This window comes from Sphingomonas sp. ABOLH (genome assembly GCF_003951715.1).
Lineage (GTDB): Bacteria > Pseudomonadota > Alphaproteobacteria > Sphingomonadales > Sphingomonadaceae > Sphingomonas > Sphingomonas hankookensis_A.
In genome coordinates, this window is the sequence record NZ_QQWV01000006.1 from 1 (window position 1) to 55,714 (window position 55,714).

Annotated in this window: 56 protein-coding genes, 2 tRNA genes and 1 pseudogene (1 of these 59 cut by a window edge); 27 read left to right on the plus strand and 32 right to left on the minus strand. The window is 66.1% G+C overall.

What is annotated here, in order from left to right; all coding sequences use genetic code 11:
- Positions 1-38: 38 nt before the first annotated feature.
- Positions 39-974: a hypothetical protein gene (locus tag CA237_RS04250; protein ID WP_126013073.1), complete on the minus strand. Its 936-nt coding sequence runs from the start codon at positions 972-974 to the stop codon at positions 39-41.
- 550 nt (positions 975-1,524) lie between these two features.
- A complete protein-coding gene (locus CA237_RS04255; RefSeq protein WP_241215433.1) occupies positions 1,525-1,761 on the minus strand; it encodes a helix-turn-helix domain-containing protein in 237 nt (78 codons plus the stop codon).
- A 196-nt stretch (positions 1,762-1,957) separates the two neighbouring features.
- Between CA237_RS04255 and CA237_RS04260 the strand changes: the two genes are divergently transcribed.
- A complete protein-coding gene (locus CA237_RS04260; protein ID WP_232307996.1) occupies positions 1,958-3,154 on the plus strand; it encodes a site-specific integrase in 1,197 nt (398 codons plus the stop codon).
- 23 nt (positions 3,155-3,177) lie between these two features.
- Here CA237_RS04260 and CA237_RS04265 read toward each other — a convergent pair.
- The 8 genes from CA237_RS04265 to CA237_RS04300 form a co-directional block, all read right to left on the minus strand.
- Positions 3,178-3,263 (minus strand) — tRNA-Leu (locus CA237_RS04265).
- Between the two features lie 37 nt (positions 3,264-3,300).
- The gene (gene mmsB / locus CA237_RS04270) at positions 3,301-4,188 is read right to left on the minus strand and encodes a 3-hydroxyisobutyrate dehydrogenase (protein WP_066691366.1); all 888 of its coding nucleotides are present in this window, start codon (positions 4,186-4,188) and stop codon (positions 3,301-3,303) included.
- An 11-nt stretch (positions 4,189-4,199) separates the two neighbouring features.
- A complete protein-coding gene (locus CA237_RS04275; RefSeq protein ID WP_066691368.1) occupies positions 4,200-4,976 on the minus strand; it encodes an enoyl-CoA hydratase in 777 nt (258 codons plus the stop codon).
- Between the two features lie 15 nt (positions 4,977-4,991).
- Positions 4,992-6,032 (minus strand): enoyl-CoA hydratase/isomerase family protein, encoded by a 1,041-nt coding sequence (locus CA237_RS04280; RefSeq protein WP_066691377.1) that lies wholly within the window; start codon positions 6,030-6,032, stop codon positions 4,992-4,994.
- Positions 6,029-7,168, minus strand: coding sequence for an acyl-CoA dehydrogenase family protein (locus CA237_RS04285; protein WP_066691380.1), 1,140 nt, complete (start codon positions 7,166-7,168; stop codon positions 6,029-6,031). Before CA237_RS04285 ends, CA237_RS04280 begins: the two co-directional genes overlap by 4 nt.
- Complete coding sequence (locus CA237_RS04290; RefSeq protein ID WP_066691383.1) at positions 7,165-7,560, minus strand: RidA family protein; 396 nt, start codon at positions 7,558-7,560, stop codon at positions 7,165-7,167. Before CA237_RS04290 ends, CA237_RS04285 begins: the two co-directional genes overlap by 4 nt.
- Complete coding sequence (locus tag CA237_RS04295) at positions 7,557-8,489, minus strand: polysaccharide deacetylase family protein (RefSeq protein ID WP_126013076.1); 933 nt, start codon at positions 8,487-8,489, stop codon at positions 7,557-7,559. The genes CA237_RS04290 and CA237_RS04295 overlap by 4 nt, the downstream gene beginning before the upstream one ends.
- Before the next feature lie 181 nt (positions 8,490-8,670).
- On the minus strand, positions 8,671-10,200 hold the full coding sequence (locus tag CA237_RS04300) for a CoA-acylating methylmalonate-semialdehyde dehydrogenase (protein ID WP_066691386.1): 1,530 nt from the start codon (positions 10,198-10,200) through the stop codon (positions 8,671-8,673).
- A 132-nt stretch (positions 10,201-10,332) separates the two neighbouring features.
- On the opposite strand from CA237_RS04300, the gene CA237_RS04305 reads away from it, so the two are divergent.
- Complete coding sequence (locus CA237_RS04305) at positions 10,333-10,611, plus strand: DUF2798 domain-containing protein (RefSeq protein WP_066691389.1); 279 nt, start codon at positions 10,333-10,335, stop codon at positions 10,609-10,611.
- 22 nt (positions 10,612-10,633) lie between these two features.
- Here the strand turns inward: CA237_RS04305 and CA237_RS04310 are convergent, their stop codons facing one another.
- A complete protein-coding gene (locus tag CA237_RS04310) occupies positions 10,634-12,592 on the minus strand; it encodes a metallophosphoesterase (RefSeq protein WP_164523829.1) in 1,959 nt (652 codons plus the stop codon).
- 213 nt (positions 12,593-12,805) lie between these two features.
- Between CA237_RS04310 and CA237_RS04315 the strand changes: the two genes are divergently transcribed.
- Positions 12,806-14,038 carry a glycoside hydrolase family 27 protein gene (locus CA237_RS04315; protein ID WP_241215434.1) on the plus strand — a complete coding sequence of 411 codons (1,233 nt, stop codon included), beginning with the start codon at positions 12,806-12,808 and terminating at the stop codon, positions 14,036-14,038.
- 175 nt (positions 14,039-14,213) lie between these two features.
- Here CA237_RS04315 and CA237_RS04320 read toward each other — a convergent pair whose 3' ends face one another.
- Positions 14,214-15,344 carry an SGNH/GDSL hydrolase family protein gene (locus tag CA237_RS04320; protein WP_066691415.1) on the minus strand — a complete coding sequence of 377 codons (1,131 nt, stop codon included), beginning with the start codon at positions 15,342-15,344 and terminating at the stop codon, positions 14,214-14,216.
- Positions 15,345-15,457: 113 nt separating this feature from the next.
- Here CA237_RS04320 and CA237_RS20115 point away from each other — a divergent pair.
- Positions 15,458-15,955: pseudogene (locus CA237_RS20115) on the plus strand (cupin-like domain-containing protein); the annotation flags it as partial.
- Complete coding sequence (locus CA237_RS20120) at positions 15,954-16,604, plus strand: cupin-like domain-containing protein (protein WP_277600132.1); 651 nt, start codon at positions 15,954-15,956, stop codon at positions 16,602-16,604. The pseudogene CA237_RS20115 and the gene CA237_RS20120, both read left to right, overlap by 2 nt.
- A 52-nt stretch (positions 16,605-16,656) precedes the next feature.
- Here CA237_RS20120 and CA237_RS04330 read toward each other — a convergent pair whose 3' ends face one another.
- The 3 genes from CA237_RS04330 to CA237_RS04340 are packed head-to-tail and all read right to left on the minus strand — an operon-like array spanning position 16,657 to position 20,959.
- Positions 16,657-18,147 (minus strand): tryptophan halogenase family protein, encoded by a 1,491-nt coding sequence (locus CA237_RS04330; protein WP_066691401.1) that lies wholly within the window; start codon positions 18,145-18,147, stop codon positions 16,657-16,659.
- A complete protein-coding gene (locus CA237_RS04335) occupies positions 18,144-19,457 on the minus strand; it encodes a tryptophan 7-halogenase (protein ID WP_066691407.1) in 1,314 nt (437 codons plus the stop codon). The genes CA237_RS04330 and CA237_RS04335 overlap by 4 nt, the downstream gene beginning before the upstream one ends.
- Positions 19,454-20,959 (minus strand): tryptophan halogenase family protein, encoded by a 1,506-nt coding sequence (locus tag CA237_RS04340; RefSeq protein ID WP_232307998.1) that lies wholly within the window; start codon positions 20,957-20,959, stop codon positions 19,454-19,456. Before CA237_RS04340 ends, CA237_RS04335 begins: the two co-directional genes overlap by 4 nt.
- A gap of 202 nt (positions 20,960-21,161) precedes the next feature.
- Here CA237_RS04340 and CA237_RS04345 point away from each other — a divergent pair, with 202 nt between their 5' ends.
- Together CA237_RS04345 and CA237_RS04350 are read left to right on the plus strand one after the other, a co-directional pair.
- Positions 21,162-24,431, plus strand: a complete 3,270-nt coding sequence (locus tag CA237_RS04345; RefSeq protein WP_066691409.1) for a TonB-dependent receptor — start codon at positions 21,162-21,164, stop codon at positions 24,429-24,431.
- 199 nt (positions 24,432-24,630) lie between these two features.
- Positions 24,631-25,971, plus strand: a complete 1,341-nt coding sequence (locus CA237_RS04350) for a cellulase family glycosylhydrolase (protein ID WP_126013088.1) — start codon at positions 24,631-24,633, stop codon at positions 25,969-25,971.
- A gap of 6 nt (positions 25,972-25,977) precedes the next feature.
- Here the strand turns inward: CA237_RS04350 and CA237_RS04355 are convergent, their stop codons facing one another.
- The 3 genes from CA237_RS04355 to CA237_RS04365 form a co-directional block, all read right to left on the minus strand.
- Entirely contained in the window at positions 25,978-27,567 is a 1,590-nt protein-coding gene (locus CA237_RS04355; protein ID WP_066688586.1) for an amidase, read from the minus strand.
- A gap of 116 nt (positions 27,568-27,683) precedes the next feature.
- Positions 27,684-27,758 (minus strand) — tRNA-Val (locus CA237_RS04360).
- 75 nt (positions 27,759-27,833) lie between these two features.
- A complete protein-coding gene (locus CA237_RS04365) occupies positions 27,834-28,211 on the minus strand; it encodes a response regulator (protein WP_055761907.1) in 378 nt (125 codons plus the stop codon).
- A gap of 100 nt (positions 28,212-28,311) precedes the next feature.
- Here CA237_RS04365 and CA237_RS04370 point away from each other — a divergent pair, with 100 nt between their 5' ends.
- Positions 28,312-29,178 carry an N-formylglutamate amidohydrolase gene (locus tag CA237_RS04370; protein WP_066688583.1) on the plus strand — a complete coding sequence of 289 codons (867 nt, stop codon included), beginning with the start codon at positions 28,312-28,314 and terminating at the stop codon, positions 29,176-29,178.
- Between the two features lie 187 nt (positions 29,179-29,365).
- On the opposite strand, the gene CA237_RS04375 is transcribed toward CA237_RS04370, so the two are convergent.
- The 3 genes from CA237_RS04375 to CA237_RS04385 form a co-directional block, all read right to left on the minus strand.
- On the minus strand, positions 29,366-29,896 hold the full coding sequence (locus CA237_RS04375; protein WP_066688582.1) for a cytochrome b: 531 nt from the start codon (positions 29,894-29,896) through the stop codon (positions 29,366-29,368).
- Positions 29,896-30,681 (minus strand): SapC family protein, encoded by a 786-nt coding sequence (locus tag CA237_RS04380; RefSeq protein WP_126013091.1) that lies wholly within the window; start codon positions 30,679-30,681, stop codon positions 29,896-29,898. The genes CA237_RS04375 and CA237_RS04380 overlap by 1 nt, the downstream gene beginning before the upstream one ends.
- Before the next feature lie 84 nt (positions 30,682-30,765).
- On the minus strand, positions 30,766-32,208 hold the full coding sequence (locus CA237_RS04385) for an FAD-binding oxidoreductase (RefSeq protein WP_066688580.1): 1,443 nt from the start codon (positions 32,206-32,208) through the stop codon (positions 30,766-30,768).
- 76 nt (positions 32,209-32,284) lie between these two features.
- On the opposite strand from CA237_RS04385, the gene CA237_RS04390 reads away from it, so the two are divergent.
- The 4 genes from CA237_RS04390 (at position 32,285) to CA237_RS04405 (ending at position 35,750) form a co-directional block, all read left to right on the plus strand.
- Positions 32,285-32,761 (plus strand): hypothetical protein, encoded by a 477-nt coding sequence (locus tag CA237_RS04390; protein WP_066688578.1) that lies wholly within the window; start codon positions 32,285-32,287, stop codon positions 32,759-32,761.
- A 95-nt stretch (positions 32,762-32,856) separates the two neighbouring features.
- Entirely contained in the window at positions 32,857-34,257 is a 1,401-nt protein-coding gene (locus tag CA237_RS04395) for a DEAD/DEAH box helicase (protein ID WP_066688576.1), read from the plus strand.
- Between the two features lie 5 nt (positions 34,258-34,262).
- Positions 34,263-34,469, plus strand: coding sequence for a DUF1289 domain-containing protein (locus CA237_RS04400; RefSeq protein WP_066688574.1), 207 nt, complete (start codon positions 34,263-34,265; stop codon positions 34,467-34,469).
- Positions 34,470-34,535: 66 nt separating this feature from the next.
- Entirely contained in the window at positions 34,536-35,750 is a 1,215-nt protein-coding gene (locus CA237_RS04405) for an SDR family oxidoreductase (RefSeq protein WP_066688572.1), read from the plus strand.
- A gap of 131 nt (positions 35,751-35,881) precedes the next feature.
- On the opposite strand, the gene gmk is transcribed toward CA237_RS04405, so the two are convergent.
- The 6 genes from gmk to CA237_RS04435 form a co-directional block, all read right to left on the minus strand.
- Positions 35,882-36,544, minus strand: a complete 663-nt coding sequence (gene gmk / locus CA237_RS04410; protein WP_066688570.1) for a guanylate kinase — start codon at positions 36,542-36,544, stop codon at positions 35,882-35,884.
- 161 nt (positions 36,545-36,705) lie between these two features.
- Entirely contained in the window at positions 36,706-36,912 is a 207-nt protein-coding gene (locus CA237_RS04415) for a hypothetical protein (protein WP_066688569.1), read from the minus strand.
- Entirely contained in the window at positions 36,909-37,127 is a 219-nt protein-coding gene (locus tag CA237_RS04420) for a hypothetical protein (protein WP_066688568.1), read from the minus strand. Before CA237_RS04420 ends, CA237_RS04415 begins: the two co-directional genes overlap by 4 nt.
- A 245-nt stretch (positions 37,128-37,372) precedes the next feature.
- Complete coding sequence (fumC, locus tag CA237_RS04425) at positions 37,373-38,758, minus strand: class II fumarate hydratase (RefSeq protein WP_126013097.1); 1,386 nt, start codon at positions 38,756-38,758, stop codon at positions 37,373-37,375.
- Between the two features lie 23 nt (positions 38,759-38,781).
- Positions 38,782-39,198: a GNAT family N-acetyltransferase gene (locus tag CA237_RS04430; RefSeq protein WP_126013099.1), complete on the minus strand. Its 417-nt coding sequence runs from the start codon at positions 39,196-39,198 to the stop codon at positions 38,782-38,784.
- Positions 39,195-39,677 (minus strand): ClpXP protease specificity-enhancing factor SspB, encoded by a 483-nt coding sequence (locus CA237_RS04435; RefSeq protein ID WP_066688560.1) that lies wholly within the window; start codon positions 39,675-39,677, stop codon positions 39,195-39,197. The genes CA237_RS04430 and CA237_RS04435 overlap by 4 nt, the downstream gene beginning before the upstream one ends.
- Before the next feature lie 81 nt (positions 39,678-39,758).
- Here CA237_RS04435 and hisB point away from each other — a divergent pair, with 81 nt between their 5' ends.
- The 9 genes from hisB to CA237_RS04475 all read left to right on the plus strand — a co-directional run bounded on the left by hisB (position 39,759) and on the right by CA237_RS04475 (position 45,281).
- Positions 39,759-40,346, plus strand: coding sequence for an imidazoleglycerol-phosphate dehydratase HisB (gene hisB, locus CA237_RS04440; protein WP_126013102.1), 588 nt, complete (start codon positions 39,759-39,761; stop codon positions 40,344-40,346).
- A gap of 1 nt (position 40,347) precedes the next feature.
- The gene (locus CA237_RS04445) at positions 40,348-40,653 is read left to right on the plus strand and encodes a YciI family protein (RefSeq protein WP_066688559.1); all 306 of its coding nucleotides are present in this window, start codon (positions 40,348-40,350) and stop codon (positions 40,651-40,653) included.
- Positions 40,650-41,249, plus strand: a complete 600-nt coding sequence (hisH, locus tag CA237_RS04450; protein WP_126013105.1) for an imidazole glycerol phosphate synthase subunit HisH — start codon at positions 40,650-40,652, stop codon at positions 41,247-41,249. The genes CA237_RS04445 and hisH overlap by 4 nt, the downstream gene beginning before the upstream one ends.
- On the plus strand, positions 41,237-41,965 hold the full coding sequence (gene hisA, locus CA237_RS04455; protein ID WP_066688557.1) for a 1-(5-phosphoribosyl)-5-[(5-phosphoribosylamino)methylideneamino]imidazole-4-carboxamide isomerase: 729 nt from the start codon (positions 41,237-41,239) through the stop codon (positions 41,963-41,965). The genes hisH and hisA overlap by 13 nt, the downstream gene beginning before the upstream one ends.
- A complete protein-coding gene (gene hisF / locus CA237_RS04460) occupies positions 41,962-42,723 on the plus strand; it encodes an imidazole glycerol phosphate synthase subunit HisF (protein ID WP_066688556.1) in 762 nt (253 codons plus the stop codon). Before hisA ends, hisF begins: the two co-directional genes overlap by 4 nt.
- Positions 42,724-42,781: 58 nt before the next feature.
- Positions 42,782-42,934, plus strand: a complete 153-nt coding sequence (locus CA237_RS19575) for a hypothetical protein (RefSeq protein ID WP_157092676.1) — start codon at positions 42,782-42,784, stop codon at positions 42,932-42,934.
- Between the two features lies 1 nt (position 42,935).
- A complete protein-coding gene (locus tag CA237_RS04465) occupies positions 42,936-43,253 on the plus strand; it encodes a phosphoribosyl-ATP diphosphatase (RefSeq protein WP_066688555.1) in 318 nt (105 codons plus the stop codon).
- Between the two features lie 4 nt (positions 43,254-43,257).
- Positions 43,258-43,635 (plus strand): histidine triad nucleotide-binding protein, encoded by a 378-nt coding sequence (locus tag CA237_RS04470; protein ID WP_066688553.1) that lies wholly within the window; start codon positions 43,258-43,260, stop codon positions 43,633-43,635.
- A 107-nt stretch (positions 43,636-43,742) separates the two neighbouring features.
- Entirely contained in the window at positions 43,743-45,281 is a 1,539-nt protein-coding gene (locus CA237_RS04475) for an amino acid permease (protein ID WP_066688552.1), read from the plus strand.
- 81 nt (positions 45,282-45,362) lie between these two features.
- On the opposite strand, the gene CA237_RS04480 is transcribed toward CA237_RS04475, so the two are convergent.
- Positions 45,363-46,364, minus strand: coding sequence for an adenosine kinase (locus CA237_RS04480; RefSeq protein WP_066688550.1), 1,002 nt, complete (start codon positions 46,362-46,364; stop codon positions 45,363-45,365).
- A gap of 100 nt (positions 46,365-46,464) precedes the next feature.
- On the opposite strand from CA237_RS04480, the gene CA237_RS04485 reads away from it, so the two are divergent.
- The 5 genes from CA237_RS04485 (at position 46,465) to CA237_RS04505 (ending at position 50,759) form a co-directional block, all read left to right on the plus strand.
- Positions 46,465-47,181: an EI24 domain-containing protein gene (locus CA237_RS04485; protein WP_346773493.1), complete on the plus strand. Its 717-nt coding sequence runs from the start codon at positions 46,465-46,467 to the stop codon at positions 47,179-47,181.
- Between the two features lie 10 nt (positions 47,182-47,191).
- Positions 47,192-47,569: a hypothetical protein gene (locus tag CA237_RS04490; protein WP_066688543.1), complete on the plus strand. Its 378-nt coding sequence runs from the start codon at positions 47,192-47,194 to the stop codon at positions 47,567-47,569.
- Positions 47,570-47,651: 82 nt separating this feature from the next.
- Entirely contained in the window at positions 47,652-48,692 is a 1,041-nt protein-coding gene (locus tag CA237_RS04495; protein ID WP_084401309.1) for a mannose-1-phosphate guanylyltransferase/mannose-6-phosphate isomerase, read from the plus strand.
- Positions 48,693-48,742: 50 nt separating this feature from the next.
- Positions 48,743-49,489 (plus strand): HAD-IIB family hydrolase, encoded by a 747-nt coding sequence (locus tag CA237_RS04500; protein WP_066688542.1) that lies wholly within the window; start codon positions 48,743-48,745, stop codon positions 49,487-49,489.
- 178 nt (positions 49,490-49,667) lie between these two features.
- Positions 49,668-50,759, plus strand: coding sequence for an acyltransferase (locus CA237_RS04505; RefSeq protein ID WP_164523830.1), 1,092 nt, complete (start codon positions 49,668-49,670; stop codon positions 50,757-50,759).
- Positions 50,760-51,002: 243 nt separating this feature from the next.
- Here the strand turns inward: CA237_RS04505 and CA237_RS04510 are convergent, their stop codons facing one another.
- The 4 genes from CA237_RS04510 to CA237_RS04525 form a co-directional block, all read right to left on the minus strand.
- The gene (locus CA237_RS04510) at positions 51,003-51,401 is read right to left on the minus strand and encodes a hypothetical protein (protein WP_126013114.1); all 399 of its coding nucleotides are present in this window, start codon (positions 51,399-51,401) and stop codon (positions 51,003-51,005) included.
- 129 nt (positions 51,402-51,530) lie between these two features.
- The gene (gene acnA, locus CA237_RS04515) at positions 51,531-54,206 is read right to left on the minus strand and encodes an aconitate hydratase AcnA (RefSeq protein ID WP_126013117.1); all 2,676 of its coding nucleotides are present in this window, start codon (positions 54,204-54,206) and stop codon (positions 51,531-51,533) included.
- A gap of 390 nt (positions 54,207-54,596) precedes the next feature.
- Positions 54,597-54,947 (minus strand): hypothetical protein, encoded by a 351-nt coding sequence (locus tag CA237_RS04520; protein WP_066688535.1) that lies wholly within the window; start codon positions 54,945-54,947, stop codon positions 54,597-54,599.
- A gap of 115 nt (positions 54,948-55,062) precedes the next feature.
- A complete protein-coding gene (locus CA237_RS04525; protein ID WP_066688533.1) occupies positions 55,063-55,497 on the minus strand; it encodes a DUF6402 family protein in 435 nt (144 codons plus the stop codon).
- A 200-nt stretch (positions 55,498-55,697) separates the two neighbouring features.
- Between CA237_RS04525 and CA237_RS04530 the strand changes: the two genes are divergently transcribed.
- Positions 55,698-55,714, plus strand: partial view of a hypothetical protein gene (locus tag CA237_RS04530; RefSeq protein ID WP_066688531.1) — the 5' end (the start) only. It continues 589 nt past the right edge of the window; only the first 17 of its 606 coding nucleotides appear in the window; it begins with the start codon at positions 55,698-55,700; its stop codon lies off the right edge, out of view.

Below are 55,714 nucleotides of genomic sequence, written 5' to 3' on the forward strand. Positions count from 1 at the left end.
GCATGATCTCGACCTCACGCAGCTTCCCGATGATCTCCTCAGGCTTGTGCTTCTTGGCAGGCATGCGTCGTCCCTTCCTTGATCCAGACTGTCATAGTCGATGGACCACTCAGAAGGGGGCAGCTCAAGATATCGATTTCGACGGTACGGCTACCGTTTAGGGTGATGAACGGTCGCTTTCTCCTATCCATCGCCTGATAGCCGCCCCCGATTGAATAGAGCCTACCGCCCTTATCCAACCCCGCCCCGGTTGTGTCGCCGAGGTTGAAGCCACGGCAGAAGCCTCCGTGTTCCGCGTTGCCGATATCGACCGCAGCAAAAAACGCATTCAGTCGCTGTACCGGTGCTGACAGGGCAATGACGCGGGGATCAGCCTTATCAAGTGGCAACAGCGCGCCCTTAATCTTCTTCCTTCGACACCGCTCTGATCCTGCTCGCAAGGTAATAGGTTGTCGAACATGCGAAGGGCGGGGCTTGGATATGAAATGACGCTCATAGTCAGCCAGAAACACTCCATAGAGCGCTGCAAGCTCAAGTAGCTTAGGTGTTGCCCATAATTCCGTTGCCGGCGCTGTAACGCCTTCTTTGGCGCTTGGCCTTACACCGGGGATGGTATCGATATAACCGGTAGCAAGCAGTCCGTTAAAAGCATCAATGAACGGATAATAGCCGATGGTCGGGAAGCCGGGCACTTCATCCCCTTGCCTGTTGAAGGTAACTGCATCCTTTGTACGAAAACATCGCCTTGGCGGTTCCATAGCCTTCGCGCGCAATAGATCGGCCAACATTGCTCCAACAGCATTTCCTAGCTTCTTGGTTGGCTTGTATTTCTTAGCCAACTTCCTGTGAACGATTCCAACTAGATCGTTCTGCAGATTCATTGCTTCTTCTGAATGAGTCTTACCATTCAAACTCATGAAGACTGGCTTATTAGATTCCTTTGATACTGATTCTAAAACTAAAACTGATTCCATGATTGTAATTAAATTACCTTATATGTTAAAATTAGAAAAGGAAAGGAAGAGAAGACAATAAGGAACTATAGGCATAATGTTTTTAAACACAGCAGGACACAAGTTACCTTATGTTTAGGTATATTTAGACGATGTGTTGAATGCACGTTTATCCTCCGCTTCCGAACACATCGAAAACGTTAAATTTAACACGCCCAAAAAATACGAACATCAATCCCCAAGGGGAATTGCGCGGCACGGCCGGTAGAAAAGACTACCGGGATGGATTTACCGCGCAATCATGTGAACCTCACGGAAGCGCGGTCACGTCGAACAATCAATTGCCGCTGACAAACGGCGTACCGGCAAAGTTTCGCGACGCAGAATCCAGTAGTCACCAACACTCTCTGCCACCCACCCCCGCCTTGCAGCTTCGGTAAGTACGAGCCGTGACTCCGAGTAGCGAACGACGCTGGCAGCCTTGATCCGAACCGGACCACCCTCCCGCGCAACCTTGGAATTGGCGAACAAGTTGCTTGCCCATGTTTCAGGTCTGACCCAACGCGCCATATCATGAGCTTCCGTTGGCGACGAACCGCTCAAGGTCCGCCAACCAATAGAACCGCCGACCGCCCACCTTGAAGCTAGATGGCCCGTAGCCTTTCAAGGCCCAATTTGCGAGCGTTGCCGGTGCAAAGCCAAGAAAATCAGCCGCCTCCTTACGGTTCAGACGAGCCATACCATGACCCACTTCAACGAAAACGTCGCGTTTTCGAAAATGCCCCGGAGTCGATGATTTGACACTCATACAATATATCCTTCATTGGTCAGGGATGCCGAGTCGCTCGACTCCGCGTGGCCTGCCTATGATCGGTTGGCCTGCGGCACAATGCTTAGTGTAAGCGATACTCTAAGCACTACCATCTACACTAGTAGACGACTATAGTAAGGACCACACTCTAGTGACTACTCGCTACTCAAAGCTATCGCGAAACCAACTTCGGTTGTTGCAACCCGGCCAGAAAGTGAGTGAGCGCGGGATCGAGGTCACACGGACCAAGAAGGGCGACCTAAGCTACACCGTTGCCATTATGGTGGACGGCAGACGCATTCACACAACCTTGGGGTTGGAAAGTGAGGGCGTAACTAGGCAGCAAGCCGAGGACGCTGTGGCGGCGTTTAAAACCCGTGCGCGTGAGGGGAGGCTCGATCTCCCAACTGGTCGCAAAACCCACCGGACATTTGCAGAGGCGGCAAAAGAGTACCTGCGCCGGATGGAAAGCGGCGGCGGTAAAAACATGAAGGCGAAGCATAACCATCTAGGCGAGTTGGCCACCGCCACCGGGAAGAAGCGCAGCAAGGCAGATGGGCCTTTGCTTCGCGCGTTCGGCAAATACCGAGCGGACAAGGTGACGACCTTCGACGTTCAGCAATACGTTCAACACCGTATGAGCGCGGGGATCGCTCAAGCGACTGTCAACCGCGAACTCGCGACCCTATCCCACGCCTTCAAGCGCATGATCGAATGGAAATGGATCAAAGCCGAGGACGCACCTGCGATCAAGAAGGGTGAAGAACCCCGCAAGGCGATTACCGTATTGAGCGACACCGACATTGCCGCGCTTTCGAAAGCTGCGGCCTCCGATCAAGACAGGCTTCTAGGGCTGTTCGTCGCGTGTGGCCTAAACACAGCAATGAGACATAGCGAAATTTTGCGCATTCGCTTCGATCAAATCGACTTTGACGCACGTCGAATCTTCGTTGCCAAGGCAAAAGCAGGCAGCAGAGAGCAACCGATCACCAACGGGTTGGCTGCTATGCTCAAAGCCGCGCAGGAAGCGTCATCGGATCGAGTTGGCTGGGTCTTTCCGTCTAGCCGACAGAACGGGAAATATCCTCACCGGCAAAGCATGGCAAAACAGTTTCTGCGTGCGGTGAACCGAGCCGGTTTGACCCCATCAAAGGTGACACCCCACATCATGCGTCACACGGCAATCACGACGTTGGTGCGTGAAAATGTCGACGTCCCTACGATCCAGAAGATTAGCGGGCATAAAACGTTCTCGATGGTCCTTCGCTACGTCCATATCCACGGGCGACACATCGACGATGCCATTGCGCGGTTGGATACACAGGAGTTTGCGATTTCACAGGATTTACACAAGGCAGGTTCGGCAACTTCTGCTGCCAAAGCTGCATAGCCCCAAAAACAGCGGAAAACCGCTGGTACGGACGGCGGGACTTGAACCCGCACTCCCAAAGGGAAGCGGATTTTAAGTCCGCTGCGTCTACCGATTTCGCCACGTCCGCAGGCAAGGGGCGTTCCAAGCGGATCGCCGCGCTGCCGTCAAGCCGCGCCCTGTCGCAGCGTCTGGATGATCCCGGAGAAATCGGTCGCGGCGTTGCCGTCCTCCACGAAGCGGGCGTAGAGTTCGGCGGCACGCGCGCCCATCGGCGTGTCGGCGCCTGCCCCCGCCGCCGCCTGCATGGCGAGCCGCAGATCCTTGAGCATCAGCGCGGCGGCGAACCCGCCCTGAAACCCGCGATCGGCGGGCGTTTCCGGCCCCACGCCCGCGACCGGACAATAGCTGGTCATCGACCAGCACTGGCCCGAACTGACCGACGAAATGTCGTAGAAGGTCTGCGGGTCCAGCCCCAGTTTCTCCGCCAGCGCGAACGCCTCGCAGGTCGCGATCATCGACGCGCCGAGCAACATGTTGTTGCACATCTTGGCGGCCTGGCCCGCGCCGCTTGTCCCCGCATGGATCACCGCCTTGCCCATGTCCGACAGGAACGGTTCGGCCTTGGCAAAGGCCGTGTCGCTGCCACCGACCATGAAGGTCAGCGCGCCGGCATTCGCGGCGGCGATCCCACCCGATACCGGCGCGTCGACCGCGTGCAGTCCCTTCGTCCGGGCGGCTTCGGCGACCTTCCGGGCGGTATCGACATCGATCGTCGAACAGTCGATCAGCACCGCGCCGGTATCGACCGTATCGAACAGCGCATCGTCATAGATTTGCGCGACATGGGCGCCGGCAGGCAGCATCGTCACCACCGCCTGTGCGCCGGCGGCCGCCTCCACCGCATCGGCTACGACCAAGCATCCCGCCGCCTTCGCGCGCGCCAGCGCCTCGGCGGACAGGTCGAACGCGCGGACGTCATGCCCTGCCTTCGCCAGATTGGCCGCCATGCCCCCGCCCATATTGCCGAGGCCGATAAAGCCGATGCGTGCCATTGCGTGCTCTCCTACCGCCCGGTCCAGTTGCCGGGGCGCTTCTCGACAAAGGCGGTCATGCCTTCCTTCTGGTCCGCCGTGCCGAACAGCCCGTGGAACAGGCGGCGTTCGAACTGGACCCCCTGTGCCAGCGTCGTGTCGAACGCGGCGTTGACCATTTCCTTGTTCGCCTTGACCGCCAGCGGGGCCATGGCGGCGATCGTCTGGGCAGTCTTCACCGCTTCCTCGACCAGATCGTCGGCGGGCACGATGCGCGCGACGAGGCCGCAGCGTTCCGCTTCCTCCGCACCGATCATCCGGCCGGTGAGGCACATTTCCATCGCCTTCGCCTTGCCGACCGCCCGCGTCAGGCGCTGCGACCCGCCCATGCCCGGCGTCACGCCCAGCTTGATCTCGGGCTGGCCGAACTTCGCGGTGTCGGCGGCCAGGATGAAGTCGCACATCATCGCCAGCTCGCACCCGCCGCCCAGCGCAAAGCCGGCGACCGCCGCGATGATCGGCTTGCGGGTGCGGGTGAAGGCGTCCCAGCCGCTGAAATGGTCGCCGCCATACATGGCCGCGAAGTCCATTTCCTGCATCTCCTTGATATCCGCCCCGGCGGCGAACGCCTTTGCCGACCCGGTGATGACTGCGCAGCCCTGGGTCGAGTCGGCATCGAACGCGCGCATCGCGTCCAGCAGTTCGGACAGGATCTGCGCGTTCAGTGCGTTCAGCGCCTGCGGCCGGTTCAGCGTGACCAGCGTCACGGCATCGCGGCGTTCGACGAGTATGGTTTCATAGTCGGACATGCGGGTTCCTCGAACTCAGTACGGCTGCCATTCATCGGCGGGGGACAATGGGGCAAAGATTCGGTCGATCATGTGGTCGCTGACCGCGGCCGGCGTGGCCGGGTCCCATTTGGGCGCATGATCCTTGTCGACGATCACCGCCCGCACGCCTTCCACAATGTCGGGCCGTTGGACGATGCGGGTGACGACGGCATATTCCTGTCGCATCTCGTCCTCGAAGGTCGGCATGGTCGCCCCGTCGAGCAGCAGCTTCAGCGACACCTTGCACGACAAAGGTGACCGCTGACGCAGCGTCGCCAGCTGTGCCTGCGCCCAGTCCGACCCGTCCGCCTCCAGCGCGGCCAGCACTTCCTCGAAATCGTCGCTGGCAAACAGCCGGTCGATCGCCTCGCGCTGCGACAGAATCGGCGCGTCGCCCGCCGGCATCGCATGGTCGGATAGGATCGCCTCCGCCGCCAGCGGATCGGCGGCAATCGCCTGCTTCACAGCATCCAGCGTCTCGGCTGGCAGCAAATGCGTCGCCAGCCCCAGCGCCAGCATCTCCGCCCCGTCCAGCCGCGCGCCGGTCAGCGCGAGATACTGGCCGATCCTGCCGGGCAGGCGCGACAGATACCAGCCGCCCCCGACATCGGGGAACAGGCCGATCGCGGTTTCCGGCATGGCGAAACGGCTGTTCTCGGTCGCGACCCGCAACTTGCACGGCTGCGAAATGCCGACCCCGCCGCCCATCGTCACCCCGTCCATGAAGGCGATGGTCGGCTTGGCATAGGTGAACAGCCGGTGGTTCAGCCGATATTCGGTCGCGAAGAAGGCGCGCGCGGCGGCGCCATCCCCGGCGCTGCTCTCGGCAATCATGCGGATATCGCCGCCGGCGCAGAAGCCGCGTCCCTCGGCATGGTCGATCAGGATCACGTGGACCGCCGGGTCCTCACGCCATTGCTCCAGCGCGGCGAGCATGGCGTCGCACATCGCGTGGTTCAGCGCGTGCAGTGCCTTGGGCCGGTTCAGCCGAATCCGGCCGGCATGGCCTTCGACCATGGTCAGCACGTCGCTCATTTCAGCAGGTCCCGCCCGACGATCATCCGCATCACCTGGTTCGTGCCCTCGAGGATCGAATGGACGCGAAGGTCGCGCCAGAAGCGTTCGATCGGATAGTCCATCAGATAGCCATAGCCGCCATGCAACTGCAGCGCCTGATCGACCACCTTCGATCCCGTATCGGTGGCGAAGCGTTTCGCCATCGCGGCGAAGCGCGTCTTGTCGGGGGCGTTGGCGATCACCTTGGCCGCGGCGGTATAGAGCAGCGCCCGCGCTGCCTCCAACTCGGTCGCCATGTCGGCGAGGGTGAACTGCGTGTTCTGGAAGTCCGCAATCGGCTTGCCGAACTGCTGCCGCGCCTTGGTATAGGCGATCGCCTCGTCGAGGCAGCGCTGCGCCCCGCCCAGCGAACAGGCGCCGATGTTCAGCCGACCGCCGTCCAGCCCCTGCATCGCGATCGAAAAGCCCTGCCCCTCGGCGCCGACCAGATTGGCGGCAGGCACGCGCACTTGGTCGAGGATCACCGCACGGGTCGGCTGCGAATGCCAGCCGAGCTTGCGTTCGTTCGCCCCGAACGAGACGCCCGGCATGTCCTTCTCGATCAGCAGGCACGAAATGCCCTTCGGCCCCTCGCCGCCCGTGCGGACCATGACCAGATAGACGTCATTGTCGCCCGCGCCGGAGATGAACTGCTTGGTACCGGTGACGATATAGTCGTCCCCGTCGCGCACCGCCTTGGTCTTCAGCGCCGCCGCGTCCGATCCCGACGACGGTTCGGTCAGGCAATAGCTGGCGAGCTTGTCCATCGTCACGAGGTCGGGGAGGAAGCGCGCCTTCAACTCGGCCGACCCGAACGCATCGAGCATCCATGCCGCCATGTTATGGATCGAGATGAAGGCGGAGGTCGACGGACAGCCATAGGCCATCGCCTCCATGATCAGCGCCGATTCCATCCGGCCAAGCCCGATCCCGCCCGATTCCTCGGACACATAGATCGCCGCGAAGCCCAGCTCCGCCGCCGCCTTGATCGTGTCGCGCGGGAAGATGTGCTTTTCGTCCCATTCGGCGGCATGGGGCGTGATCGCATCCGCCGTGAACCGGCGGGCAAGCTCCTGAATCTCGCGCTGGTCGTCGGTCAAATCGAACTGGGTCACGCTTCACTCTCCATTATCGCTTCGGCCTCGATCTCCACGCGCCATTCGGGGCGGAGGAGCGCTGCCACAACCAGCATCGTCGCGGCAGGCCGCACGCTGCCGAAAATCCTGCCATGCACCCGCCCCACCGCATCGGCATCGGCCGGGTCGGTCAGATACATGCGCGTGCGGACCACATCGTCGATCCGCTCGCCCAGTTGCTCGATCGCCTGCGCGATGATCGCGAAGCAGCGTTCCGCCTGTCGCGTTGCGTCACCCGGCGTGCTGCTGCCATCGGCCTCGACCGGAGCCGTACCCGATACGAGGATGCGGTCGCCGACACGCACCGCCCGGGCAAAGCCGATCGCGGCCTCATAGGGCGAACTGGAGGCAGTGTGTCGCCGCGCCGTCACTTCGCCTCGTGCAGCACGCGCTGCCGATAGAGGGGGTCGGCGATCGACAGCGTGTTGCGCTCATACCAGCGCGGTGCCGGCACGCCGTGTTCCCACGCCATTGCCTCCAGCAAATTGCCCTGCGCCGATGGGGTGTCGGGCTGCGCCTTCGCGATCGGATCGCGATAGGCGGCGTCGGCAGTCACGATCTCCCACCCCTTCTTGCGAAGGCCGGCCACCAGATCGGCGATCCAATAGGCGGCAAGGTCGGTTTCGTGCAGCAGCATCACCTGCACCGGCTGCCGCCCCAATGCCTTGCGGGCGAGGGCGTCGGCAAACTCGGCGGATTGGACATGAGTCTCCACATAGAGGTCGCGCAGGGCGTCCATGTCGATCGGCTTGCCCGCCTTGCGCGCGTCGGCGGTCAGGTTTTCGATGTTCCAGTCCGACCCGTCGACCGTGACATAGCCGTTCGACAGCTTGCGCGCGGCAAGCCCCGAGCGGACCGCATCGCGCTTCGCCTTGTCGGTGCCGCCTTCATCGAGGAAGGGAAAGCGGAACCATGGCCGCAGTCCCTTGCGACCCATCAGCCACCCGCTCGCCCGGTCGATATCGGCCAGATAAGCTTCAGCCGTCATCGACTTGAGCGCGGGGTGGCTGAAGCTGTGATTGGCGATGACGTGCCCCGCCCGGACATAGGCCGCAATCCGCCGCTCGCCCCCCGCCCCGTCCGGCGTCGCCAGATTGCCCGGCACGACAAAGAAGGCGGCCTGCCGCACCTTCGCCTCGCGCAGCCCGGCGATGATCCGCTCGGTCCGTTCTTCGGGCGTCAGAAACGGTCCGCGTGAGCGCGGCGCATCGTCGAAGGTCAGCGCGATACGTTTCTGGGCGATGGCGGGGACGGCCGTCGCCAGCACCATCAGCATGGCCATGATCAGACGTCGCAGCATCTTGGAAATTCCCTCGGGCACAGCGTGACCAGTCGACATGGTGCGATTAGCCCCCCTTCTCGTCACCCCGGACTTGATCCGGGGTCCCGCTTTTTCTCGTCCGCCGCAGAAGGAGCGGGACCCCGGGTCAAGCCCGGGGTGACAGGGAAAAGCGATGTCGGGACACACGTGACCGACCATCTCACCCCATCGTGGGAATGACGAACGCATCCTGCGTCCGCGCCGCCGCGCCGTCCTCGGCCTGGGTGCCCATCGCCGATCCGTCGGGCCAGCGCTGGGTGATCGTCTTCACCTTCGTCCAGAAACGCACGCCTTCTTCGCCATGCTGGTTCACGTCGCCGAACGCGCTGCGCTTCCACCCGCCGAAGCTGTGATAGGCGACCGGCACCGGGATCGGCACATTGATGCCGACCATGCCGACATTCACGCGGGCCGCAAATTCGCGCGCGGCATGGCCGTTGCGGGTGAAGATCGCGACGCCATTGCCGTACTGATGCTCGCTCGGCAGGCGCACGGCGCTTTCGAAATCGTTCGCGCGGACGATCTGGAGCACGGGGCCGAAGATTTCCTCGCGGTACGATTCCATCTGCGGCGTCACATGGTCGAACAGCGTCGGGCCGATGAAGAAGCCGCGCTCATGGCCCTGCAGGCTGAACCCGCGTCCGTCGACCACCAGTTCGGCGCCTTCCTCGACACCCTTGGCGATCCAGCCTTCGACCCGCGCCTTGTGCTGCGCGTTGACGACCGGGCCGTAATGGGCGTCGGCATCGGTCGACACGCCGACCCGCAGCGCGGCGATGGCGGGGATCAGTTTTTCGCGCAGCGCCGCCGCCGTCTTGTCGCCGACTGGCACCACCACCGGCAGCGCCATGCAGCGCTCGCCCGCCGATCCGAACGCCGCACCGGCCAGATCGGCAACCACCTGGTCGAGATCGGCGTCGGGCATGACGATGCCGTGGTTCTTGGCCCCGCCCATCGCCTGCACGCGCTTACCCGCCGCGACGCCGCGCTTGTAGACATAATGGGCGATGTCGGACGACCCGACGAAGCTGACCGCGCCGATCGCCGGATGGTCGAGGATTGCGTCGACCACCGTCTTGTCGCCATGGACGACCTGCAGGATGCCCTCCGGGGCGCCCGCCTCCAGCATCAGTTCAGCGAGGCGCACCGGCACCGACGGGTCACGCTCGCTGGGTTTCAGGATGAAGGCATTGCCGCAGGCGATGGCGACGCCGAACATCCACATCGGGATCATCGCCGGGAAGTTGAACGGGGTTATGCCCGCACCGATACCCACGGGCAGCCGCATCGAATAGACATCGATCCCCGGCCCTGCGCCCTGGGTGTAATCGCCCTTCAGCAAATGCGGCACGCCGCAGGCGAATTCGATGACGTCGAGGCCGCGCTGGATATCGCCCTTGGCGTCGGCGATCACCTTGCCATGCTCGCTCGACAGCAGCTCGGCCAGTTCCTGCATGTTCGCTTCGACCAACTGCTTGAACGCGAACAGCACGCGGGCGCGCTTCTGCGGGTTGGTCGCGGCCCAGCCGGGCTGCGCCGCCTGCGCCGCCGCCACCGCGCGGTCGAGATCGGCGGCGGTGCCGAGGCGGACATGCGCCTGCACCTCGCCGCGATTGGGATCGAACACCGCGCCGGTCGCGCCGTCCGTTGCCGTCTTGTCGCCCGCGATTACATGATCGATGACCCGCATAGTCTCTCCTGTCGGCTCGCGGTGGCTGGTCTGTCGCCGACTCATCCGCGTGTAATTTTATTGCTTTTGGCATAGCCGTACTCAGCGGGCAATCGCCGGAACCAGATTCCGGCGCGGTCGCTTGGGGCTGCAATGAACGACACCTCTCCCCCGGCCCGCGCGCAAGAGACGGTGAAGGTCCGGTCGCGCTTTCGCTATCGCCTGACCTCATCGGTCATCAACGCACTGATCTTTTCCTCGCTGATCGGCGCGGTCAGCGCGCTGGTACGGGTCGGGCCAGCGGGCTTTTGGGACGCGTTCGTTCAGGGCGCACCGATCGGCTTCATGACCGCGCTTCCCGCCTCGCTGCTGGTCGTGCCGCTGGTGCAGCGGCTGGTCGACCGGCTGTTCGGCATCGACCCGCCCGAATGACGGGAAGCGCGGGCAATCGCCCCTACCCCAGCTTGAACTCGTCGAACTTGATCGGGTCGCGCGCCGGATAACGCGTGTCGAACGCATAGGAGGTGAGCAGTCCGGTGCCGGTATCGAACACGGTATAGGCGGTGATGTCGTTGCTGGTCAGGAACGGCACGTTCTGCGTCGCGCCGGCCAGTTCGACCTGCGGATTGCGCAGGGTCGGCAGCGCCATCGGCCGGTCGTGCGGATCGTCCTCGCGCGGGTAATCGTCGGGGTTCCAGCGCAGCGAGGTGAGGCCGGCGACCTGCGCCTCGGTCGGCGGACCCGAACGGCGCGGCGACAGGTTGCTGACATAGGCGCCATAGCTGTTCCCGACGTTCGACGTCTCGATATAGTGCATGTTGCCGACCTTGCTGCGGCACCACAGATGCGAATGGCCGACCTGCACCAGTTGCACCCCTGCGGCGGTCAGCAGCGGTTCGATATCGTTTCGCCACAGGTCCTTCGACAGCGGATAGTCATATTTGACGTAGCGCATCCGCCCGGCGTCCAGCACCGGCTGAATCTGCCCGTTCCATGTCGCGCGGTCGATCGGGAAGGCGAACGGCCCCATGGTGCGGATCGCGCCGGTCGCGTCGGTGTACTCGAACGTCGCCTCGGTCTGCGCCATGACCGGCGTGGCATTGTCGCCAAGGCCGAACACCGACTGGTGGACGAGCACGATCTTGTACTTGGCCGAACGGAAGGCGTCGCTGGCCAGCACTTCCTGCAACCACTGATATTGCCGCGACCCCCTGGCGAAGGGATGGAACTGGAAATCGCCGAAGCCCCAGGCGGACGGATCGTTGATCGCCGCCGTCGCCTCGGTCAGCTTGCCGCGGCTGTTGGCGGTCCAGCTGCGCCAGATGCGGTTGCCGTCCATCGCGATCAGGAAGGTGTCGCCGATCCGCTGCGCATAATAGCGCCCGCCCTCCGGTCCCTGCGGCAGGGTGAAGATCTCCTCGTAGGAAATCGTCTCGTAGCTACTGTCCTGGATCCAGCGTTCGCGGATCGCGGCGTCGCCCGACGGGTTCACCGTCGCCGCGACGCGGTCATAGCGCAGTTCGGCATACCAGCGCGGCTGCGGATCGTTGAACATGGTGTTGAGGTTGTTCGCCGGGTTCCACCGCCCCGAATATTCGTGATTGCCGAGGATCGGATAGATCACGCCGCTCTGGAGCAGCGGCCCCCCGGTATAGGTCGATGCCGGCTGCCATTTGCGTATCGTCCCCTGCAACGCGCCGAAGAACGGCGGCAGGTTGAGCGTGCCATTGTCGAACCATTCCGACGCCCGGTTGGGCACGTTGACCAGATCGCCTGCGAACAGCACGACGTCGATCGGCGCCAGCGTCTCCGCCACGCGTTCGTAATTGGCCGACGCCATCTTCTTGAGCTGCAGGTCCGACGTCAGCAGGAACCGCGTCGCCTGTCCCGCCGCCGGCAGCGGTTGCAGCGTGCCTTCGCTGCTGCGCATCGTCTTGTTGCCGTCGCTGCTGATCGCGACATAGCGCTGCCGCCCGGCCGATGCCGACAGGCCGGTGACGACCGCTTCGTGCCGCCAGATGTCGCGCTGGGTCAGTCCCGCATAGCTGCGGCCGGTAACGGTCGAGCTGGCATCCTCATACATGCGCGACAATTTGGTCGAGGTCGCCAGCACCTGCTGCCCGAACCCGCTGCCGTAGCGGACGGCATGGTCCCTGCCCCGGAATTCGGTGAACCACACCACCCGCACCGAATCGGTGGTCGGCAGTTGCAGGAACGGTTCGGTCAGCACCAGCGGCTCGGCGACGAACGTCTCGGTCGGCAGCGCCGCGCTGGTCGGGGTCGGTGTGGGAGTGGGCGTCGGTCCCGGCCTGGCGATCAGCCCGCTGCCGCCATCGTCGCACCCGACCAGCAACCCGCTGGTCGCCGCCGCGATCAACCACCCCGTCCGCTTCGTGAAACTGCGCCGATCCATGTTCGCCCCCATGTCGTTCGTTCGAACGTCGCTACGCAGCGGCGATGACGGGGGCGTAACGAGCCCGTGACAGTTCGGGGACGGCCATAACGCGCAGCTATGCGCCCATGCCCCACCGCCATTCGTCGGACGCCATTGACAACGCAGTCAGATTAATAAGATAAATTGATTGCATAAATCCGGACGACTGCGTCACGGGTCAGGGAGAGGCAGATGCCGGCACGTTTTTCGACCATCCTCGCCATGCTATGCGCGGGAGTGTGCGCCGTTCAGCCGGCCGCAGCGCAGGAGGTGCTGGACACCGATCCCAACACGCTGGCCCCGTCGAAGGACCCCAAGCGCGTTCCCAACGGCTTGGCGCAGACGCCGCCGATGGGGTGGAACAGCTGGAACAAGTTCGCCTGCAACGTGAACGAAAAGGTCATCCGCGCCACCGCCGACGCCATTGCGTCGAACGGCATGCGGGAAACGGGTTACGAATATGTCGTGATCGACGATTGCTGGCACGGGACGCGCGACGCCAACGGCTTCATCACCGAGGATCGCGAGCGCTTCCCGAGCGGACTGAAGGCGCTGGGCGACTATATCCATGGCAAGGGGCTGAAGTTCGGCATCTATTCTGATGCCGGCACCAAGACGTGCGGCGGTCGGCCCGGCAGCCAGGGGCATGAGTATCAGGACGCGATCCAATATGCCCGCTGGGGCGTCGATTACCTGAAATACGACTGGTGCTCGACCGGGGTCCGCAATGCCGAGGAAGCCTATGCCACCATGGCCGACGCGCTGAAGGCGAGCGGCCGGCCGATCCTGTTCTCGATGTGCGAATGGGGCAATAACCGGCCTTGGCTGTGGGGTCAGAAGATGGGCAATATGTGGCGCACCACCGGCGACATCACCGACAAATGGACCGGCAAGCATAATTACAGCTGGGGCGTGGCGTCGATCGTCGACATGAACGAGCCGCTCTGGCCCTATGCCGGGCCGGGCCACTGGAACGACCCCGACATGCTCGAAGTCGGCAATGGCGGGCTGACCGACACCGAGTATCGCGCGCATTTCTCGCTCTGGGCGATGATGGCCGCACCGCTGATCGCGGGCAACGACGTCGCGACCATGAACCAGGCGACGCGCGACATCCTGCTCAACCGCGAAGTGATCGCGGTCGATCAGGACAGGCTGGGCCAGCAGGGTCGCCGCGTGGCGCGCGACGGCACCAGCGAGGTGTGGGTCAAGCAGATGGCCGATGGCGGGCGTACTTTGCTGTTGTGGAACCGGGGCGAGACGCTGGCGCGGATCACCGCCGAGTGGACGACGCTGGGCCTGCCCGCCGACGTCCGGTTGAAGGCGCGTGACCTGTGGGCGCACAAGGATCTGGGGCGGATGTCGCGGCGTTACAGCGCCGAAGTCGCGCCGCATGGCGTGGCGATGGTTCGGTTGAATCCGTAGGGTCGTCCCACAATCCTCGTCACCCCGGACTTGATTCAGGGTGACGCTTCTACCGACGCTGGCGTCCAATCAATATTGACCGGACGTCATCCCAGCGAAGGCAGAGATCTCCCGGTGGCAGCACGGCGCAGGAGCCGCTGGAGACCCCAGCCTTCGCTGGGGTGACGCCCAGTATTTACCGCGCCCACACACCCTTGTGCCCCTCGATCGCCTTGCCGATCGCATCCGCAATCTTCGTGTCGTCGGCGACGTTGGGGTGGAAATGGCATCCGCCGAAGCTCAACCCCGTCACCGGCACCACCGCGAGGCGGGTTTCGCCGGCCGCGCGCAGCTTGTCGCCGACCTTGCCGACTTCGCGTGCGATCTCGCCCCCGGCCAGATCGGTCGCCCACAGCACGAAGAACGCCCGCGGGCTGCGGCGGCGCAGGTCCTGCACGAAGCGGACATAGCGGTTTTCGTAATCGGCGTGGAGCGCGTCGCGGCTCTTCCAGCGCTCCTCCGGTTTCAGCGGGGTGGAAAAGTCGTTGGTGCCGAGCGCAATGACGATCACCTGCGGCTGCCAGTCGGCATCGTCGGCGGGCGTCTTTCCGTCGAACAGCGCGTATGGATAAGCCTCGGGCACGGTCGGCGCGGCGAACCCGCCATAGTTGCGCACGATCCCGCGCCCGGAAATGGCGTTGACCCGGTAGGCCGCACCGTAGCGGCGTGACAATTGCCCGGCGATGCCCTGCGACGTATCGGTCGTCTCCCACACCTGCCCCTCGGTACAGTCGCGGGCGGGTGAGGCGTTGCCATAGCCAACGGTGTGCGAATCGCCGATGAATTCGATCGCGCGCGCCCGGACGGCCGGGGCGGCGAGCGGGGTCGATCCGGCGGGCGCGAACAGGCCGCCGAACGCAGTGGCGCCGGCCTGCGATTCGCTGACCACATCGACGCGGACGCGGTGGCGCCCCGGCCCGTTCGCCTTCACCCGGTAGCGGCCGGGCGCGGGCCGGACCAGCGCGACGGGGGCGGCGGCGTCGATGCGGACGCGCAGCGATACCTCGCCCGGCCCCACCGCGACATCGACCGCCGGCCCCTGAAAGCTGCCTTCGAAATAGGTGCCGGGCCATTGCCGGCGATAGCGCGCCAGATTGCCCTCCCCAGCGACCACCCGCCCGCCGATGCGCAGCGGCAGCGCGCGGCCGGCGGGGGCATCGGCGGGCAGCGGGCGGAGCGCGAGATCGGCGGGGGTCTGGGCAGCGGCACCGGCGGCGCCCAGCACCAGCATCAGCGGCAGGCCCGCGCGGAACAGGGACAGGGGCATCGACGTCTCCTCCAGCCGGCGCGCAGGCTGCGCCACAAAAACGGTGTCTTTTGCCGCGCATAGCTGGCACGCACGGCCCGTCCAGCGGAAAAGACGGGCGACGGAAGAAGAAGATGAGCGACTGGATCGACAAGGCCGACCGCGTGACCGAAGCGGCGATTCCGACGGATGCCGCCGGGTTCGATGCATTGCTCGATGCGGCGCGCCCGGTGGTGCTGCGCGGCCTGGTCGCCGACTGGCCGGCGGTGGCGGCGGCCGCGCAGGGGCCGGCGGCGATGGCGGCCTATCTGCGGCGCTTCGACGGGGGCAAGCCGCTGGGGCTGTTCGCCGGTCCGCCTGCCATTGACGGGCGTTTCTTCTACCGCGACGACATGCGCGGGTTCAATTTCGAACGCGGCAACATTCCGCTGCCGGTGCTGCTCGACGCGCTGCAACAGGCGGCGGGCGAAACCACTCCGCCCGCCTTCTATGCCGGGGCAAGCGCGGCGAAGGATTATTTCCCCGGCTGGACCCGCGACAATGTCCTCCCGTTGCCGACCGGCGACGCCACCGCGCGGCTGTGGGTCGGCAATGGCAGCCGAGTGTCGGCGCATTTCGACATGGCGAGCAATGTCGCGGTGGTCGTTGCCGGGCGGCGGCGCGTCGTGCTTTTCCCGCCCGAACAGATCGCCAATCTGTATATCGGCCCGCTCGACGTCACCATGGCGGGCCAGCCGGCGACGATGGTCGATATCGAGCGGCCCGACCATCGTTGCCGGGCGGCGGCGCGTCGTGCTTTTCCCGCCCGAACAGATCGCCAATCTGTATATCGGCCCGCTCGACGTCACCATGGCGGGCCAGCCGGCGACGATGGTCGATATCGAGCGGCCCGACCCGGCGCGCTTTCCGCGCTTTGCCGAGGCGCAGGGTCAGGCGATCGTCGCCGATCTGGGACCGGGGGATGCGATCCTGATCCCGACCTTGTGGTGGCATGAGATTCGCGCGACCGGCGCGCTGAACGTGCTGGTCAATTACTGGTGGACGCGCGGCACCCCCGATGCGCCGTTCCTCGCGCTGGTCCATGCGATCCTCGCGGTACGCGACCGGCCGGCAGCGGAGCGTGCGGCGCTCAGGACATGGTTCGACCATTATGTCTTTGGCGACGACGCGCCGGCGGTGGCGGATCACCTGCCGGTCGAGGCGCGCGGGGTGCTGGGGGCGCCGGGGCCGGAGCGCGATGCGCGGATACGGGGGTATCTGCGGCAGATGCTGGGGGGTTGAGGGGCCCCGCTCGTCATTGCCGCACAGGCGGGAATGACGAAGAGGCGGGTCATCACTCCAACCGCATCAGCACCGCGCCATGCGACGGCAGGGCGGCGACCGCCGCCGCCGTGGCGCTGCGCATCTGGCGAAGGGCGCCGGCCAGCCGCTCCTCGTCCAGCGCATCGGCGACCGGGTCGTGGCCGACCGGATCAACCCCCTGCCCCAGCAGCACCGCGACCCAGCTGGGCATCGCGAACAGCTCGTCCTCATAGCGGAACACGCGGCCCTTGTGCCGGAACAGGTCGAGCTTGCGCGTCAGGCTGTCGGGCACGTCCATCGTGCGGACATGGTCCCAGAAGGGGGAATCGTCGCGTGCCGTCGCGTGGTAATGCAGGATGATGAAGTCGCGGATCGAACGGTAATTGTCCGCCATCTGCCGGTTATATTCGTTGCGCTCGACAGTTGAGAAGCTGCGGTCGGGGAACAGCGCGAACAGCTTGGATATGCCCTGCTGGATCAGGTGGATGCTGGTCGATTCGAGCGGTTCGAGGAACCCGCCCGACAGGCCGATGGCGACGACATTGCCCTCCCACATCCGGTGGCGCTGTCCGGCGGTGAACGACAGGCGGCGGGGGGCTGCGGTGGGGGCGGAATCGAGGCGGGAGAGCAGCAGTCGTTCCGCTGCGTCATCATCGATGAAGCGGCTGCAATAGACCACGCCGTTGCCGGTGCGATGCTGCAGCGGGATGCGCCATTGCCACCCCGCGACATGCGCGGTGGCGCGGGTATAGGGCAGCACCGGCTCGGTCCGTTCGCTCGGCACCGCGATGGCGCGGTCGCAGGGCAGCCAGTGCGACCAGTCCTCGAACCCCACGCCCAGCGTGTCGCCCAGCAGCAGCGAGCGGAAGCCCGAGCAGTCGATGAACAGGTCGCCCGCAATCCGGCGGCCATCGTCCAGCACCACCGCCGCGACATGCCCGTTGTCCGCGCGCTCGACGGCGACGATGCGCCCCTCGACTCGCGCGACGCCGTCCGCCTCGGCCCGGCGGCGCAGGAACGCGGCGTAGAGCGTCGCGTCGATATGATAGGCATAGGCCATGCCCGACAGCGGCGAGCGCGGATCGCCGACCGGCGGGCCGAAGGCGGCGGCGCGGGCGGCGACGGTGCTCGGTGAATAATCGGCGATCGGGCCGATGCCGGCCTGGCCGCGGAGCTTGAGCCACAGCTGGTGGAAATTGATCCCCTCGATATCGCGGCCGAAGCTGCCGAAGGGGTGGAAATAGCCGCTGTCGGGGCGGTGCCAGCCGGCGAACTCGATGCCGAGCTTGAAGCTGCCCTTCGTCTCGCGCAGGAACTCCGCCTCGTCGATGCCGAGCAGCTTGTTGAAATTGAGGATCGACGGGATCGTCGCCTCGCCCACGCCGACCGTGCCGATCGCGTCGGATTCGACCAGCGTGATGCGGCGCTGCCCGTCGTCGAGGAAGCGCCCGGCGGCGGCGGCGGTCATCCAGCCGGCGGTGCCGCCGCCGACGATGACGACATGGGCGATGGGGTCGGTCATGCGGAATAGTCCAGTGCGGCGAGTCGGGCGGCGAGGTCGTTCAGCAGGCGGGCGGCTTCGGCAGGTGCGACCGACAGCGCGATCGGATCGGGCCGTTCGGGCCGCATCCCCTGCCCCAGCAGCACCGCGGTCCACGCGTCGCGCTGGACCAGTTCCTCGTCCGCCGGCACCACCTGCCCCCGTCGCGCGAACTGGGCGAGCAGGCGGTCGAGCGATGCAGGGCAGCTGTTGTCGCGCAGGCGGTGCCAGAAGGATCCCTGTATGCGTCCGCGACCGTGATAATACAGCCCGAGAAAGTCGCGCATCCGACCGGCCTGCAGCCCCGCGCGGCGGTTATATTCGGCCTGCAACAACGGCTCGGGATCGCGTGCGGGGAGCAGTTCGAGCAGCAGCGCGAGCTGGCCGAGCGCGAGGGTGAAGCCAGCGCGGCCGAGCGGGCCGGGCTGCACCGCCGCATCGCCCAGCGCGATGATCCGGCCGGCAAAGGAGGCGGTCAGGCGGCCGGGCGCGATGATGATCCCGTCCTCTTCGGTTTCGACGCGGACGCCGGGCCAGATCGCGTGCCAGCCCTTGGCGGTCGCGCGGTAGCGGTCGGTCGTGCCGGGGTCGTCGTCGCTCGGGACGAAGGAGACGTGGTCGGCAGGCAAAGCGTCACGCCAATCCTCGAACGCGCGGTCGCTGCACAACAGGCGCGCGGGGCCGCTGGCATCGATCAGCAGGTCGGCGGCGACGCGCGTGCCGTCCTGCAGCCGGATGGCGTCGTCTGCCTCGACACCGGCAAAGGGTGCCGCAAAGCGCACCCCGGCCTGTCCGCCGATCGACGCCAGCGCCTTTGCCATGCGGGCTGGATCGAGATGCAGCGCCGGCTCGACGCGCGGGTCGGTGATCCCCGCCGCCGCCGCGACGCAGGACGGGTTCAGGGCGTGAAACGGCGGCACCCGCTCGCGGGCATTCCGCGCACGCAGCCACAGAGCGGACAGGCGCCCTGCGGCCAAAGTCGCGGCGGCATCGTCACCGACCATCCAGTCCGTGCCCTCGCGGCTCCAGTCGGCAAAGACGCTGGCATAGCGCGGCCGGGCGACCCCGCGCGCCAACAGCAGGTCGGGCGGCATGCCGATCCGCGCCAGCACGTCATGGACCGACGGCAGCGCCAGCGGGAAGCGGTCGGCCAGCGCATCGGCCGGGACCGGGGCCGGCACCAACGTCACCTCCGCCGCCGGCAATGCCTGTTTCACCGCCACCGCGCTCACCAGCGCGACAGGCCCGCCGCCGACCACCGCGACCGATCGCAACGCGCTACGCACGTTCATGCCAGCCGCTCCAGCGCCGCGTCATGGGTCGGCATCGCCGCCACCCGATCGGCGATCGCCCGGGCCAGCGACCCCAAAGCCCGGTCCAGCCCGGCAGCATCAGGCAAATCGGCGCGCGGGTCCCAGCCGTCCGGGACCACCCCCTGCCCCAGATAGACCGCGACCCAACTGGGTTCGAGGAACAGGCCATGGCTGTACTTCGACACTTGCGCGCTCCCCCGCCACAGCGCCAGCTTATCCGCCAGCGTTTCGGGGATCGCCATTGTGCGGACGTGGCTCCAGAAGGGCGAATCGTCGCGCGTCGTCGCGTGATAATGCAGGATCAGGAAGTCGCGGATGCGGTCATATTCGGCATCGATCGCCGCATTGAACCCGTCGCGATCGACCGGCGCCACCTGTTGCCCCGGAAAATGTTCGATCAGCGACGTGATCGCCGCCTGCACCAGATAGATGCTGGTCGATTCGAGCGGTTCGAGAAAGCCCGACGCCAGCCCGACCGCAACGACATTCCCGACCCAGCTCCGCCGCCGCCGCCCGGCACGAAACCGCAGGAACCGCGGCTCGGCCAGCGCCGGCCCGTCCAGTCCGGCGAGCAGTGCGGCGGCGGCTTCGTCGTCGGACACATGGCCGCTGGCATAGACATAGCCATTGCCGACCCGGTGCCTGAGCGGAATGCGCCAGCGCCATCCCGCCGGCATCGCCGTCGCGCGGGTATAGGGTTCGATCACCCCGTCGGGGCTGGCACAGGGCACCGCCACCGCCCGGTCGCACGGCAGCCAGTGCGACCAGTCCTCCCACGGTTCCCCCAGCGCTTCGCCCAGCAACAGCGAGCGGAACCCCGAGCAGTCAACGAACAGGTCGCCCTTGACCCGGCGGCCATCGTCCAGCGTCACCGCGCGCACGGTGTCGCCGTCACGCTCGACCGCGACGATCCGCCCCTCGACCCGCGTCGCGCCGCGTGCCTCCGACCAGTCGCGCATAAACGGTGCGAAGCGGGTGGCGTCGAACTGATAGGCATAGCCGAACGAGGTCGTCGGGTCGTTCGGATCGCCGCCCGGCCGTTCGAACCGCCGCTGCTCGGCCGCCGTTACCCCGGCGGAAAAGGCGCCGATCGGCGGCATCGCCCCCGCGCTCGCCCGGCGCAGCCAGTAATGATGGAACGCAACGCCCCCCAGCGGCCGGCCATAGGTGCCGAAAGGATGGATATAGCGGTCGCCGATCGCGCCGAAGTCGCGAAACTCGATGCCGAGCTTATAGGTCGCCTCGGTCGCCGCCATGAACGCCGCCTCGTCGACGCCGAGTCGTTCGAGATAGAGGCGCAGATGCGGTAGCGTCGCCTCGCCCACGCCGACGATGCCGATCGCTTCCGATTCGATCAGCGTGACGGTGCAGGCCGCCGGCAGCAAGCCGACCAGCCCCGCTGCCGTCATCCATCCCGCCGTACCGCCGCCCACGACGACGACCCGGACCGGATTGCACCTATCCTCCATCCCCTCGACCATCCGCTCCCGTCGCCCATCTGTCACCGTGAGGACACACTGACAACGTTATCGGCAATTGGGAAATCGATTTATACTATTTCTGTTGTGTTGCTGAAATCGCGGTCCTACCGGGACGATAACCCGCGATTGCGAGGTTGTTGACCGCGTCCATAAGGGACAAAGGGGAGGAAGCGTGATGGTGGTTCGCCATAAGCAGGTTGCTATGGACGGTTTGAAGGCGCGCAAGCGGCTGGGTGCGACGGCATCGATGCTCGCGCTGACGGTGGCGGTGCAGCTGGCTGCGACCGGCGCCATGGCCCAGACGACGGTTGCGCCCGCATCGCGCGACGACACGTCGAAGCCGCAGACCGAAGTTCCGCCGCAGACCGACGGCATTCCTGCCGGCAGCAACGCGGGCAAGCGCCCCGTGTCGGGCAGCACCTCGATCGAAAACCAGGGCACCGTCGACCAGTCGAACGTGACGGCATCCGACGTCCAGACCCCGGGCGCCGCTACGACGGACGGAGATGACATCGTTGTCACCGGCCTGCGTCAGTCGCTGGCGAACGCACAGTCGATCAAACGCAATGCTGACACCGTTGTCGACGCGATCACCGCCGAAGATATTGGCGCCCTGCCCGACCGTTCGGTCAACGAAGCGCTGCAGCGCGTTGCCGGCGTCGCGATCACCCGCTTCGCCGCCGCGACCGACACCGCGCACTTCTCGGTCGAAGGCTCGGGCGTTACGATCCGCGGCCTGTCCTACGTCCGTGGCGAATTCAACGGTCGCGACAGCTTCGGCGTCGGCGGCGGTCGCGAAATCGGCTTCAACGACGTGCCGACCGAACTGGTCGGCTCGGTCGAGGTGTACAAGAACCTGACCGCCGACATGATCGAAGGCGGCATTTCGGGTTCGGTGAACATCAACACCCGCAAGCCGTTCGATACCAAGGATACGCTGATCTATCTGTCGGGCAGCGTGAACTATGGCGACTATAACGGTCGCAGCGAACCGGCCGTGGTCGGCCTGTTCTCGAAGCAGTGGAACCTGAACAACGGCGGCCGTTTTGGCATCATGGCCAGCGGCAGCTACAACCGCCAGCGCAGCCGGTCGGACTCGGTGTTCTATTCGGCGTTCCTGCCGCGCTACAACGACGACAAGAACGGCAATGGCGTGCAGGATGCGGGCGAAGGCCGCGTGCTGAACGCCGGCACCCCCTATCAGTCGACGCTGTTCGACCGCTATCCGGTGCCGTCGGGCCGCAACCTCGTCTACGTGCCGCTGGGTGCCGGCATGCGAATGCAGAATTTCGACCGCAAGCGCGTCGGCTATTCGGCGGCGGCGCAGTATGAGAACGCGTCGCGCAACCTGTTGGTCACCGCGCAGTTCCTGCGCGCCGAATCGTCGCAGACCTGGCTCGACCGGACCGTCGAACCCAATGTCTATTACGCCGACGCCAACGCAATCTTCCCGGCGGCCGGCACCACGCCGACCTATGACGATGACGGCATCTTCACCAACGGGACGCTGATCCGCGAGGGCGGCGGCCAGTACACCACGCTCGGCAACCGCTACTTCTCGACCAACGGTCATACCCAGGACCAGTCGCTGAACGTGAAGTGGGATCCGACCGATCGCCTGCACCTGAATTTCGACGGGCAGTATGTCTATTCGAAGGCGCGCGATTCGGACGACGTCGTCGAACTCGCGAACTTCAACGGCGTGCGGATCGATGGTCGCGGCGACGTGCCGCAGATCAACCTGATCCCGGCGAACGGCCAATCGGTGCGCGATTACTTCGCCAGCCAGACCAACACCTATATCCGCGACGCGATGAACAATCGCACCCATGCGGATGGCGACGAATGGGCGTTCCGCGCCGATGCGCAGTACGACGTGTCGGACGATTCGTTCCTGCGCAAGGTGCGCGTGGGTGGCCGCTATGCGACCCGCGACCAGACGGTGAAGGCCAACGACTACAACAACTGGGGCGCGGTGTCGGACACCTGGACCTCGGCGCTGGCGACCGTCGACAAGTATCGCGACAGCATGTCGCCGGTGAACTTCGCCGACTTCTATCGTGGGCAGGCGGTCCAGCCGCCGACGGCATGGGGCATCCGCGACAACATCCTGACCGACCATGACGCGCTGACCGCGCTGCTGCGCACGGCGACCCGTCAGGGCGGCGGCGGCTACACCCCGCTGGAGGATCGCGGCGCGAACCTCGTGGACGGCTATTTCCGGCCGAACGAAGTCTATCGCATCACCGAAAAGACCTATTCGGGCTATGCGCGTCTCGACTTCGGCGTCGACGAGATCGGTGGCGGCGAAGCCAACCTGTCGGGTAACATCGGCGTGCGCTTCGTCCATACCGAGGACCAGTCCTTCGGTGCGACGGCGTTCCCGAACATCGCCAACACGCTGGGCGGGTTCCCGACCGTGGCGGCATTCTGCGCCAGCCCGAACACCACCGGCACCGTCCGCCCGATCTGTACGCTGACCGCGGCGCAGCAGCAGGCGATCGTCGCCTTCTCGAACAACGGCTCGCTCAACGACGTCGCTGCGCAGAAGTTCGACAAGTGGCTGCCGAGCCTGAACATCAAGTTCCAGCCGAACTCGCAGCTGCTGTTCCGTATCGCGGCGTCGAAGGCGATTTCGCGTCCGGGCTTCACCGACCTGCGCAACTTCGTTGGCCTCGCACCCTCGGCGTCAAACACGACCGGCGTCTATGGCTTCTCGGCCAATGCCCGGAACCCGTTCCTGCGTCCGATCGATGCGAAGCAGGTCGACCTGACCGCCGAATGGTATTTCGCCAAGGTCGGCTCGCTGACCGCGGCCGTATTCTACAAGGAACTGTCGAACATCATCCTCGACAATTTCGGGTATAGCCGCAGCTTCACCAACAACGGTCAGACCTTCGCCGCCACGATCAACGGTCCGGTCAACGTGCCCGGCACCGCCAACATCAAGGGCGCCGAAATCTCGTACCAGCAAACCTACGACTTCCTGCCGGGCGCGCTGCGCGGGCTGGGGACGCAGGCGACGTTCACCTACATCTCGCCGGGTCAGTTGCCCAACGCACGGCCGGACAACCGTCCGGAAGACGGCAACCGTCCGCCGCTCGACGTCGCCGGCCTCTATGACGGCCTGCCGCTGGCGCAGCTGTCGAAGTACAACTTCAACGTCTCGGCCTTCTACGACCTTGCCGGCGTCTATGCGCGCATCGCGTATAGCTGGCGTTCGAAGTATCTGCTGACCAACCGCGACTGCTGCTTCCCGTTCCTGCCGGTCTATTCGGACGCGACGGGGCAGGCGGACGCATCGCTGTTCTACACGGTCAACCCACAGTTCAAGATCGGCATCCAGGTCCAGAACCTGCTCGACGCGACGACCAAGACGTCGTTCGTGCTGAACAGCGACGGCCTCGAGGCGCCCCGCTCCTACTTCAAGAGCGATCGCCAGTTCCAGCTGAGCGTCCGCCTGACCCTCTGATTTCCTTCCCGGAAACACCTGACCCCGGGGGTCGCGACCAACTGTCGCGGCCCCTTTTTTCATGTGCGCGACCCGGATGGGGCGAATAGCAGAAACAAATATCAATATTGTCGTTGACAGCGGTGACGCGCACCGACCACTCTGCCCGCCAGATCGAACGACGCGCCGGCACGGGATCGGCACGCTGGAAGGGGACCTGATGACGACATTCGCCCGCCGCACATTCCTTGGCACCTCCGCGCTGCTGGCAGGCTGCACCATGGCGCCGCCGGTCGCGACCACGCCTGCCGCGACGAACCGGGCGTTCGTCCGGCGGGACGGTATGCGGCTGATGGTCGGCGACGAACCCTATCGCTTCGTCGGCGCGAACATCTGGTATGCCGCCTATCTGGGGGCCGATGCGCCTTATGGTGACCGCGCGCGGCTGAGACGGGAGCTGGATGCGCTGGCGGCGATGGGCGTCACCAATTTGCGCGTGCTGGCATCGGCCGAGGAAGGGCCGCTCAGGAATTCGATCAAGCCGGGCTTTCGCGGTCCCGGCAAGGATTACAACCAGACGTTGCTCGCGGGCCTCGACTATGCGCTCGCCGAAATGGCGAAGCGCGGCATGCGCGCGGTGCTGTACCTGACCAATTTTTGGGAATGGTCGGGCGGCATGATGACGTACCTGTCCTACGTCAATGGCGGCCAGTATCTGAACATGAACGATCCGGCGCATCCATGGCCGGAATTCGCCAATTACAACGCGCAATTCTATGGCAATGCCCGCGCGACGGAACTGTATCGCGACTGGATCCGCGCCGTCGTCGGCCGGACGAACAGCGTGACCGGCATGCGCTATGCCGACGATCCCGCGATCATGGCGTGGCAGCTGTCGAACGAACCACGACCCTCGGGCGACTTGGCGCATGCCAATCTGCCGCAATTCTACGCCTGGGTCCGCTCCAGCGCGCAGCTGATCAAGTCGATCGATCGCAACCATCTGGTCTCGACCGGCAGCGAGGGGCTGAAGGGCGGGCTGGAGCGCGCCGATATCGTGCTGGCCGAACATGCCATCCCCGAAATCGACTATCTGACGGTACATATATGGCCCAACAACTGGGACTGGGTGAAGCAGACCGACCTCCCCAACACCGCCGTCAGGGGTGAAATGTTGACGGACAAGTATATCGCCGACCACGTCGCGCTGGCCCGCCAACTCGACAAGCCGATGGTGATCGAGGAGTTCGGCTATCCCCGCGACGGCGGCAGCAACGATCCCGCCGCGCCTACGACCTGGAAAGACCGCTTCTACGGCCGCATCTATGCCGCGGCGCTCAAGAGCATGACCGAGGGCGGGCCGATCGTCGGCACCAATTTCTGGGCGTGGAATGGCGAGGCGCGGGCGCAGCACCCCGACTATCGCTTTGCCGAGGGCGACCGGCAATATATGGGCGACCCGCCCCACGAACCGCAGGGCTGGTACGGGATCTTTACGGGCGACACGACGATCCGGCTGGTCGCGGATCAGGCGGCGGCGATCGCGCGGCTACCGCGCTAGGACGGGTCAGCGCCGGGTGCCCTCCAGCCCCGGCGCGACCACCGCCTGTGCAAGATAGCGCGGCGCGACCCGCGCCTTGGCGCGCTGCTCATAGGCGTAGCCTGCCGACAGGACCGCCGCATCGGTGCCGGCGGTGCCGATGAACGACAGTCCGACCGGCAGCCCCTGCATCAGCCCCATCGGCACGGTCAGATGCGGATAGCCGGCGACCGCTGGCAGTTCGGACGCGGACGGACCGCCATATTGGTCGCCATAGACCGGATCGCTGAGCCACGCGGCGGCATAGGTCGGTTCGACCAGCAGGTCGGCGCGCGCGGTCTTGAGCATCGCATCGATCCCCTCGCGCCCCGCCAGCCGGAGCGACGTCGCGCGGGCGGTGCGATAGGCAGGATCGGCCAGTCCCTTGGTCTTCGCCGCCTCCTCGAACAGTTCCTGTCCGAAGAATGGCATTTCGGCCGCGACATGGGCGCGGTTGAAGGCGATGACCTGTTCAAGGGTCCGGGCCGTCACCGTCGCGGGCGTGGTGGCGAGATAGGTGTCGAGATCGGCCTTCAACTCGGTCTTGAGCACCAGCAACTCCGCCTCGCCCAGTCCGTCGAGCTTCGGCGGGGTGACATCGACCAGCGTCGCCCCGGCGGCGCGCAGGACCTTCAGCGCCGCATCGAAGCGTTCGGCGAGCGCCGCCGGCATGCCGGCCGGCCGGATCACGCCAACCCGCTTGCCGTTGAGTGCCTCTGTTGACAGACCGGCGGCATAATCGCGGACGACCGTACGGGCGGTCGCAGCGTCGGTCGGATCGGGTCCAACCATCGCTGACAGCAACAGCGCGACGTCGCGCACCGACCGGCCCATCGGGCCCGGCGTGTCCTGGCTATGGCTGATCGGCACGATTCGGCTGCGGCTGACCAGGCCCAGCGTCGGTTTGAACCCGACCAGCCCGTTGATCGACGACGGACACACGACTGAACCATCGGTTTCGGTCCCGACCGCGACCGCAGCCAAACTGGCGGCAACGGCCGCGCCTGATCCGGAGGACGATCCGCACGCCGTCCGGTCGAGCGCATAGGGATTGCGTACCAGCCCGCCGACCGCGCTCCACCCGCTCATCGACCGGGTCGAGCGGATGTTTGCCCATTCCGACAGGTTCGTCTTGCCGAGGATCACCGCCCCGGCACGGCGGAGATAGGCCACGACCGGCGCATCGCGGCGGGCGACATTGTCTTTCAGCACCAGGCTGCCGGCGGTCGTCGCCATCGGATCGGCGGTTTCGATATTGTCCTTGATCAGGACCGGCACGCCGTGCAGCGGCCCGCGTACCCGCCCGGCGCGACGTTCGTCGTCCAGCGCCTTGGCCTGTGCCAGCGCATCGGGATTGGTCGCGATCACGCTGCGCAGCATCGGCCCCTGCCGGTCCATCGCCGCGATCCGCGCGAGATAGGCCTGGGTGATGGCGACGCTGCTGGTCGCCCCCGACTGCATCCGCCGTTGCAACTGATCGACCGAGACTTCCTCGACCGGATCGGTCTGTGCAGCGACGGGCGCAGCAACCATCGCCAGCGCCGCCACCCTGAAAACTCCGTGCCAGCGCATATCCATCCCCCGTTCGATCCGACCGGGCCAAGCTATCGCAGCGCAGGCCCGGCGCAATGGTCGAAACGGACGCCAGACAGCAAAAACCCCGCCAATCCAATGGACTGACGGGGTTTTCGAAATGGTGGGCGCGGCAAGGATTGAACTTGCGACCCCTGCGATGTCAACACAGTGCTCTACCACTGAGCTACGCGCCCGGCGCTCTCTCTGTTTCCGGAGAGAGCGAAACCGGAGTGGCGCTGTTAGCGGCGCCGATTCTCCCTGACAAGCCCTTAATTGCTCGTTGGGATTCTTTCTCCCTCGAACAGCCGATCGACCTCCGCCACCAGCTCGCGAAGGTGGAACGGCTTGGACAGGATGCGTGCGTGCGGCACCTGTCGCCCGGCCTTGAGTGTCACCGCCGCAAAGCCGGTGATGAACATGACGCGCAGGTCCGGCACCATTTCCCCGGCGCGTTGCGCCAGTTCGATGCCGTCCATCTCGGGCATGACGATGTCGGTCAGCAGCAGGTCGAACGATTCGGTCTGCAACAACGGGATCGCCGCCGTGCCCCGGTCCACCGCGCTGACGAAATAGCCGGCACGTTCCAGCGCGCGCGTCAGATATTCGCGCATCACCTGATCGTCCTCGGCCAGCAAGATTCTGAACATCCGACTCCCTTCGATGCCAGCCCTATTCCTAGGCGAAGGTGGTTAAGATTTTCCAGCCGGACGCTCGACAAGCGCGACGGAGCGTGATCCTTTGCGACCGATGGAAGCTTCCCCCACCCCGCCCTCGTTCGACCGGTACGGACCCGACGAACCGGTATCGCCGGTGGTGGTGTCGGTGCCCCATGCCGGGCGGCAATATCCAGCGGCAATGCAGGCGCTGCTGACCGTGCCGGTCGCGCGACTGACTGCGTTGGAGGACCGGCATGTCGATGCCGTGGCGATGCAGGCGGTTGAACGGGAGGTGCTGTTCGTCGCCCGGCGCGCGCGTGGCTGGATCGACCTCAACCGCTCTCCGCTGCGCGACCGCGATCCGCAGGTCGATGCCGGTGCCGATCCGCGCGGCTTTGCGGCGCAGGCATCGGACAAGGTGCGCAGCGGCATCGGGCTCATCCCCCGCCGGGCGGGCGGGGCCGACAATATGTGGCGGCGCAAGCTGAGCGATGCGGAGGTTACGGCGCGGATCGCCCAGGACCACGCCCCTTATCATGCCGCGCTCGACGGCGCGCTGGCCTCTGCCCGGGCCCGGTTCGGCGTCGCACTGCTGCTCGATCTCCATTCGATGCCACCGCTGCCCGGCGTCGTGCCGGCGCAGGTGGTGCTGGGCAATCGCCACGGGCACAGCTGCGCTTCGCTGTTCACCGACACGGCAGCAGCGATCGTGCACGAAACCGAGCTGCGGGTGGCGATCAACTACCCCTATGCCGGCGGCCATATCCTCGCCAGCCATGCGCGCCCGCGTGCCGGTATCCATGCACTTCAGCTGGAAATCGACCGCAGCCTGTATCTCGACGAGGAGTTCGATCAGCCCGGCAACGGTGTCGCAACCACGGTGGCATGGGTCCGCGCCATGATCGATGCGCTGGCCGAGGTGGCGCTGTCCACCACCCACCGCATCGCGGCAGAGTAGCACAAGAAAAAAGCCACCCCGCGCGGTTGCACGGAGTGGCCAAGGTTCAGGGAGGAGGCGCGTGAAACGCGCCGCACGGCCCAACGAAAGGGGGGAACATCGGACCGTGTATCTGCAACTTAGGAAGGCGGTCGCAGGGGTTCAAGACCCATTTTGCGATTGACCGTGACTTTATCGCCACGGCACGTCAGCGCGCCGCGCGTGGCCCCGGCAGCATCCGCGACAGCACGCCGTCGCGCAACAGGAAATGATGCCGCAGCGCGGCGGCGACGTGCAACGCGACCAGTCCGAGCATCGCGAATCCGAGCAGCTCGTGCGCTTCATGCCCCAGATGGGCGAGCGACGGCGGGATCGGCAGATAGGGGATCGGGAACAGCGCGAACCAGTCGAGCGGATAACGCTTCTCGCCCGACACCATCGCCCAGCCGCTCAGCGGCAGGACGATCAGCAGAATATAGAAAAGCAGGTGCGTCGCATGGGCGGCCATCCGCTCCCATCCCGGCGTTCCCGACGGCAGCGGCGGTGGCCGATGGCCCAGACGCCAGCCGATCCGGCCGAGCGTCAGGACCAGCACGGTGATGCCGATCGCCTTGTGCGCCGGCATCGATCCGCCGATCAGGCCGATCCAGAGGTTGACCAGCACCAGCGCCGCGATCGTCCAGTGGAACAGGATCGCGATGCCGGAATAGCGCCCTCCCTGGATCGGCCGGACCGTCATCAGAAGGTTGGGACCGCGACCGGCTGCGGCTGCACCTTGCCCTGCTGCATCTGGCGCGCGAAAATGTCGCGCATCAGCGACAGCGAGAACAGATGGGCGAAGATCAGCGGCAACATGCCCGACTGCTGCATTTTGTGCAGCTGATCGCCGCGCAGTTCGTTCAGCTTTTCCTCGGACACCATCTGGAAGCCGCGGTACACGAAGGGCTGGTCGTTGCCTTCCTGCTGGATAGCGACTTCGCCGTCCATCAGCAGGCCCAGTTCCTTGATCTCCTTCATGAACATGCCGGTGCGCTGCCCGGCCTGTTCGAACTGTTCGTTAAAGGCGAGGATCTGCTTGGTCACTTCGCTCGGCTGGTCGCCGTCGAACAGCGGCTCGCCATCCTCGAACGGGCCGATGACGTCCGACGTCGGGTCGAAGCACAGCGACAGGTCCTCCGAGTCGGGACGCAGCCGGGCGAGCAGATACGGATAACGGCGGATATAGGCCGGGATATAGGTGTCGAGGTCGCGCAGGCGGCCGTCATCGTCGAGGAAGGTGTTGACGCCTTCGTTCAGGCCCATCAGCGCCAGCGGCACGGGGTCGTCACCGACCGAGAACACGATCGGCATCCGGCGCTGCACCAGCGGGAATTCCTCGACCGTGACGGGGATCGCGTGCTGCCCGACCAGGAACGGCGCGGTTTCGCTCGCGCGGACCTTCCAGTTGGCATGCGTCTGGCTCGAAAGCGGTTCGAGCTGGTTGTAGAACAGCGGAAGCGATTGATTCTGCGGCGCGCTGGCCATTTCAGGGTCTCCAGATACTCTATAGTCGGCCCGGCGATACCATGCCGGGCGGCCGCCCCCCCGGGCGAGCCTCGACCCCCACGTCTATGGATTGGCGCTGCGGGGTGCAAGCGATACGAGCTTGCCGGGATTGAACAGGTTCAGCGGGTCCAGGCCGCTCTTGATCCCGCGCAACGCCGCCAGCCGGGCGGGCGGGCCGAGTCGCTCCAGTTCGCCACGCTTCATCTGGCCGATGCCGTGTTCGGCCGAGATCGATCCCCCCGCCGCCGTCACCGCATCATGGACGAAGCGGGTGATGACCGGCGCATCCTCGGCATACCAGCGCGCCGGGTCCGCCCCGACCGGCGCGCGGACGTGGAAATGGACATTGCCGTCGCCGAGATGGCCGAAGGCGGTGGCGTGAGTCCTGGGGAAGCGCGCTTCGGCCGCCGCCGCCGCCTCGACCATGAAGCGCGGCATCGTGTCGACCGGCACCGAAATATCATGCTGTACCGCCGGGCCGGTCGACTTTTCCGCCGCCGACAGCGAATCGCGCAGCGTCCAGAAGGCTTCGGCCTGCGCCTCACTGCTCGCCAGCACCGCATCGGCGACAAGTCCCGCCTCGACGCCATCGGCCAGTAATTCCTCCAGCAGCGGCGCCGGCGGCAATTCGCCGGGGGCGGCGACCGCCTCGATCAGCAACTGCCATGGATACTGGCCGGACAGCGGCGCGCGGGCGCCCGGCAGATGGGCGACTGCCAGCGCCAGCGTGTCGGCGGGGATGATCTCGAAGCTCTCGATCCGGTCGGTCGCCGCCTGCATCCGCCGCAACAGGTCCAGCCCGGCCTGCGGGTCGGCGATACCGGCCCACGCCACCGCCCGCTCGGCGATCGCGGGCACCAGCCTGAGCGTCGCGGCGGTGACGATCCCCAGCGTCCCCTCCGCCCCGACCAGCAATTGCGTCAGGTCGTAGCCGCGATTGTCCTTGGGCAGCGCGGCGAGGCCGCCATGGACCGTCCCGTCGGGCAGCACCGCCTCGATCCCCAGCACCAGCCGGCGCATATTACCCCAGCGCAGCACCTGCGTACCGCCGGCATTGGTCGACACCAATCCGCCGATGGTGGCGCTGCCCCGCGCGCCCAGAGTCAGCGGGAAACGCTGCCCCGCCGCTGCCGCCGCCTCGTGCAGATGTTGCAGGATGACGCCGGCCTCGGCCACGGCCTGCCCATCGGACACCTGGCGAATTCGGTTCAGTCGGCGCAGCGACAGCAACACCGCCGATCCATCGGCCGGCGGGGTCGCGCCACCGACCATCGAGGTGTTGCCGCCCTGCGGCACCAGCGCGACACCGTGCCGCCCGGCCAGCGCGACCACGCCTGCAACCTCGGCGGCATCCGCCGGCTCGAACAGCGCCGCGCTGATCCCGTGATAACGCCCGCGCCAGTCGGTCAACCACGGCGCGATCCGATCGGCATCGGTGGTCACGATCCGGTCGCCGAACGCAGCCCGCGCATCGGCGACCATGGCGGCTATGGCGTCGGTCGTCATCCGAAGGGGTTAGCATCCCGATCCCCCTTGCCGCCAGTTCATCTGCGGTTAAATTCCGGCATAGGATGATATCCTCGTGACCGCACTGCCGCTTTCCGCAGCGACCATGATGTTGCTCCTGCTCGCCCTGCCCGGCGCGGCACAGCGTCGTCCTGCCGAGGCGCCGCCGACGACGACCGTTCGGACCGAGGTGCGGGTACAGCGCGTGATCCTGCGCGTGCCGCGTGCGCCCTTCGCCCCCGTGTCCTACAGCGCGCCCCGCGCGCTTCCGCCCATCCAATGGGTCGAGAAGCGCACCGACCGCTGCGTACCGCTGCAGAATCTGGCGGCGGTGACGATCAGCCGCACCGACAGCGTCGACCTGCTGCTCAGCAGCGGCGGCCGCCTGCGCGCGCGGTTGGCCGACGATTGCCCTTCGCTCGATTTCGTGTCGGGCCTCTATATCAAGCCGAGCGGCGACGGGCGGATGTGCGCGTCGCGCGACGTCATCCGGTCGCGTTCGGGTGGCCAGTGCCGCATCGCCGCGTTCCGGGCGCTGGTCCCGGCGCGCTGACCCACGGAAAACTTGACTTTTCCGGTGTTTTTCGCAAGGGCCGGTCGGATTTATCGGAGCGCGGTCGTGTTGCGTTCCCCAGCCATGGAATCGCAATGACCTTTGCCGATCTCGGCCTGTCCGACGAACTGCTGCGTTCCGTCAACGATTCGGGCTATACCGAACCGACCCCGATCCAGGCGGCGGCGATCCCGTCGGTCCTGATGATGCGCGATCTGGTCGCCATTGCCCAGACCGGCACCGGCAAGACCGCGTCGTTCGTGCTGCCGATGATCGACATCCTGGCGCAGGGGCGCAGCCGGGCGCGGATGCCGCGTTCGCTGATCCTCGAACCGACGCGCGAACTGGCCGCGCAGGTCGCCGAGAATTTCGAGAAGTATGGCGCTAACCACAAGCTTTCGATGGCGCTGCTGATCGGCGGCGTGTCGATGGGCGACCAGCTGGCCGCGCTGGAAAAGGGCGTCGACGTGCTGATCGCGACGCCGGGCCGGCTGATGGACCTGTTTACGCGCGGCAAAATCCTGCTGACCGGCTGTTCGATGCTGGTCATCGACGAAGCCGACCGGATGCTCGACATGGGGTTCATCCCCGATATCGAGGAAATCTGCACCAAGCTGCCCAAACAGCGCCAGACGCTGCTGTTTTCGGCCACCATGCCGCCGCCGATCAAGAAGCTGGCCGACAAGTTCCTCGACAATCCCAAGACGATCGAGGTAGCCCGTCCCGCCACCACCAACACCAACATCACCCAGCATGTCGTGCCGGTCGCGCCCGCGAAGAAGCGCGACGTGCTGCGCAAGCTGCTGGCGCAGGAAGACGTTCGCACCGCGATCATCTTCTGCAACCGCAAGACGACGGTGCGCGAACTGAACAAGAGCCTGCAGCGCGCCCGGTTCCGCTCGGCCGAAATCCATGGCGACATGGACCAGTCGGCGCGCATCGCCGAACTGGAACGCTTCAAGCAGGGCGACGTGTCGATCCTCGTCGCGTCGGACGTCGCCGCGCGCGGTCTGGACGTGAAGGGCGTCAGCCACGTCTTCAACTTCGACGCGCCGTGGCACCCGGACGATTATGTCCACCGCATCGGCCGCACCGGTCGTGGCGGCGCGACCGGGGTCGCCTACACGTTGGTCGCGCCGGACGATGCCGAGAATATCGCCAATATCGAAAAGCTGACCGGGCAGAAGATTCCGGTGCTCGACATGGGCAGCGCGCCCACCGAAGACGCGCCCGAGCCGGAGGTGGTCGAGGAAGCACCGCGCCGTGGCCGTCGTCGCCCCGCCGCCGAAGCCGAAGCAGTGCCTGCCCGCAGCCCCCGCCCGGAGCGCGACGAACGGCCGGCCCGCGAGGAGCGCCGCCCCCGCCGCGAGCGCGAAGAACGCTACGACGAACGCCGCGGCGAGCGCCCCGCCCGCTATGTCCAACAGGACGCGGTCGAGGACGGCGCATGGAACGGCCCCTTCCCCGCCTTCCTGAACGTCCGCATCCCCGGCTGATCGCCGTGGACGACGATCCGTTCGAAACGGTCGCGGTACAGGCGATCGAAAGCCCGTGCGTGCTGGTCTGTTCGATCGATGCCGCCACTGGCTGGTGCCTCGGCTGCGGGCGCACCCGTGACGAGATCGCGCGCTGGACCGCGATCGATTCCGACGCGCGCCGCGCGGTGATGGCGGTGCTGCCGCAGCGGATGGCCGTTCTGGAGCAATAGCTTAGGCGGACCCTGGGCGCAGCCCATGCGTTGAGCGCGCGATCTGTAAGCCCTGGGAGTATCGTCATGGCCGTCACGCTCAAGCCGCTATCCGAACAGACCATCGTCATTACCGGCGCCTCGTCCGGCATCGGTCTCGCCACCGCCCGCCGCGCCGCACGCGAGGGCGCCCGCGTCCTGTTGGTCGCCCGCAACGAGGACGCATTGCGCGAGGCGGTCGAGGGGATCCGCCTGCGTGGCGGCAAGGCCGACCACCTCGCCATCGACGTTACCGCTGCCGATGCGCCCGAACGGATCGGGGCGAAGGCGCGCGAAGCGTTCGGCGGGTTCGACACCTGGGTCAACGATGCCGCCGTCGCGCTCTATGCCCGGCTGGAGGAAACCAGCGTCGACGAACAGCGCCGGGTGTTCGATGTCGGCTATTTCGCGATGGTCGCCGCGTCGCTCTATGCCGCGCGCGAACTGACCGCGCGCGGGGGTGGTGCGATCGTCAATATCGGATCGATCCTGTCGGACCGTTCGGTTCCGGTGCAGGGCGCGTACAGCGCGATGAAGCATGCGGTGCAGGGCTTTACCGAAGCCTTCCGCATGGAGATCGAGGCCGATGGCAAGCCGGTATCGGTGACCTTGGTCAAACCGGCGGCGATCGACACCCCCTATCCCGAACATGCCCGCAACCGCATGGATCAGCCCGCGCGCGTACCGCCCGTCGTCTATGATCCCGAACTGGTGGCCAAGGCGATCTGCTTTGCCGCCGCGCATCAGAAGCGCGACCTGACCGTCGGCGGGACCGGCATGGCGATGACCAAGATGAGCAACCTGCTGCCGCGCAGCGCCGACCGGTTCATGGAGAAATTCTTCAAGGAAGAGGCGCAGACCACCGACACCCCCGCCACGCCGGGTGCCAAGGACAATCTGTACGAGCCGCGCGCCGATGGCCGCGCCCGGTCGAATCAGGACCATTATGTCCGCAAGCAGAGCCTGGCGCTCGAAGCGCAGATGCGGCCGTGGACGACCGCAGCGCTGCTCGGCGGGATCGGCGTAGCGGCGGGCATGCTGCTGTCGCTGCGCGGATCGACGCCGCGTCGGCGGAATGACGAACCGAAGCTGCTCCCCCCGCCCCGCGCGCATCAGGCGGACGGCACCGATGCCAGCGCGTCCTATGCCGCCGGGATTGCCGATGAAGGGACGGTTCCCGGCAGCGAGCCGGTATTCTCGGAACGCCCGGCAGGTTCGCCGGTCGCCCCGAACGCGGCGGAGATAAAGGTGGCGCAGCCGTAAGGGCGCACCCGCGCTCTGATCGTCACCCCGGGCTTGCCCCGGGGTCCCGCTTCTTGTGCTGCCGTTGGAAGGAAGCGGGACCCCGGATCAAGTCCGGGGTGACGTCCTTCTATCGAACGGTCAGCACGCCATCACTCGCCCGGGCCGCGCATCAGCTTGCGGATGAAGCCGATCACGCCGGTCTGGCGCGACCGGCGCAGGCGTTCGGCGGCGAGGATCGTCTGCACCTTGCGGAAGCAATCCTCGACATCGTCGTTGACCAGCACATAGTCATAGCCGTCCCAATGGCTGACCTCGGCCGCGGCGCGGGCCATGCGGCCCTCGATTACGTCCGCGCTGTCGGTGTTGCGCGACACGAGCCGCTGGCGCAGTTCGGCCATCGACGGCGGCAGGATGAAGACGCGCACCACATCGCCGCCAGCGATCTGGAACAATTGCTGCGCACCCTGCCAGTCGATATCGAACAGCACGTCCTTGCCGGCGCTCAGCATCGCTTCGACCGGCGCGCGCGGCGTGCCGTAGCGGTTGTCGAACACATGCGCCCATTCGAGGAATTCATGGTCGGCGACCATGCGGCGGAATTCCTCGAGATCGACGAAATGATATTCCTTGCCATCGGTCTCGCCCGGCCGGGGGGCGCGGGTGGTCGCCGACACCGACATGACGAGATCGTCCTCGGCGGCCAGCAGCTTGCGCGCAATGGTCGACTTGCCCGCGCCGGAGGGCGAGGACAGGACGAACAACACGCCGCGGCGCTTGAAACCGTGGAGGTCGGGGTCGGGCAGATGGCTCATGGACCGGCCTATTCGCGCGTACAGGCGGACGGCGTCAAGGGGCGACGGTACAAAGCCATCGCCCCTCGATCGGGTTCACACAGATGTGAAGGTCTGTCCGGCCGGTCGCGGGCGGCCCCGTCCGGCACCGGTCCGCCCGAGCCAGGCGGACCGGGTACGCGTCAGTAGCCGCGTCGCATCTTGTCCAGCTTGCGCCGGTCATAGGCCTTCTTGGCCACATAGCTGCCGCCCAGGATCATGCCGAGCGGCCCCATGCGGCGCATCGCGCTGCCCGCCAGCCAGCCCATCGCAGCACCCTTCGCACCACCACGTCCATCGCGGCGATCCATCTCACGCCCGACGAGCGCGCCGATAATCCGTCCGATCATGCTGCATCCTCCGTTTCGAAGAGTTGTTCCTTCAGTTCGGCGGCACCGCGCAATACGGCCCAGCCGACCGCATAGGTTATCGCCATGGGCACGACGACTTTCAGTACATTGGCGACAATGGCACCCTTGATCGCACCATCGACGCTCGAATCATCGTCGCCGCTCATCTTGTCGATGGCCGCTCCGACCAATGCGCCTATCGTCGTCGCACCCATATTTTCCTCACCGAAGTTATACGGTTACAGCGCAGGAAGCGCCCGGATGTTCCCTGTCGGCGCACCATCGGCGCCACGCCCTCACCCCATCGCCGACGCCAAAGTTCACTAAGTTCACACTCACCGCGTTTTCGCAGCCTCGCGCGCCACGGTCGTCAAACAATGGCAAACCAACTCGGCACGACAATCCCCAGCAGGCAGCATGGCATTCGTCCGCCGTGTAGGAAAGCGGCCGGCAATAGCGGCTATCCGACCATCGTCTCCGGCCGGACCAGCCGGTCGAACGTCGCCTCGTCGACCAGTCCCAGCGCCAGTCCCGCCTCGCGCAGCGTCAGCCCTTCGCCATGGGCGTGTTTGGCGATCTTGGCGGCATTGTCATAGCCGATCTCGGGCGCCAGCGCGGTGACCAGCATCAGCGAGCGTTCGACCAGTTCGCCGATCCGCGCGCGGTTCGGTTCGATCCCGTCGACGCAACGCTCGGCAAAGCTGGTCATGCCGATCGCCAGCAGATCGATCGATCGCAAAACCGCCGCGCCGATCAGCGGCTTGAACACGTTCAGCTCCAGATGCCCCTGCATGCCGCCGACCGTCACCGACAGGTGATTGCCCATCACCTGCGCGGCGACCATCGTCAGCATCTCGCACTGGGTCGGGTTGACCTTGCCCGGCATGATCGAGCTGCCCGGTTCGTTGGCGGGCAGATCGATCTCGCCCAGCCCGGAGCGCGGGCCGGACCCCAGCAGGCGGATGTCGTTGGCGATCTTGGTCAGCGCCACCGCCAGCGTGTTGAGCGTGCCCGACAGTTGCACGAGCGGGTCGTTCGACGCGAGAGCCTCGAACTTGTTGGGCGCGGTGACGAAGGCATGGCCGGTGATCGCCGCGATTTCCGCCGCAACCGCCTCGGCGAACCCCGCCGCGGCGTTAAGGCCGGTGCCGACCGCCGTGCCGCCCTGCGCCAGGCGCAACAGATCGCCTTCCGCCGACCGCAACCGGCGATAGGCGTCGCGCAACTGCGCGACATAGCCCGAAAACTCCTGACCCAGCGTCAGCGGCGTTGCGTCCTGCAAATGAGTGCGGCCGATCTTGACGATATCTGCCCAGTCCCGTGCCTTGGCCTCCAGCGATCCTGCGAGACGATCGAGCGCCGGGAGCAGGTCGCGGTTGAGCGCCACCACCGCCGCGACATGCAGCGCGGTCGGGAAGCTGTCGTTCGACGACTGGCCCTTGTTGACGTGATCGTTCGGATGGACCGGCGATTTGCCGCCGCGCTTGCCCGTCAGCGCTTCGTTGGCGCGGCCGGCGATGACTTCGTTGGCGTTCATGTTCGACTGGGTGCCGCTGCCGGTCTGCCAGATGACCAGCGGGAACTGGTCGTCGAGCCTGCCGGCGATCACCTCGCCCGCCGCCGCCTCGATCGCGTCGGCGAGTGTGGCGTCGAGGCCATGGGCACGGTTCACCCGCGCTGCCGCCTGCTTCACGATGGCGAGGGCATGGACGATGCCGATCGGCATTCGTTCGGACGGGGGGAACGGGAAATTCTCGATCGATCGTTCGGTCTGCGCACCCCAGTAAGCGGCGGCGGGAACCTCGATCGCGCCGATCGAGTCGGTTTCGGTACGGGTATCGGTCATGCCGACAAAAACCCGTGGCCGCGTCAGTCGATCCGTTTCGACAGGAAGAAGCGCGCGTGGCCCGGCGGAAAATCGTCGATCGTGCCGAAATGGCCGAACCCCAGCTTTTCGTAGAAGCCGCGCGCCTGGAAACTGAAGGTGTCGAGCCAGATGCCGATGCATCCTGCATCCCGCGCCAGCGTCTCGGCCCGCTGCATCAGCTCGCGGCCGATGCCCTGCCGCTTATGGTCGGGCGATACCGCCAGAAATTCGACGAACAGCCAGCGATAGCCGATCTTGCCCCACAGTCCGCCGGTGATCGTGCCGGCGTCGTCCCGGACGACGATCGCCACCTGCTGCCGTTCGGTCGGCCCGACCGAGGCTTCGTTATGCGCGACCAGGATGCGCAGGATCGCGTCGCGCTCGGCCTCGCCGGGCGAAGCGACGATCTCGATCGTCACTTCTTGCGCTTGAAATCCACCGCGACGACGTTCGACCCGTCCTCGCTGGTCGCGATCGGCGCGTCGTTTTCGGGCGGGTCGTGCGGTTCGGGTTCGTCGCCCGGCTCGTCATTCGCCTGAAAGCGCAGTTCGAAATTGACCGCGGGATCGTGGAAGCCGGTGATCGCGGCATAGGGGATGACGAGGGTCGACGGGATGCCGCCGAAGCTCAAACCCACCGAAAAGCGTTCACCATCGACGGTCAGGTCCCAGAAGCGATGCTGGATGACGATCGTCATCTCGTCCGGAAAGCGTTCGATCAGCCGCTTGGGGATGTCGACGCCGGGGGCCTGGGTCTTGAAGGTGATATAGAAGTGATGCTCGCCCGGCAGCGCGCCGGTGGCGGACACCTGCCCGAGGACGCGGCCGACGACGGCGCGCAGGGCTTCCTGGACGATCTCGTCATAAGGGATCAGGCTGTCTGCGACGGGCTGGCTCATGGCGCCTTGGGTAGCGGCGTTTGCCGGTCCGTCAAGATTCGTTGCGTTGCATGGGCCCCGCCACACGCTATGGAGACGCCCATGCGCATTGCCACCATCGCCCGCACGACCAGCGAGACGTCGATCGACGTCACGGTCAATCTCGACGGTACCGGCATCTATGACGTGTCGACCGGGGTCGGATTCTTCGACCATATGCTCGAACAGCTGTCGCGGCATTCGCTGATCGACCTGACCGTGCGGACCAAGGGCGACCTGCATATCGATGCGCACCACACGGTCGAGGATACCGGCATCGCGATCGGCGAGGCGTTCGCCAAGGCGCTGGGCGACAAGCGCGGCATCCGCCGCTATGGCGACGCGCTGTCGCCGATGGACGAGACGCTGACCCGCGTGGCATTGGACATTTCCGGCCGTCCGTGGCTGGTGTGGAAGGTGCAGTTCACCCAGGCGCAGCTCGGCACGATGGATACCGAGATGTTCGGCCATTTCTGCCACAGCTTCGCCCAGGCCGCCGGCATCACGCTGCATGTCGAGACGCTGTACGGCACCAACAACCACCATATCGCCGAGAGCATCTTCAAGGGGCTGGCGCGCGCCCTGCGCACCGCGACCGAGATCGACCCGCGCAAGGCCGATGCCATCCCGTCGACCAAGGGAGTATTGTGACATGGTAGCCCGTCCGATGCAGCCGATGTGCCTGGCAATGCTGAGCTATGTGAAGCCGCTGGACGAAGTCGACGTCCACCGCGACGCGCATGTCGCGTGGATCAAGGCGGCGATGGACGAGGGCACGATGCTGCTGGCCGGGCGTCGCAACCCGCCGACCGGCGGCGTGCTGCTGTTCCGGGGGGAAGAAGACGCGGTGCGCGCGGTTGCCGAGACCGATCCGTTCGTGGTCAACGGCGTCGCCACGGTCGAGGTCGTCGCCTTCACCATGACGCTGGCGATGGACCAGATCGGCCAGCTGTTTTGATCGCACTGATCGATTACGGCGCGGGCAATCTCCAGTCGGTCGCCAATGCGCTGAAGGCAGCGGGTGCGGCCGATCTGGCGATTACCGCCGACCCCGATGCGGTCGCGAAGGCCGACCGGATCGTGCTGCCCGGCGTCGGCGCCTTTGCCGCGTGCATGAACGGGCTGACCGCGATCCCCGGCATGGTCGAGGCGATGCGGTCGCGGGTGCTGGACGGCGGCGTGCCGTTTCTGGGCGTGTGCGTCGGCATGCAGTTGTTGGCGACTACCGGCGAGGAGTTCGGCAGCCATGCCGGCCTCGGCTGGATCGAAGGCACCGTCCGTCGCCTGACCCCCGCCCCCGGCGTCACCGTGCCGCATATGGGCTGGAACGACGTGGTGCCGGTCCGCGAGCACCCGCTGCTGATGCCCGGCGAAGCCTATTTCCTGCACAGCTATGCGTTCGAGGGCGAGGATGTACTGGCCACGACCGACCATGGCGGCCCGGTGACCGCGGCGATCGGCCGCGACAACATCCTCGGCGCGCAGTTCCACCCCGAAAAGAGCCAGCGCTACGGATTGGCGCTGCTGGAGAGGTTTCTCGAATGGCGTCCCTGACGGTTTTTCCGGCAATCGACCTCAAAGGCGGACAGGTCGTCCGTCTGGCCGAGGGCGATATGGACCGTGCCACGGTCTATGGCGACGATCCCGCGCATCAGGCGACATTGTTCGCCGATGCGGGGGCGGATCATCTGCACGTCGTCGATCTGGACGGCGCCTTTGCCGGACAGTCGGTCAATGGCGATGCGGTGGCGGGTATCCTCAAGGCGTTTCCGGGCCGGGTGCAGCTGGGCGGCGGCATCCGCAACCGCGCCAATGTCGACCGCTGGCTCGACCTCGGCGTCGCGCGGGTCGTGATCGGCACCGCCGCGCTGGAAGACCCCGATTTCGTGCGCGAAGCCGCCGCCGCCTGTCCGGGGCGGATCGTGGTGGCGGTCGACGCATGGGACGGCATGGTCGCGACGCGCGGCTGGGCGGATGTGTCGACGGTGTCGGTCACCGAGCTCGCCCGCCGGTTCGAGGATGCCGGCGTCGCTGCTGTCCTGTTCACCGATGTCGGGCGCGATGGGATGCTGAAAGGTTGCAATGTCGAGGCGACTGCCGCGCTGGCCGCCGCCGTATCGATCCCGGTCATCGCCAGCGGCGGGGTCGCGGGGATCGAGGACATCCATGCGCTGAAGGGCAAGCCCGGCATCGAAGGCGTCATCACCGGCCGGGCGCTGTATGACGGTCGCCTCGAACTCGCCGAAGCGATCCGGGTCGCTGCCGCATGACGGTGCGGGCGCGGGTCATTCCCTGCCTCGACGTCCATGCCGGGCGGGTGGTGAAGGGCGTGAACTTCGTCGAACTGCGCGATGCCGGCGATCCGGTCGAGCAGGCGCGCGCCTATGATGCGGCGGGCGCGGACGAACTGACGTTCCTCGATATCGGCGCCAGCCATGAAGGGCGCGACACGATCATCGACGTGGTGCGGCGGACGGCGGAGGTGTGCTTCATGCCGCTGACCGTGGGGGGCGGCGTGCGATCGCCCGACGATGCCCGCGCGCTGCTGCTGGCCGGGGCGGACAAGGTCGCGGTCAATTCCGCCGCCGTGGCACGGCCCGAACTGGTGGCGGACATCGCCGACCGCTTCGGCAGCCAGTGCGTCACCGCCTCGGTCGATGCCCGCCGGGTCGAGGGGCGCTGGGAAGTGTTCACCCATGGCGGTCGCCGCGCGACGGGGATCGATGCGGTCGAACATGCGCTGAAACTAGCGGAACTGGGTGCGGGCGAATTGCTGGTGACGTCGATGGACCGCGACGGGACGCGCGACGGCTATGACCTCAACCTGATCCGGACGATCGCCGACGCCGTGTCGGTGCCGGTGGTGGCGTCGGGCGGGGTCGGTACGCTCGACCATCTGGTCGCGGGCGTGACGCAGGGACATGCCAGCGCGGTGCTGGCGGCGTCGATCTTTCATTTCGGGGAAGCGTCGGTGGCGGACGCGCACGCCGCGCTGGCGGCGGCTGGGGTGCCGGTACGGTCGCACTAAGATCCTCCCCGTGCCGGGGAGGATTTTCAGGCCTCGCAAAACCCCCTACAGCCGCCCCATGGCCACTACCGCCCTCGCCGCCCATTCGGGCATTGCGCCGCCCCGCGAAGGCTTTGCCTTTTCCGACGTCGCGACGTTCGTCGCCTTCGTCTTCATGGTGGTGCTGGCGCGGCGGGCGATCCGCAATCGGCAACGCAGGAACAGGGACTGACATGGACGCCTTCGACCGGCTCGAATCGGTGATCGCCAGCCGGATCGGCGGCGATCCCACCCAATCCTATGTCGCGAAGCTGCACGCGCGCGGCACGGCGAAGATCGCGCAGAAGGTCGGCGAGGAAGCGGTCGAATGCGTCATCGCGGCGTGCGGCAACGACCGCGCCGGGCTGATCGGCGAGGCCGCAGACCTGATATTCCACCTGACGCTGCTGCTGCAGACCCAGGGCATCGCGCTGGACGATGTCCGCGCTGAACTGACCCGCCGCGACGGGCTGTCGGGCATCGCTGAAAAAGCGTCCCGTCCCAAGGAGTAAGTCCATGCCGATCGACGCGACCCAGCCCTATGACGCCGACAATATCTTCGCCCGCATCCTGCGCGGGGAGATACCGGCCAAGCGGGTATATGAGGACGAACATGCCCTCGCCTTTCATGATATCGCCCCGCAGGCGCCGGTGCATGTGCTGGTGATCCCCAAGGGCGCTTATGTGTCGTGGGACGATTTTTCCGCCCGCGCACCCGATGCCGAAATCGCAGGATTCGTCCGCGCCGTGGGCCATGTCGCGCGCGAGCATGGGCTGGTCGAACCGGGCTATCGCCTGCTCGCCAATATCGGCGGACATGGCGGACAGGAGGTGCCGCACCTGCACGTCCATCTGTTCGGCGGCGCGCCGCTGGGACCGATGCTGGCGCGATAGGACAGCTTTATTGCACGAAAGGAATTGCGCGGGGCGGATTTGCGGGTAGGTTTACGCCTTTGTAATCTCGCGGCCCCGCAAGAAGGCGCCGCGTTTGGGGGGCCTGCATGATTTTTGGCCGTATCAAGCCACTCGATGCGATCCTTGCGACCGCAGAGAAGAAATCGCTTACCCGCACCCTGGGTGCGTTCCAGCTGACCATGCTGGGCGTCGGCGCCATCATCGGCACCGGCATCTTCGTTCTGACCGCCGAAGCCGCGCAGAAGGCGGGACCAGGCATGATGATCTCGTTCATCATCGCCGGCCTCGTCTGCGCGGTCGCCGCCCTGTGCTACGCCGAAATGTCGTCGATGGTCCCGGTATCGGGATCGGCCTATACCTACAGCTATGCCGTCATGGGCGAGATGCTGGCCTGGATGGTCGGCTGGGCGCTGGTGCTAGAATATGCGGTCGCCGCCGGTGCCGTATCGGTCGGCTGGTCGGGCTATTTCGTCGGGTTGCTCAGGGAATTTGCCGGTATCGACCTGCCCACCGCGCTGACGCTCGGCCCGATCGATGGCGGCATCATCAACGTGCCTGCCTTCATCATCGCGCTGCTCGTCACCTGGCTGCTGGTGATCGGGACCAAGGAATCGGCGTTCATCAACGCGATCCTCGTCGCGGTGAAGATCGGTGCGCTGATCCTGTTCTGCGCGCTGGCGCTGCCGGTGATGCAGTCGAAGAATTTCGAGCCGTTCGCGCCGTTGGGCTTCGGTGGCATTTCCGCCGCCGCCGCGTCGATCTTCTTCGCATATGTCGGGTTCGACGCGGTGTCGACCGCGGCCGAGGAGACGAAGAACCCGCAACGCAACATGCCGATCGGCCTGATCGGCAGCCTTGCCATCTGCACCATCTTCTACATCCTCGTCGCTGCCGGCGTCATCGGCACGGTCGGCGCGCAGCCGCTGGTCGATGCCGCGGGCAAGGGCATCGCGCCGGGCAGCACCGAACTGGCCGCCGCCTGCGCCAATATCGGCAGCCAGGCCGTCGTCTGCTCGAAGGAAGCGCTGGCATGGACGCTGCGCGAGATCGGCTGGCAGCAGGTCGGCAACCTGATCGGCCTCGCCGCCGGGCTGGCGCTGCCCAGCGTCGTGCTGATGATGATGTTCGGCCAGACACGCATCTTCTTCGTGATGAGCCGTGACGGTCTGCTCCCGGCCAAGCTGTCGAAGGTGCACCCGAAATACGGCACGCCGCATGTGGTGACGATCATCACCGGCGTGTTCGTCGCCTTCTTCGCCGCACTGTTCCCGGTCGGGGCGCTGGCCGATATCTCGAACTCGGGCACGCTGTTCGCGTTCGCCATGGTCGCGATCGCGGTGCTGGTGCTGCGCAAGACCGATCCGAACCGTCGCCGTCCGTTCCGCACCCCGGCGGTCATGGTCGTCGCTCCGCTGGCGGTCGCCGGCTGCATCTACCTGTTCTTCAGCCTGTCCTTCTACACGCTGGCGCTGTTCTTCGGCTGGGCGTTCTTCGGGCTGCTGGTGTATTTCGGCTATAGCCGCTCGCGCAGCCATGTCGGCCGCGGCATCGTCGACACCCATGAGGACGATGCGGGCGTTCCGCCCCTGCCGGTGCCGCCGCTGCCGGGCGGTCCCAAGGACTGATCGGCAACGACGCTTCGATACAGGAAGGGCCGGGGAATCGCTTCCCCGGCCCTTTCTTTTTGTCGGTGATGGATGGGCGGATCAGCCGTCCAGCTTGTCGGCCATCAGCTTCGTCAGGTCGACCTCGGGACGCGCCCCATAGTGCGAGATGATCTCGGCGGCGCACAGCGCACCGAGCTTCAGCGAGCGTTCGATGTCATAGCCGTGCGACTGGCCGTGCAGGAAGCCGGCGGCGAACAGGTCGCCCGCGCCGGTCGTGTCGACCACGCGCTCGATCGGCTGCGCGGGCACGCTGGTCCGCTGGCCTTCGGTCACCGCGATGGCGCCATGTTCGCCGCGCGTGACGACCAGCACCGGCACCTGGCCGGCGATCTTGTCCACCGCCGCGTCGAAGTCCTCGACCTTCGCCAGCGCGAGCAGCTCGTTCTCGTTGGCGAAGAGGATGTCGACCTGCCCCTCGGCGATCAGCGCGCGGAAGTCGTCGCCGTGGCGCGAGATGCAGAAGGTGTCCGACAGGGTGAAGGCGACCTTGCGCCCGGCATCGCGTGCGATGCGGATGCCGGCGCGCATCGCGGCGCGCGGCTCTTCCGGGTCCCACAGATAGCCTTCGAGATACAGGATCGCGCCGCTGGCGATCAGGTCGGCATCCAGCGCCGCTTCGGGCAGGAACTGCGACGCGCCGAGAAAGGTGTTCATCGTGCGCTGCCCATCGGGCGTGACGAAGATCATGCAGCGCGCGGTCGCCGGCTCGCCCGCACGCACAGCGGTGTCGAAGCGGACGCCGGCGGCGCGGATGTCATGCGCGAATACCGCCCCCAGCTGATCGTCGGCGACCTGCCCGATGAAGCCGGTCTTGCCGCCCAGCGCGGCGATGCCGGCAACGGTGTTCGCGGCCGACCCGCCCGACACTTCGCGGCCCGGGCCCATCTTGGCATAGAGCGCGTCGGCATCGGCCGGCGAGAAGACGAGCTGCATCGACCCCTTGGTCATGCCCTCCGCTGCAAGGAACGCGTCGTCGGACTGGGCAAGGATATCGACGATGGCGTTGCCGATCGCAACGACGTCGAGCGTGGGCTGGGTCAATCAAGGTCTCCGAAGAATATCGCCCGGCGACGTCGCGCGGACATTGGTTCGGGCGTTAGCCAGCGGCGCGCGCGCTAGCAAGCGGCAGTCCGGTCGGGCGTTGACGCGCCCTCTGCGCGCCACCATCGTCGGGTGCATGATCGAGAGCTTTTTCCTGTCCGTCGCGCAGCTTGGCGACCGTGCGTTCCTGCGGGTGCTGGCGAAATCGCTGGCGCTCACCCTGGTCCTGCTGGCACTGGTCGGTGCCGGGCTCGCGTGGGGGGCGCATTGGGCGGTGGCGGACTGGTTCGTGATGGGCGACGATGCCGGCGCGCTGGCGGCGATCGCCGCCGGGATCGCGGCGATCGGCCTCGCGTGGCTGCTGTTCCGCGTCGTCGCGATCGCCGTCATCGGCCTGTTCGCCGACGAGGTGGTCGAAGCGGTCGAGGCGAAACATTATCCCGCCGCGCTGGCGAGCGCACGGCCCGTCCCGCTTGGCCGGTCGCTGGCGATGAGTGGCAAGTCGGTGGTGCGGACGGTGCTGGTGAACCTGTTCTTCGTGCCGCTCTACCTGCTGTTGCTGGCGACGGGCATCGGGACGGCGGCGGTGTTCTTCGTCGTCAATGGATGGCTGCTGGGGCGCGACCTGTCGGACATGGTCGCGGCGCGCCATTTGCCGCCCCCGGCGATGGCCGCCGAACGTTCCGCCAGCGGCGGGCGGCGGTTTCTTCTGGGACTCGTGGGAACCGGATTGCTGTTGATACCGTTTGTGAATTTCGTTGCGCCGCTGATCGGCGCCGCGATGGCGACGCATGGGTTTCATCGTCGCCGTAGATAAGGGGGTGGGAATGCGTAGCGTTGGGATCGGCGTAGCCTTGGCGCTGACCGTTTCCGCCTGTGCCACGCCCGGTCCCGTCGTTCGTCAGAACGCCCTGCCCGCACCGCCGACGCCAAGCTATGGCACGATCGGCCTCGAACGGGTCATGGGCCAGAATGCCAATGCCCTGACCCAGCTGCTCGGCCAGCCCCTGCTCGACCTGACCGAAGGCGCCGGCCGCAAGCTGCAGTTCGGATCGAATATCTGCGTCCTCGACGCCTATCTCTATGCCCCCCAGCAAGGCGGTGTCCCGGTGGTGCGTCACGTCGACGCCCGCCAGCGCACCGGCGCGCCGATCGACCGCGCGAGCTGCGTCGCGGCGCTGACGCGCAAGGGGGGCGGACGCTGACCCGAACCGATGCGGCCGACCCGATCCAGTCGTTACGCGCATCCCGATATCTATTGTCCCTTTCACGCAGGAAAGTTCTACCATGTCCAAGATCGTTCCCGTGATCCTGTCCGGCGGATCCGGTACGCGCCTGTGGCCCATGTCGACGCCGGAAACGCCCAAGCAGATGCTGGCGCTGACTGCCGAATCGACCATGTTGCAGCTGACCGCGCAGCGCGCCATCGGTGACGGCTTCGACGCCCCGATCGTCGTCGCCAACCGGCGGCACGCCGACATGATCGACGCCCAGTTGCGCGTCATCAAGTCCTCGCCCAGTGCGATCATCCTCGAACCCGCCGGGCGCAATACCGCCCCGGCGATCGCCCTTGCCGCCCTGGCGGCGGGTGGCGGGGATGCCATTCTGCTCGTCATGCCGTCGGACCATGTCATCGCCGATGTCGATGCCTTTCACGACGCGGTGCGCCGCGCGCTGCCCAAGGTGCAGGAAGGCTGGCTCGCGACCTTCGGCATTTCGCCCGACGCGCCCGAGACCGGCTATGGCTGGATCCAGGCGGGCGAGGCGATCGCCGAGGGCGTGCACCGGGTCGCGCGCTTCGTCGAGAAGCCGCCGCTGGACGCGGCACAGGCGATGCTGGCGGCCGGCGACCATGTGTGGAACGGCGGCATCTTCCTGTTCCGTGCCGACCGCTATCTGGCGGAATTGGGCCAGCACGAACCGACCATGCTGGCCGCGTGCGAACAGGCGATGCAACAGGCGACGCAGGACGGCAACCGCATCGCCCCCGATGCCGCCGAGTTCGCCCGCGCGCCGTCGCAGTCGATCGACTATGCGGTGATGGAAAAGGCCGAGCGGGTCGTCGTCGTGCCGGTCGCGATGGGCTGGAACGACCTTGGCAGCTGGGATGCGCTGCACGCGATCAGCACCCATGACGACGGCGGCAACGTGCATCATGGCGAGGTGATCGCGATCGACACCCATGACTGCCTGGTGCGCAGCGACGGCATCCGCGTGGCGATGGTCGGTGTGTCGGACCTGATCGTGGTGGCCAGCGGCAACGACCTGCTGATCCTGCCGCGCGGACGCAGCCAGGACGTCAAGAAGCTGGTCGAAGCGCTGAAATAATCCCCTACCGGTGCGGCCCGACCGCCGCGCCGATCCTGCCGGAGTAGAACATGAAGCAACTGGTAGCCTTCGACCTCGACGGAACGCTGGCCGAAAGCAAGCAGCAGCTGACCGAGGCCATGGGCGAGGCGCTGGCCGACCTGCTCGGCGTCGCGCATGTCGCGATCATTTCGGGCGGCGACTGGCCGCAGTTCGAAAAGCAGGTCGCGACCCGCCTGCCCGAACGCGCCGACCTGTCGCGGCTGTGGATGATGCCGACCAGCGGCACCAAGCTGTACACCTATGGCGACGGCCGCTGGAACACGGTCTATGCCGACCTGTTCGACGACGACACCAAGGCCAAGATTCTCGAGGCGTTCGACGCCGCGCTGGAGGCGACCGGCTTCGTTCCCGAACAGACCTGGGGCGAACGGATCGAGGATCGCGGCAGCCAAATCACCTTCTCGGCGCTGGGCCAGCAGGCACCGATCGACGCCAAGGAGCATTGGGACCCCAAGTTCGAGAAGCGCAAGATCATCCAAGCCGACCTGAAACAGCGCCTGCCGGGCCTGTCGATCAACATGGGCGGCGCGACGTCGATCGACGTCACCAAGGAAGGCGTCGACAAGGCGACCGGTCTGGCCAAGCTGGCCGATATCAGCGGCATCGCCACCGACGCCATGCTGTTCATCGGCGATGCGATCTTCCCCGGCGGCAACGACTATGCGCCCAAGGCTGCCGGCATGGACACGGTCAAGATCCGCGACCCGCAGGAAACGCTGGCGGTGATCGAGGCGATCGTCGCCTGTCAGAAGTGACCACTCGGCCCCGCCCCGCCGCGCGGCGGGGCCGATGCTTCGCACATATCGTGCCGGATTGGGGCTGAACGCGCGCCGTAAACCGTTGGGAACGGTACGGAAGCGGCGAGATGCCCGATTGCCAAGCCGTGACGAGTCGGACTAGGGCGGCGGACAAGTTATTCGGGAAGGACATCCGTTGGGCAAGCGTATCGCCGGTTTCGACGGATTGCGGGCGATCGCAGCGATTGCCGTCGTGTTCTGCCACACCGTTGCCGGGCGGACCCAGATCGGCGGCTATGCCGTCAACCTGTTCTTTGCGCTCAGCGGCTTCCTGATCCTGTCGATCCTGTACGATACGCGGCGGTCGATCGAGCGGCGCGAGATCGCGGTCGGGACCGCGCTCGGCAATTTCTGGACGCGGCGGTTCGCGCGGATCTGCCCGGTCTATTATGTCGTGCTGGCGTTCGCGCTGCCCTGGCTGGTGTCGACCGGACAGATGCCGCTGGAACACACGCCGGCCTATATCGCCTATGTCCAGAACTACCTGATCCTGTGGACCGGCGAATGGGGCGCGTTCGGCTATACCTGGACGCTGGCGGTCGAGCAGCAATTCTACGTCCTGTCGGCGGCGGCGGTGCTGCTGACCCCGTCCCAACAGCACCGCCCGTTGCTGGGCGCAATGGCGGTGATCCTGCTCGTCGCTGCGCTGGCGCTGGGGCAGATGCCGTGGCTGATCTCCGCCTTCAGCGTCGATCGGCTCCCGTTGGTCGGCTTCTCGATGGCGTCGGCCGGCGGCTGGCTGGCGCTGTCGTGGCGCGAGGGACGGTCGTTCGGCGGCCTGCTAAGCTTCCCGGCCTTTGTCGTCGCGCTCGCGATCTGCGCGGTGCTGGCGCCGATCCCGGCTGCGTGGCTGAGCGGCAACCCGATCACGCTGTTCGCGCAGCCGATCGTGCAGCTGGTCGCGGTGTGCGTGATCCTCGGCCATATCGTCACGCACCAGCAGTCGGCGGTGGTCCGCTTCCTCGACCATCGCATCCTCAAATTCTACGGGGCGATCTCGTACAGCCTGTATCTGTGCCACGGCATCCTCGCCGACCAGCTGAAGGAAATTTGGTTCGAAGCCAATCTGGGGATCGGCGTGGTCAATTTCGCGGTCGAGCGGCTGTCCTATTTCGCGTTCATCCTGGGCATTTCGACGGTGATCGCGACGCTGCTGTGGACCTATGTCGAGCGGGTTTTCCACAAGAGCCGCCCGGCCGTCCCGGCGGCACCGCTGGCGACGGCGTAGCGCCCGGTCGTCGCCGCGCCGGGCGAGGCGGTGGTCCAAAGTTCACTAAGTTCACACTAGTGCGCTGTTTGCGTCATACGCCAAGCGCTGCCGCTGGCGACCGACAAATCGACATCGAGAAAGAGCGGTAGTGCTTATGGCATCGTTGGGATGCTGTAGGACAGCCGCGATGTTTTCGAAGGGCACCCGGCGCTTCCCGAGGCGGACCCCACCCGACGGGTATCAGGTCTTGACGGTCGGTCATCAGCCGACGACCTCGGCGAACACGTCGCACCGCGAACCGGCACATTGCGGCGTGACGGTGACGACGACCGGTCCGTCGAACAGTGCGGCTGGATAATAGGTCCGCGTTTCGGCCGTCGGCAGGACGGTAAGGCCGATCCGGCGGCATGCCGCGCGATAGCGATCGAGGAGGGCAGCGGCGGACGAGGTGGTACGGTAGCTTCCCGATGCATCCTCGTTCTGCATGCCGTCGCGGTCGTGCTGGCGGAATTCGATGACCGCGCCGGCGCCGGGCGGGGCGCCGAGCTGACGGAAATAGCGGGCGGCGACCGTTTCGTCCCCCGTCCCGACGCCGCGGCGATCGGTACAGCCCGCCAGACGCTTCGCCGGTCGAACGCCGTACACCTGATATGACGGCACAGGTGCCGAATGCCGTGTGGTCGGGCAAGCGCACCGACCGCCATTCACGCCCGCCGCTCCGCCAAACGAAAAGAGCCGCGCCTCCCTTGTCGGGAGACGCGGCCCTTGTCGGCCGTCGGGCTTGACCGCTTAGGCGGCCAGCTTGCGCAGCACGTACTGGAGGATGCCGCCGTTCAGGAAATATTCCAGTTCGTTGACGGTATCGATCCGGCACTTGGTCAGGAAGGTTTCGGTCGTGCCGTCGGCGCGGACCATGATGACTTCCACGTCCTGACGCGGGCGCAGGTTGGCGACGCCCTGGATCGTGAAGGTCTCGTCGCCGGTCAGGCCGAGGGTCTGACGGGTTACGCCTTCGGCGAACTGCAGCGGCAGCACGCCCATGCCGACGAGGTTCGAACGGTGGATACGCTCGAAGCTCTCGGTGATGACCGCGCGGACGCCCAAGAGGTTGGTGCCCTTCGCCGCCCAGTCGCGCGACGAGCCGGTGCCATATTCCTTGCCGGCGATGACGACCAGCGGGGTGCCGTCGGCCTTGTGGCGCATCGCCGCGTCGTAGATCGGCATGACTTCGCCGTCATAGCGGCTCATGCCGCCTTCGACGCCGGGGACCATTTCGTTCTTGATGCGGATGTTCGCGAAGGTGCCGCGAACCATGACATTGTCGTTGCCGCGGCGGGCGCCGTAGCTGTTGAAGTCGGCGCGCGAAACCTGCCGCTCCATCAACCACTTACCCGCAGGGCTGTCCGCCTTGATCGAACCGGCGGGCGAGATGTGGTCGGTGGTGATCGAATCGCCGAGGATCGCGAGCGGCTTTGCCTCGATGATGTCGGCCACCGGGTTCGGCGTCATCGTAAGCCCCTGAAAATAGGGCGGATTGGCGATGTAGGTGCTCGCCGTCGGCCACTTGTAGGTGTCCGAGCCCTCGACCGAGATGCCCGCCCAGTGCTTGTCACCGGCATAGACGTTGCCGTAGCGCGAACGGAACATGCCGTCGTCGATGTTGGCGGCCATGAGGTCGGCGACCTCTTCGTTCGACGGCCAGATGTCCTTCAGATACACGTCCTGCCCGTCCGAGCCCTGCCCGATCGGGGTCGACACCATATCCTCGGTCACGGTGCCCTTCAGCGCATAGGCCACGACGAGCGGCGGCGAGGCGAGGAAGTTGGCGCGGACATCGGCCGACACGCGGCCTTCGAAGTTGCGGTTGCCCGACAGGACCGAGGCGGCGACGATGTCGTTGCCGTTGATCGCCGCCGAGATCGGGGCGGCCAGCGGGCCCGAATTGCCGATGCAGGTGGTGCAGCCATAGCCGACGAGGTTGAAGCCGACCGCGTCGAGATCCTGGGTCAGGCCCGCCTTGTCGAGATAATCGGTGACGACCTGGCTACCCGGGGCCAGCGACGTCTTGACCCACGGCTTGGGCTTGAGGCCGAGCTTGTTCGCCTTGCGCGCGACGAGGCCGGCGGCGACCAGCACCGACGGGTTCGAGGTGTTGGTGCAGCTGGTGATCGCGGCGATCACGACGTCGCCGTCGCCGATGTCATGGGCTTCACCCTCGACCGCGACGCGGACGGGTGCGTCCTTCTTGTACACCTTGGTCAGGTCGCCGTTGAACACGTCGTCGACGCTGGGCAGTTCGACGCGGTCCTGCGGACGCTTGGGACCGGCGAGCGACGGCACGACGGTCGACATGTCGAGTTCGAGCGTGTCGGTGAAGATCGGGTCGACGGCGTTCTCGTCGCGCCAGAAGCCGTTGGCCTTGGCATAGGCTTCGGTCAGTGCGATCACTTCCTCGGGACGCGCGGTCAGGCGCATATAGTCGATCGTCTTGTCATCGACCGGGAAGAAGCCGCAGGTCGCGCCATATTCCGGCGCCATGTTGGCGATAGTCGCACGGTCGGCGAGCGTCATCGACGACAGGCCCGGACCGTAGAATTCGACGAAGCGGCCGACCACGCCCTTGGCGCGCAGCATCTGCGTGACGGTCAGCACGAGGTCGGTGGCGGTGATGCCTTCCTGCAGCTTGCCGGTCAGCTTGAAGCCGACGACTTCCGGGATCAGCATCGACACCGGCTGGCCGAGCATCGCCGCTTCCGCTTCGATGCCGCCCACGCCCCAGCCGAGCACGCCCAGACCATTGACCATCGTCGTATGGCTGTCGGTGCCGACCAGCGTGTCGGGATAGGCGATCGTGCCCGAACCGTCGGTCGATTCCGACGACCATACCGCCTGGGCGACATATTCGAGGTTGACCTGATGGCAGATGCCGGTGCCCGGCGGCACGACCGAGAAATTGTCGAGCGCCTTCGAACCCCACTTGAGAAACTCATAGCGTTCGATGTTGCGCTGATATTCCAGCTCGACATTCTCTTCCGCCGCGGTCGGCGTGCCGAATTCGTCGACCATGACCGAGTGGTCGATGACGAGGTGGACGGGAACCTGCGGGTTGATCTTGCCCGCGTCGCCGCCGAGCGTGGTGATCGCATCACGCATCGCGGCCAGATCGACGACGCAGGGAACGCCGGTAAAGTCCTGCATCAGCACGCGCGCCGGGCGATACTGGATTTCGCGGTCCGACCGGGCATCCTTCTGCCAGTCGACGATCGCCTGCGCATCTTCGCCGGTCACGGTCACGCCGTCTTCGAAGCGGAGCATGTTCTCCAGCAGCACCTTCATCGAGAAGGGCAGCCGCGACACGTCGCCGAGCTTGGCCGACGCCTTGGCCAGCGAATAATAAGAATAGGTCTTGCCGCCGACAGTGAGCGTGTCGCGGGTGCCGAGCGTGTCCTGGCCAATGGCGGTCATGCGGATCCTTCCCAGTTGGTCGCGGGCGGGATCGATCGGCCGGGGGCCGTCGACGGAATGGCCGCCGCGGGTAGGTTATCGAGCTGTACCGGTGGCCCTTAGCAACCGGGTTCCTTCGGGGGAAGTGGGTGAATCCGCGTTCGGGACGGCAGAAGCGATCTTTATCAGATCATAAATGCTTTCGCTTTGCAATAGCGATAGTGCGGGTGCTGCGGTGCTTCGATGTTCGGCGATGACCGGGGAATGTCGTCATCGAACGGCCGGAATCCACGGACGCCGACGTTTCGGCTGGGCTCGCACCGCCAGCGTATATGGACTCCCGCCTGCGCGGGAGTGACGAACGACGAGGGAGCGGCGTTGCTGCTCCCGCGAACGGGGTATCTGGCGGACCTAGTCCTTTACCGACCATGTACGGGTCCGGCGGTCATACACGGCCGTACTGCCGATCGAGACGCTATCGGCATCCCAGTAGAGCCGGCCATTGCCCGAAAGTTCGATGGGCGCGTTCGATGCGATCACCGTGCCATCCGGCTCGATATAGCGCGCGACGACCGGTATTTCGAAGTCGCGTGTCCGCCACGCCTGCCACCGCGCCGGAGTGTAGAGTTCGACGACGCCCCGCCCGTCAGGGGCTGCCGTACGCCGGTACAGCGTCGAGCCGCCGAGCAGGTAGAGCGCGAACGACAGCAGGAGAAGCAGCGCGATGACGAGCGCGATGCGTCGATGGCGTCGGCGGATCATGCGGCAAACTCCATGATGACCGGCCGTAGCAGACGGCGCCGGCCGATCCCGCTATAGATGGTGAAGTCGCCGCCCCGGCCATAATGGCTCCGCCAATCGCGGAACGACGCGTTGCCTACCGACCAGTAACGCTGAGCGAACACGCCGTTGCCGCCGTTCCTGGCCGTTTCCCGAACCACCTGAATATCCGGTGCGAAGACCGCGCCCGGCTGAGGCCGGTCGGACCCCAGCTGCCAAGCATCTGATCCCCGTTGAAATCATAGGTGTCGCGCAGATAGGTGCCGACTTCGTCGATGGTCAGGCGGATGCGGGCAGCGGGCAGCGGCACGGCATCGCCGGCAACCGCAATCTTGACCGATCCCCGCCCGATCGCGGCGTAGAAATCATCGACATCGCCGAACAAGGCGGATTCGATCCTCTGGAAATTCAGTTGGCAGGTCTGGTCGGCGCGTGCCGGCCCGGCGGCGAACCAGCGCTCCATGACGGCGGCGCCGACCGGCCAACCTTCCTGCCGCATCGCGCGCGGTATGTCGGTCAGGGTGAAGACCATGCTGTCGCTCCGTCGTCCTCGCCAGGGCAGCGTAGGGGCAGATCGGTCCGACGCCCAGATGTTCGTGGATCGACCGGGCGGGTTGGCCGCTCCTGCCGTCGCACCCCTTGCCAAGGACGGTCGACGCATATCCTTTTTGGAACTTTCCTACACGAATTTCGAGAGATTATGGTTCGTTCGAACGATGAAGGGGCGGGGCGATGGCGACATATCGGGT

Excerpts from the sequence above, each read along its gene's own strand:
- CA237_RS04250 (WP_126013073.1), bottom strand. The coding sequence starts at position 974 with ATGGAATCAGTTTTAGTTTTAGAATCAGTATCAAAGGAATCTAATAAG.
- CA237_RS04255 (WP_241215433.1), bottom strand. The coding sequence starts at position 1,761 with ATGAGTGTCAAATCATCGACTCCGGGGCATTTTCGAAAACGCGACGTT.
- mmsB (WP_066691366.1), bottom strand. The coding sequence starts at position 4,188 with ATGGCACGCATCGGCTTTATCGGCCTCGGCAATATGGGCGGGGGCATG.
- CA237_RS04275 (WP_066691368.1), bottom strand. The coding sequence starts at position 4,976 with ATGTCCGACTATGAAACCATACTCGTCGAACGCCGCGATGCCGTGACG.
- CA237_RS04280 (WP_066691377.1), bottom strand. The coding sequence starts at position 6,032 with ATGAGCGACGTGCTGACCATGGTCGAAGGCCATGCCGGCCGGATTCGG.
- CA237_RS04295 (WP_126013076.1), bottom strand. The coding sequence starts at position 8,489 with ATGCTGCGACGTCTGATCATGGCCATGCTGATGGTGCTGGCGACGGCC.
- CA237_RS04300 (WP_066691386.1), bottom strand. The coding sequence starts at position 10,200 with ATGCGGGTCATCGATCATGTAATCGCGGGCGACAAGACGGCAACGGAC.
- CA237_RS04305 (WP_066691389.1), top strand. The coding sequence starts at position 10,333 with ATGAACGACACCTCTCCCCCGGCCCGCGCGCAAGAGACGGTGAAGGTC.
- CA237_RS04310 (WP_164523829.1), bottom strand. The coding sequence starts at position 12,592 with ATGGATCGGCGCAGTTTCACGAAGCGGACGGGGTGGTTGATCGCGGCG.
- CA237_RS04315 (WP_241215434.1), top strand. The coding sequence starts at position 12,806 with ATGCCGGCACGTTTTTCGACCATCCTCGCCATGCTATGCGCGGGAGTG.
- CA237_RS04320 (WP_066691415.1), bottom strand. The coding sequence starts at position 15,344 with ATGCCCCTGTCCCTGTTCCGCGCGGGCCTGCCGCTGATGCTGGTGCTG.
- CA237_RS20120 (WP_277600132.1), top strand. The coding sequence starts at position 15,954 with ATGTCGCGGTGGTCGTTGCCGGGCGGCGGCGCGTCGTGCTTTTCCCGC.
- CA237_RS04330 (WP_066691401.1), bottom strand. The coding sequence starts at position 18,147 with ATGACCGACCCCATCGCCCATGTCGTCATCGTCGGCGGCGGCACCGCC.
- CA237_RS04335 (WP_066691407.1), bottom strand. The coding sequence starts at position 19,457 with ATGAACGTGCGTAGCGCGTTGCGATCGGTCGCGGTGGTCGGCGGCGGG.
- CA237_RS04340 (WP_232307998.1), bottom strand. The coding sequence starts at position 20,959 with ATGGTCGAGGGGATGGAGGATAGGTGCAATCCGGTCCGGGTCGTCGTC.
- CA237_RS04345 (WP_066691409.1), top strand. The coding sequence starts at position 21,162 with ATGGACGGTTTGAAGGCGCGCAAGCGGCTGGGTGCGACGGCATCGATG.
- CA237_RS04350 (WP_126013088.1), top strand. The coding sequence starts at position 24,631 with ATGACGACATTCGCCCGCCGCACATTCCTTGGCACCTCCGCGCTGCTG.
- CA237_RS04355 (WP_066688586.1), bottom strand. The coding sequence starts at position 27,567 with ATGGATATGCGCTGGCACGGAGTTTTCAGGGTGGCGGCGCTGGCGATG.
- CA237_RS04365 (WP_055761907.1), bottom strand. The coding sequence starts at position 28,211 with ATGTTCAGAATCTTGCTGGCCGAGGACGATCAGGTGATGCGCGAATAT.
- CA237_RS04370 (WP_066688583.1), top strand. The coding sequence starts at position 28,312 with ATGGAAGCTTCCCCCACCCCGCCCTCGTTCGACCGGTACGGACCCGAC.
- CA237_RS04375 (WP_066688582.1), bottom strand. The coding sequence starts at position 29,896 with ATGACGGTCCGGCCGATCCAGGGAGGGCGCTATTCCGGCATCGCGATC.
- CA237_RS04380 (WP_126013091.1), bottom strand. The coding sequence starts at position 30,681 with ATGGCCAGCGCGCCGCAGAATCAATCGCTTCCGCTGTTCTACAACCAG.
- CA237_RS04385 (WP_066688580.1), bottom strand. The coding sequence starts at position 32,208 with ATGACGACCGACGCCATAGCCGCCATGGTCGCCGATGCGCGGGCTGCG.
- CA237_RS04395 (WP_066688576.1), top strand. The coding sequence starts at position 32,857 with ATGACCTTTGCCGATCTCGGCCTGTCCGACGAACTGCTGCGTTCCGTC.
- CA237_RS04405 (WP_066688572.1), top strand. The coding sequence starts at position 34,536 with ATGGCCGTCACGCTCAAGCCGCTATCCGAACAGACCATCGTCATTACC.
- gmk (WP_066688570.1), bottom strand. The coding sequence starts at position 36,544 with ATGAGCCATCTGCCCGACCCCGACCTCCACGGTTTCAAGCGCCGCGGC.
- CA237_RS04415 (WP_066688569.1), bottom strand. The coding sequence starts at position 36,912 with ATGATCGGACGGATTATCGGCGCGCTCGTCGGGCGTGAGATGGATCGC.
- CA237_RS04420 (WP_066688568.1), bottom strand. The coding sequence starts at position 37,127 with ATGGGTGCGACGACGATAGGCGCATTGGTCGGAGCGGCCATCGACAAG.
- fumC (WP_126013097.1), bottom strand. The coding sequence starts at position 38,758 with ATGACCGATACCCGTACCGAAACCGACTCGATCGGCGCGATCGAGGTT.
- CA237_RS04435 (WP_066688560.1), bottom strand. The coding sequence starts at position 39,677 with ATGAGCCAGCCCGTCGCAGACAGCCTGATCCCTTATGACGAGATCGTC.
- hisB (WP_126013102.1), top strand. The coding sequence starts at position 39,759 with ATGCGCATTGCCACCATCGCCCGCACGACCAGCGAGACGTCGATCGAC.
- CA237_RS04445 (WP_066688559.1), top strand. The coding sequence starts at position 40,348 with ATGGTAGCCCGTCCGATGCAGCCGATGTGCCTGGCAATGCTGAGCTAT.
- hisA (WP_066688557.1), top strand. The coding sequence starts at position 41,237 with ATGGCGTCCCTGACGGTTTTTCCGGCAATCGACCTCAAAGGCGGACAG.
- hisF (WP_066688556.1), top strand. The coding sequence starts at position 41,962 with ATGACGGTGCGGGCGCGGGTCATTCCCTGCCTCGACGTCCATGCCGGG.
- CA237_RS19575 (WP_157092676.1), top strand. The coding sequence starts at position 42,782 with ATGGCCACTACCGCCCTCGCCGCCCATTCGGGCATTGCGCCGCCCCGC.
- CA237_RS04465 (WP_066688555.1), top strand. The coding sequence starts at position 42,936 with ATGGACGCCTTCGACCGGCTCGAATCGGTGATCGCCAGCCGGATCGGC.
- CA237_RS04470 (WP_066688553.1), top strand. The coding sequence starts at position 43,258 with ATGCCGATCGACGCGACCCAGCCCTATGACGCCGACAATATCTTCGCC.
- CA237_RS04475 (WP_066688552.1), top strand. The coding sequence starts at position 43,743 with ATGATTTTTGGCCGTATCAAGCCACTCGATGCGATCCTTGCGACCGCA.
- CA237_RS04490 (WP_066688543.1), top strand. The coding sequence starts at position 47,192 with ATGCGTAGCGTTGGGATCGGCGTAGCCTTGGCGCTGACCGTTTCCGCC.
- CA237_RS04495 (WP_084401309.1), top strand. The coding sequence starts at position 47,652 with ATGTCCAAGATCGTTCCCGTGATCCTGTCCGGCGGATCCGGTACGCGC.
- CA237_RS04500 (WP_066688542.1), top strand. The coding sequence starts at position 48,743 with ATGAAGCAACTGGTAGCCTTCGACCTCGACGGAACGCTGGCCGAAAGC.
- acnA (WP_126013117.1), bottom strand. The coding sequence starts at position 54,206 with ATGACCGCCATTGGCCAGGACACGCTCGGCACCCGCGACACGCTCACT.
- CA237_RS04520 (WP_066688535.1), bottom strand. The coding sequence starts at position 54,947 with ATGATCCGCCGACGCCATCGACGCATCGCGCTCGTCATCGCGCTGCTT.
- CA237_RS04525 (WP_066688533.1), bottom strand. The coding sequence starts at position 55,497 with ATGGTCTTCACCCTGACCGACATACCGCGCGCGATGCGGCAGGAAGGT.